Source organism: Paenibacillus sp. Root444D2, from assembly GCF_001426375.1.
Taxonomy (GTDB): Bacteria; Bacillota; Bacilli; order Paenibacillales; family NBRC-103111; genus Paenibacillus_E.
Window position 1 is genome coordinate 120,825 of record NZ_LMEO01000045.1, and the last position, 57,671, is coordinate 178,495.

Annotated in this window: 54 protein-coding genes and 1 pseudogene (1 of these 55 only partly in view); 24 read left to right on the plus strand and 31 right to left on the minus strand. The window is 43.3% G+C overall.

The window, feature by feature from the left end:
• Window positions 1-595 precede the first annotated feature (595 nt).
• From ASD40_RS22320 to ASD40_RS22340, 5 genes are read left to right on the plus strand one after another with little or no spacing between them, the layout of a single operon-like run.
• The gene (locus tag ASD40_RS22320; RefSeq protein ID WP_082562373.1) at window positions 596-2,155 is read left to right on the plus strand and encodes a spore germination protein; all 1,560 of its coding nucleotides are present in this window, start codon (window positions 596-598) and stop codon (window positions 2,153-2,155) included.
• Between the two features lie 19 nt (window positions 2,156-2,174).
• The gene (locus ASD40_RS22325) at window positions 2,175-3,368 is read left to right on the plus strand and encodes a Ger(x)C family spore germination protein (RefSeq protein WP_057305367.1); all 1,194 of its coding nucleotides are present in this window, start codon (window positions 2,175-2,177) and stop codon (window positions 3,366-3,368) included.
• Window positions 3,369-3,373: 5 nt separating this feature from the next.
• Window positions 3,374-3,616: a hypothetical protein gene (locus tag ASD40_RS22330; RefSeq protein ID WP_057305368.1), complete on the plus strand. Its 243-nt coding sequence runs from the start codon at window positions 3,374-3,376 to the stop codon at window positions 3,614-3,616.
• A 28-nt stretch (window positions 3,617-3,644) separates the two neighbouring features.
• Window positions 3,645-4,742: a GerAB/ArcD/ProY family transporter gene (locus tag ASD40_RS22335; RefSeq protein ID WP_057305369.1), complete on the plus strand. Its 1,098-nt coding sequence runs from the start codon at window positions 3,645-3,647 to the stop codon at window positions 4,740-4,742.
• A gap of 22 nt (window positions 4,743-4,764) precedes the next feature.
• Window positions 4,765-5,862, plus strand: a complete 1,098-nt coding sequence (locus ASD40_RS22340) for a GerAB/ArcD/ProY family transporter (protein ID WP_057305370.1) — start codon at window positions 4,765-4,767, stop codon at window positions 5,860-5,862.
• A 9-nt stretch (window positions 5,863-5,871) separates the two neighbouring features.
• Here the strand turns inward: ASD40_RS22340 and ASD40_RS22345 are convergent, their stop codons facing one another.
• Entirely contained in the window at window positions 5,872-6,261 is a 390-nt protein-coding gene (locus ASD40_RS22345) for a ribosomal maturation YjgA family protein (protein WP_057305371.1), read from the minus strand.
• 159 nt (window positions 6,262-6,420) lie between these two features.
• Here ASD40_RS22345 and ASD40_RS22350 point away from each other — a divergent pair, with 159 nt between their 5' ends.
• From ASD40_RS22350 to ASD40_RS22360, 4 genes are all read left to right on the plus strand, one after another.
• On the plus strand, window positions 6,421-7,983 hold the full coding sequence (locus ASD40_RS22350) for an SWIM zinc finger family protein (RefSeq protein WP_057305372.1): 1,563 nt from the start codon (window positions 6,421-6,423) through the stop codon (window positions 7,981-7,983).
• On the plus strand, window positions 7,980-10,910 hold the full coding sequence (locus ASD40_RS22355) for a DEAD/DEAH box helicase (protein WP_057305373.1): 2,931 nt from the start codon (window positions 7,980-7,982) through the stop codon (window positions 10,908-10,910). The genes ASD40_RS22350 and ASD40_RS22355 overlap by 4 nt, the downstream gene beginning before the upstream one ends.
• A gap of 146 nt (window positions 10,911-11,056) precedes the next feature.
• Complete coding sequence (locus ASD40_RS39270; protein WP_321166558.1) at window positions 11,057-11,449, plus strand: CBO0543 family protein; 393 nt, start codon at window positions 11,057-11,059, stop codon at window positions 11,447-11,449.
• The gene (locus ASD40_RS22360; protein WP_057305374.1) at window positions 11,436-11,918 is read left to right on the plus strand and encodes a CBO0543 family protein; all 483 of its coding nucleotides are present in this window, start codon (window positions 11,436-11,438) and stop codon (window positions 11,916-11,918) included. The genes ASD40_RS39270 and ASD40_RS22360 overlap by 14 nt, the downstream gene beginning before the upstream one ends.
• 91 nt (window positions 11,919-12,009) lie before the next feature.
• Here ASD40_RS22360 and ASD40_RS22365 read toward each other — a convergent pair whose 3' ends face one another.
• The 3 genes from ASD40_RS22365 to ASD40_RS22375 are packed head-to-tail and all read right to left on the minus strand — an operon-like array spanning window position 12,010 to window position 13,385.
• Window positions 12,010-12,567 carry an SRPBCC family protein gene (locus ASD40_RS22365; RefSeq protein ID WP_235549349.1) on the minus strand — a complete coding sequence of 186 codons (558 nt, stop codon included), beginning with the start codon at window positions 12,565-12,567 and terminating at the stop codon, window positions 12,010-12,012.
• 43 nt (window positions 12,568-12,610) lie between these two features.
• Window positions 12,611-13,072: an SRPBCC family protein gene (locus ASD40_RS22370; RefSeq protein ID WP_057305375.1), complete on the minus strand. Its 462-nt coding sequence runs from the start codon at window positions 13,070-13,072 to the stop codon at window positions 12,611-12,613.
• Window positions 13,050-13,385 carry an ArsR/SmtB family transcription factor gene (locus tag ASD40_RS22375; RefSeq protein WP_063860126.1) on the minus strand — a complete coding sequence of 112 codons (336 nt, stop codon included), beginning with the start codon at window positions 13,383-13,385 and terminating at the stop codon, window positions 13,050-13,052. Before ASD40_RS22375 ends, ASD40_RS22370 begins: the two co-directional genes overlap by 23 nt.
• Window positions 13,386-13,558: 173 nt before the next feature.
• Here ASD40_RS22375 and ASD40_RS22380 point away from each other — a divergent pair, with 173 nt between their 5' ends.
• Window positions 13,559-13,945: a TfoX/Sxy family protein gene (locus tag ASD40_RS22380; RefSeq protein WP_057305376.1), complete on the plus strand. Its 387-nt coding sequence runs from the start codon at window positions 13,559-13,561 to the stop codon at window positions 13,943-13,945.
• A gap of 95 nt (window positions 13,946-14,040) precedes the next feature.
• Here the strand turns inward: ASD40_RS22380 and ASD40_RS22385 are convergent, their stop codons facing one another.
• Window positions 14,041-15,048 (minus strand): DUF3231 family protein, encoded by a 1,008-nt coding sequence (locus ASD40_RS22385; protein ID WP_057305377.1) that lies wholly within the window; start codon window positions 15,046-15,048, stop codon window positions 14,041-14,043.
• A gap of 131 nt (window positions 15,049-15,179) precedes the next feature.
• On the minus strand, window positions 15,180-16,679 hold the full coding sequence (locus ASD40_RS22390) for an MDR family MFS transporter (RefSeq protein WP_057305378.1): 1,500 nt from the start codon (window positions 16,677-16,679) through the stop codon (window positions 15,180-15,182).
• 139 nt (window positions 16,680-16,818) lie between these two features.
• Between ASD40_RS22390 and ASD40_RS22395 the strand changes: the two genes are divergently transcribed.
• Together ASD40_RS22395 and ASD40_RS22400 are read left to right on the plus strand one after the other, a co-directional pair.
• Window positions 16,819-17,472 (plus strand): TetR/AcrR family transcriptional regulator, encoded by a 654-nt coding sequence (locus tag ASD40_RS22395; protein WP_057305379.1) that lies wholly within the window; start codon window positions 16,819-16,821, stop codon window positions 17,470-17,472.
• A gap of 4 nt (window positions 17,473-17,476) precedes the next feature.
• Window positions 17,477-18,337 (plus strand): helix-turn-helix domain-containing protein, encoded by an 861-nt coding sequence (locus tag ASD40_RS22400; RefSeq protein WP_057305380.1) that lies wholly within the window; start codon window positions 17,477-17,479, stop codon window positions 18,335-18,337.
• 72 nt (window positions 18,338-18,409) lie between these two features.
• Here ASD40_RS22400 and ASD40_RS22405 read toward each other — a convergent pair whose 3' ends face one another.
• Together ASD40_RS22405 and ASD40_RS22410 are read right to left on the minus strand one after the other, a co-directional pair.
• Complete coding sequence (locus tag ASD40_RS22405) at window positions 18,410-19,819, minus strand: HEAT repeat domain-containing protein (RefSeq protein WP_057305381.1); 1,410 nt, start codon at window positions 19,817-19,819, stop codon at window positions 18,410-18,412.
• Between the two features lie 130 nt (window positions 19,820-19,949).
• The gene (locus tag ASD40_RS22410) at window positions 19,950-20,837 is read right to left on the minus strand and encodes a sugar phosphate isomerase/epimerase family protein (protein WP_057305382.1); all 888 of its coding nucleotides are present in this window, start codon (window positions 20,835-20,837) and stop codon (window positions 19,950-19,952) included.
• Between the two features lie 132 nt (window positions 20,838-20,969).
• Here ASD40_RS22410 and ASD40_RS22415 point away from each other — a divergent pair, with 132 nt between their 5' ends.
• The 3 genes and pseudogenes from ASD40_RS22415 to ASD40_RS36595 form a co-directional block, all read left to right on the plus strand.
• A complete protein-coding gene (locus ASD40_RS22415) occupies window positions 20,970-21,854 on the plus strand; it encodes a helix-turn-helix transcriptional regulator (RefSeq protein ID WP_057305383.1) in 885 nt (294 codons plus the stop codon).
• Between the two features lie 151 nt (window positions 21,855-22,005).
• Window positions 22,006-22,329: a UxaA family hydrolase gene (locus ASD40_RS22420; RefSeq protein ID WP_057305384.1), complete on the plus strand. Its 324-nt coding sequence runs from the start codon at window positions 22,006-22,008 to the stop codon at window positions 22,327-22,329.
• A gap of 21 nt (window positions 22,330-22,350) precedes the next feature.
• A pseudogene (locus tag ASD40_RS36595) lies at window positions 22,351-22,614 on the plus strand (UxaA family hydrolase); the annotation flags it as partial.
• Between the two features lie 133 nt (window positions 22,615-22,747).
• Here ASD40_RS36595 and trhA read toward each other — a convergent pair.
• From trhA to ASD40_RS22440, 4 genes are all read right to left on the minus strand, one after another.
• A complete protein-coding gene (gene trhA / locus ASD40_RS22425; RefSeq protein WP_057305385.1) occupies window positions 22,748-23,392 on the minus strand; it encodes a PAQR family membrane homeostasis protein TrhA in 645 nt (214 codons plus the stop codon).
• A gap of 216 nt (window positions 23,393-23,608) precedes the next feature.
• Window positions 23,609-24,208, minus strand: coding sequence for a glycerol-3-phosphate acyltransferase (locus ASD40_RS22430; protein ID WP_057305386.1), 600 nt, complete (start codon window positions 24,206-24,208; stop codon window positions 23,609-23,611).
• Window positions 24,205-25,299: a glycosyltransferase family 2 protein gene (locus ASD40_RS22435; RefSeq protein ID WP_057305387.1), complete on the minus strand. Its 1,095-nt coding sequence runs from the start codon at window positions 25,297-25,299 to the stop codon at window positions 24,205-24,207. The genes ASD40_RS22430 and ASD40_RS22435 overlap by 4 nt, the downstream gene beginning before the upstream one ends.
• A 235-nt stretch (window positions 25,300-25,534) precedes the next feature.
• Window positions 25,535-25,858 (minus strand): hypothetical protein, encoded by a 324-nt coding sequence (locus ASD40_RS22440; protein ID WP_057305388.1) that lies wholly within the window; start codon window positions 25,856-25,858, stop codon window positions 25,535-25,537.
• Window positions 25,859-26,080: 222 nt separating this feature from the next.
• Between ASD40_RS22440 and ASD40_RS38270 the strand changes: the two genes are divergently transcribed.
• Together ASD40_RS38270 and ASD40_RS22445 are read left to right on the plus strand one after the other, a co-directional pair.
• Window positions 26,081-26,254, plus strand: a complete 174-nt coding sequence (locus ASD40_RS38270) for a hypothetical protein (protein ID WP_164484144.1) — start codon at window positions 26,081-26,083, stop codon at window positions 26,252-26,254.
• A gap of 46 nt (window positions 26,255-26,300) precedes the next feature.
• A complete protein-coding gene (locus ASD40_RS22445; protein ID WP_057305389.1) occupies window positions 26,301-27,053 on the plus strand; it encodes a hypothetical protein in 753 nt (250 codons plus the stop codon).
• A 509-nt stretch (window positions 27,054-27,562) separates the two neighbouring features.
• On the opposite strand, the gene ASD40_RS22450 is transcribed toward ASD40_RS22445, so the two are convergent.
• Both ASD40_RS22450 and ASD40_RS22455 read right to left on the minus strand, forming a co-directional pair.
• Window positions 27,563-27,733 (minus strand): hypothetical protein, encoded by a 171-nt coding sequence (locus ASD40_RS22450; protein ID WP_154669597.1) that lies wholly within the window; start codon window positions 27,731-27,733, stop codon window positions 27,563-27,565.
• Window positions 27,734-27,899: 166 nt separating this feature from the next.
• Complete coding sequence (locus tag ASD40_RS22455) at window positions 27,900-28,775, minus strand: SDR family NAD(P)-dependent oxidoreductase (RefSeq protein WP_057305391.1); 876 nt, start codon at window positions 28,773-28,775, stop codon at window positions 27,900-27,902.
• Between the two features lie 126 nt (window positions 28,776-28,901).
• On the opposite strand from ASD40_RS22455, the gene ASD40_RS22460 reads away from it, so the two are divergent.
• The 3 genes from ASD40_RS22460 to ASD40_RS22470 all read left to right on the plus strand — a co-directional run bounded on the left by ASD40_RS22460 (window position 28,902) and on the right by ASD40_RS22470 (window position 32,418).
• Window positions 28,902-29,372 (plus strand): MarR family winged helix-turn-helix transcriptional regulator, encoded by a 471-nt coding sequence (locus tag ASD40_RS22460; protein WP_057305392.1) that lies wholly within the window; start codon window positions 28,902-28,904, stop codon window positions 29,370-29,372.
• 671 nt (window positions 29,373-30,043) lie between these two features.
• Window positions 30,044-31,393 carry a cytochrome ubiquinol oxidase subunit I gene (locus ASD40_RS22465; protein WP_057305393.1) on the plus strand — a complete coding sequence of 450 codons (1,350 nt, stop codon included), beginning with the start codon at window positions 30,044-30,046 and terminating at the stop codon, window positions 31,391-31,393.
• The gene (locus ASD40_RS22470; RefSeq protein ID WP_057305394.1) at window positions 31,390-32,418 is read left to right on the plus strand and encodes a cytochrome d ubiquinol oxidase subunit II; all 1,029 of its coding nucleotides are present in this window, start codon (window positions 31,390-31,392) and stop codon (window positions 32,416-32,418) included. The genes ASD40_RS22465 and ASD40_RS22470 overlap by 4 nt, the downstream gene beginning before the upstream one ends.
• Before the next feature lie 153 nt (window positions 32,419-32,571).
• Here the strand turns inward: ASD40_RS22470 and ASD40_RS22475 are convergent, their stop codons facing one another.
• From ASD40_RS22475 to ASD40_RS22505, 7 genes are all read right to left on the minus strand, one after another.
• Window positions 32,572-33,381, minus strand: a complete 810-nt coding sequence (locus ASD40_RS22475) for a transporter substrate-binding domain-containing protein (RefSeq protein ID WP_057305395.1) — start codon at window positions 33,379-33,381, stop codon at window positions 32,572-32,574.
• A 157-nt stretch (window positions 33,382-33,538) separates the two neighbouring features.
• Window positions 33,539-33,718, minus strand: a complete 180-nt coding sequence (locus ASD40_RS22480) for a twin-arginine translocase TatA/TatE family subunit (RefSeq protein WP_057305396.1) — start codon at window positions 33,716-33,718, stop codon at window positions 33,539-33,541.
• Between the two features lie 33 nt (window positions 33,719-33,751).
• A complete protein-coding gene (locus ASD40_RS22485; protein ID WP_057305397.1) occupies window positions 33,752-34,960 on the minus strand; it encodes a ZIP family metal transporter in 1,209 nt (402 codons plus the stop codon).
• Between the two features lie 21 nt (window positions 34,961-34,981).
• A complete protein-coding gene (locus tag ASD40_RS22490; RefSeq protein ID WP_057305398.1) occupies window positions 34,982-36,016 on the minus strand; it encodes a multicopper oxidase domain-containing protein in 1,035 nt (344 codons plus the stop codon).
• Window positions 36,017-36,688: 672 nt separating this feature from the next.
• Entirely contained in the window at window positions 36,689-37,522 is an 834-nt protein-coding gene (locus tag ASD40_RS22495) for an AraC family transcriptional regulator (RefSeq protein ID WP_057305399.1), read from the minus strand.
• 77 nt (window positions 37,523-37,599) lie between these two features.
• A complete protein-coding gene (locus ASD40_RS22500) occupies window positions 37,600-38,334 on the minus strand; it encodes a phytanoyl-CoA dioxygenase family protein (RefSeq protein ID WP_057305400.1) in 735 nt (244 codons plus the stop codon).
• Window positions 38,335-38,531: 197 nt separating this feature from the next.
• Window positions 38,532-39,479, minus strand: coding sequence for a 6-bladed beta-propeller (locus tag ASD40_RS22505; protein ID WP_156390154.1), 948 nt, complete (start codon window positions 39,477-39,479; stop codon window positions 38,532-38,534).
• Between the two features lie 293 nt (window positions 39,480-39,772).
• On the opposite strand from ASD40_RS22505, the gene ASD40_RS22510 reads away from it, so the two are divergent.
• Window positions 39,773-40,717 carry an alpha/beta hydrolase gene (locus ASD40_RS22510; RefSeq protein ID WP_057305402.1) on the plus strand — a complete coding sequence of 315 codons (945 nt, stop codon included), beginning with the start codon at window positions 39,773-39,775 and terminating at the stop codon, window positions 40,715-40,717.
• Window positions 40,718-41,690: 973 nt separating this feature from the next.
• On the opposite strand, the gene ASD40_RS39465 is transcribed toward ASD40_RS22510, so the two are convergent.
• The 4 genes from ASD40_RS39465 to ASD40_RS22525 all read right to left on the minus strand — a co-directional run bounded on the left by ASD40_RS39465 (window position 41,691) and on the right by ASD40_RS22525 (window position 46,516).
• Window positions 41,691-41,780, minus strand: a complete 90-nt coding sequence (locus ASD40_RS39465) for a GNAT family N-acetyltransferase (RefSeq protein ID WP_082562377.1) — start codon at window positions 41,778-41,780, stop codon at window positions 41,691-41,693.
• 36 nt (window positions 41,781-41,816) lie between these two features.
• Window positions 41,817-43,286 carry a methyl-accepting chemotaxis protein gene (locus tag ASD40_RS22515; RefSeq protein WP_057305403.1) on the minus strand — a complete coding sequence of 490 codons (1,470 nt, stop codon included), beginning with the start codon at window positions 43,284-43,286 and terminating at the stop codon, window positions 41,817-41,819.
• A gap of 200 nt (window positions 43,287-43,486) precedes the next feature.
• Window positions 43,487-45,313 (minus strand): heparinase II/III family protein, encoded by a 1,827-nt coding sequence (locus ASD40_RS22520; protein WP_057305404.1) that lies wholly within the window; start codon window positions 45,311-45,313, stop codon window positions 43,487-43,489.
• 120 nt (window positions 45,314-45,433) lie between these two features.
• The gene (locus ASD40_RS22525) at window positions 45,434-46,516 is read right to left on the minus strand and encodes an LLM class flavin-dependent oxidoreductase (RefSeq protein WP_057305405.1); all 1,083 of its coding nucleotides are present in this window, start codon (window positions 46,514-46,516) and stop codon (window positions 45,434-45,436) included.
• Between the two features lie 269 nt (window positions 46,517-46,785).
• On the opposite strand from ASD40_RS22525, the gene ASD40_RS22530 reads away from it, so the two are divergent.
• Window positions 46,786-47,337, plus strand: a complete 552-nt coding sequence (locus tag ASD40_RS22530; RefSeq protein WP_057305406.1) for a hypothetical protein — start codon at window positions 46,786-46,788, stop codon at window positions 47,335-47,337.
• Between the two features lie 93 nt (window positions 47,338-47,430).
• Here ASD40_RS22530 and ASD40_RS22535 read toward each other — a convergent pair whose 3' ends face one another.
• From ASD40_RS22535 to ASD40_RS22550, 4 genes are all read right to left on the minus strand, one after another.
• On the minus strand, window positions 47,431-49,134 hold the full coding sequence (locus ASD40_RS22535; protein WP_057305407.1) for a glycoside hydrolase family 66 protein: 1,704 nt from the start codon (window positions 49,132-49,134) through the stop codon (window positions 47,431-47,433).
• 6 nt (window positions 49,135-49,140) lie between these two features.
• Window positions 49,141-49,962 carry a carbohydrate ABC transporter permease gene (locus ASD40_RS22540; RefSeq protein ID WP_057305408.1) on the minus strand — a complete coding sequence of 274 codons (822 nt, stop codon included), beginning with the start codon at window positions 49,960-49,962 and terminating at the stop codon, window positions 49,141-49,143.
• Window positions 49,963-49,973: 11 nt separating this feature from the next.
• Entirely contained in the window at window positions 49,974-50,855 is an 882-nt protein-coding gene (locus ASD40_RS22545; RefSeq protein WP_057305409.1) for a carbohydrate ABC transporter permease, read from the minus strand.
• Between the two features lie 95 nt (window positions 50,856-50,950).
• Window positions 50,951-52,288 (minus strand): ABC transporter substrate-binding protein, encoded by a 1,338-nt coding sequence (locus ASD40_RS22550; RefSeq protein ID WP_057305410.1) that lies wholly within the window; start codon window positions 52,286-52,288, stop codon window positions 50,951-50,953.
• A 177-nt stretch (window positions 52,289-52,465) separates the two neighbouring features.
• On the opposite strand from ASD40_RS22550, the gene ASD40_RS22555 reads away from it, so the two are divergent.
• Window positions 52,466-54,289: a sensor histidine kinase gene (locus tag ASD40_RS22555; RefSeq protein WP_057305411.1), complete on the plus strand. Its 1,824-nt coding sequence runs from the start codon at window positions 52,466-52,468 to the stop codon at window positions 54,287-54,289.
• Between the two features lie 2 nt (window positions 54,290-54,291).
• Window positions 54,292-55,923, plus strand: coding sequence for a response regulator transcription factor (locus ASD40_RS22560; RefSeq protein WP_057305412.1), 1,632 nt, complete (start codon window positions 54,292-54,294; stop codon window positions 55,921-55,923).
• Window positions 55,924-56,042: 119 nt separating this feature from the next.
• Here ASD40_RS22560 and ASD40_RS22565 read toward each other — a convergent pair whose 3' ends face one another.
• Together ASD40_RS22565 and ASD40_RS22570 are read right to left on the minus strand one after the other, a co-directional pair.
• Complete coding sequence (locus ASD40_RS22565; RefSeq protein WP_057305413.1) at window positions 56,043-56,960, minus strand: SGNH/GDSL hydrolase family protein; 918 nt, start codon at window positions 56,958-56,960, stop codon at window positions 56,043-56,045.
• 41 nt (window positions 56,961-57,001) lie between these two features.
• Window positions 57,002-57,671, minus strand: partial view of a GntR family transcriptional regulator gene (locus ASD40_RS22570; protein ID WP_057305414.1) — the 3' portion only. Its footprint extends 11 nt past the window's final position; only the last 670 of its 681 coding nucleotides appear in the window; the start codon falls outside the window, past its right edge — the gene reads right to left on this strand; the stop codon is at window positions 57,002-57,004.

Consider the following 57,671-nt stretch of genomic DNA (forward strand, 5'->3'; position numbering starts at 1 on the left):
ACTCTTATTTTTACAAAATACGCTGGAAATGAAGAAATAGCAGTCTCTAAAGGCTCTTATTCAACTGCATTTCTCCCGAATCCATACTTGGAAAAATCGGGCTTTTATTATGAAATTGACTAGTTTATACAACAATTCACACCTCTAGAGGCTGTTTTGCAAGATGAAGTTGCAAACTGTACAACATTTCGAACCCACTTGTTGCGAAATGGCCTATATGGGGTCCAAGTGTTGTACTTTATGCAACATTGAAGGTAATTTAGCGGGAGCTAGGCGGTATTGTTGTACTCCGTACAACATTCGCCTGAGAATATGGATTCACCCCCTCCTTTCACCAGTCCATCCATCCATCCATCCATTCATCCCCAACTCCAGTGAGCCTATATGACGATGAATTCCGACTGAAAACACTCCAATGTAGAACCATTTTGGATAAATCAATTAACGGTCTCTTCATATTAACATTTGACGTCATTTTTTCTTGAAAGTCATCTGCTTTTGGGAACGCAACAAAAGAACTTCGGACGCATACCTCAAGAAAGTTCAGGAAATGATGTTTATATAACAACATCCTAGAACTTGGAGAAAATACCACATGCTCGCTCATTGGCTGCGCTCCAAAAAGAAGCCTATCCCTCCTTCGCAGAACACAATCGTAGAACCTAGGGCATCCATGCCTTTATTCTCAACCATTCAAGAAAATGTTGATTACGTTCGACAAAGTCTCGGGAACAGCACAGACATTGTTATTCGAGAATTTACCTATAATGCCATTACTGAAGGGTTAGCCCTCTTGTATACAGATGGACTAGTTGATGCGAAAGTCGTCAATGATTTCATGATGAGATCTTTGATGGCTGATTCCACGGAAATTGATCCAGAGCAAGACCCATTTGATGTATTAACGATGCATACACTGACGATTGGTGAAATTCAGAAGGTATCGGATATGAAAGGAATGCTACATCATATCCTATCGGGCGATTCGGTCATATTGATGAACGGGTATACTACCGGGCTGGCAGCCGCCACCAAAGGGTGGAAAGATCGAGGCGTTACAGAGACGAATGTAGAAACCGTCGTGCGCGGGCCGCGGGAAGCTTTCTCCGAATCCATTCGAACGAATACCGCCTTGATTCGAAGAAAGATCAAAGATCCTAATTTATGGATGGAAACCTTCCAGGTAGGCCAGGTTACCCAAACTGACGTTGTCCTTATGTATGTCAAAGGGATTGCTCTAGATTCCCTAATTCTCGAGGCCCGCAATCGTTTGACTCAGATTCACATTGACGGAATCTTCGAGAGCAGTAATATTGAGGAACTCATTCAGGATGAAGTGATCACTCCTTTTCCAACCGTATATAACTCAGAACGTCCAGACGTCGTCGCACTTGAATTGATTCACGGCAAAATTGCCATTCTCGTAGATGGGACCCCCTTCGTGCTGATTGCTCCTGCTTTATTTGAAACTTTCCTCAAAGCATCCGAGGACTATTATCATCGTGTTGATATTAGCACATTAATAAGGATACTTCGTTATGCTGGATTTCTCATTGCCTTATTAGCCCCATCTTTTTATGTGGCAATAACAACGTTCCATCAAGAAATGCTGCCGACTCAACTGCTCATTAGCCTCGCTGCACAAAGAGAGGGTATTCCATTTCCAGCATTCATCGAAGCCTTATTGATGGAGATTACATTTGAAGTTTTACGGGAAGCAGCCTTACGCATGCCGCGAAGCATAGGTTCTGCCTTATCGTTTGTTGGAACGCTAGTCATTGGACAAGCAGCAGTCGAAGCCGGAATTGTTTCGGCAGCTATGGTTATCGTTGTTTCCATTACGGCGATTTCCAGCTTTGTTTCCCCTTCTTACGACTTATCAAATGCCATTCGCATCCTACGATTTCCTCTGATGGCTCTGGCTGCTTCATTTGGATTTTTCGGCATACTGGCAGGTTTACTAGGACTTATTCTGCATTTGAATAGTTTGCAATCGTTCGGTGTGCCCTATTTAAGCCCTTTTGCTCCACTTGAATTGAACAAACAAAAGGATGCCTTGTTTCGATTTCCTTTTCAATCGTTATTTTCACGAGCTCGTATCGTTAATGCGAGTAACGTAGTCAAGAAAGCGAATAGAAAGCCCTTCAAACCTTAGAAGGAGGAAAGAGGCAGATGTGAAATCATTTATTCGACTAACAGCTTGCTTACTTACCATAGTCTTACTGTTAAGCGGCTGTTGGAGCCGCAAGGAGCTTAATGATATTGCCATAGCAGAGGGAGTTGGCATTGATATTTCCGGTGAACAGTTTGAGTTAACCGTTCAAATTGTTAATCCGGGCAGTGTAACGAAGGCAAAGGGAGAGCATGAAATTCCCGTTATCGTGTATTCTTCCAAAGGCGATACACTAAGTGAAGCTGTGAAACGATTGACTTCATCGATTTCGAGAAAGATCTATTTCGCTCATATCCGCATTCTTGTGATTTCCGAGGAATTAGCCAAGAAAGGGATTGTCAATTCGATGGATTATTTAATGAGAGGGAACGAATTTCGATCTGATTTCAACGTGGTCGTAGCGAGAGAAGGCACAGCTAAGGAATTATTAAGTGTGATGACACCTTTGGAAAAAGTTCCAGCCAATTACATCTTTAACTCCCTCGAAGCAGCTAAGAAAGAATGGACAGCTTCAGTAACGATTCAAATAGATCAATTATCGAATGCTATAGTAACCCCAGGGAAGAGTACGGTCATATCAGGAATTCAGATTATTGGAGATCAAAAGGTAGGCAAAAGCAAAAAAAACATTGATTACTCAGGGCCTCCTGTACGATTAAAATACTCTGGTAATGCGATTATCAAGAGAGATAAACTTGTTGGTTGGCTTAACGAATATGAATCTCGTGCTTATTCCGTTATTACCAATCAATCAAAGCGGTCTGCCATACATCTGAATTGTCCCGAAGGAGGAAACATCGGTATTGATGTAGCTCGTATCAAAAGCAAGATTCACGCAGTTGTAAGAAACGATAAACCAGAGATATTTATTGAAACTAGAGCAGAGGGAAATGTTTCCGATGTGGAATGTAAAATCGATCTATTCAAAGTCGAAACGATCGATTACTTAGATAAACAATTTGTTAAATTTGCATTGGCTAATATGGAAAATACAATTAAGAAGACACAAAAACTAGGTGCGGATATATTTGGTTTTGGTGAGGCAGTTCATCGCGCTAACCCGAAATATTGGAACAAAGTGAAGAACAATTGGGAAGAACATTTCAAGCAATTGGAACCCCATCTGAATATCGATGCCAAAATTAGAGGTACCGGTACACTGGGTGATTCTGTGGTTAACGATATGAAGGAGTAATAGTTATGTTAATCGGCTTATGTGTACTTGCGTTATCTATTCTCATTGCGTGCTATGAAATTCCGCGTTTATGGAAACAAGGATGTAGGAAGGAGGTTTGGATCTACTGCATACTCATGTTGCTTGGTAATGTGTTGGCGACTCTGAAAGGAATGGCCAAACAAATACCTAATCCGGCCGACTGGATTACGTTTCTAATGATGCCATTAACCAAAATTTTACTGCAACTCGGTTTGATAAAATTGTAAGCATTTATCCTGCTTAGGGAGGCATGTCATGAATAACGAGAACATATTATCTGCTCGTCAACTCATGATCCTGATTATTTTATTTTCGGTGGGAACGACCATTCTTGTAGTCCCGTCGATGTTGGCCGCAGAAACTAAGCAGGATGCCTGGATCTCAGGTGTAATGGGCGTAGGCATTGGTTTGCTTTTCTTATGGATGTATGTGAAGTTAGCGAAGATGTATCCCGATTGTACGTTATTCGAAATGAATGACATTGTATTAGGGAAATGGTTAGGCAAAGCTGTAACACTATTTGTAGTCTTTATCGCAGTTGTGCTCAGCGCACAGGTCCTATATTATATTGGCACCTTCATGACTACTCAAATTATGCCAACGACACCTATACAAGCCATAAATATTCTTATGATTACTTTTGTTATTATAGGCGCAAAGCTAGGCGTAGTTGTATTGGGGAGAACCGCGGAAATTTTTTTCCCGTGGATTCTTCTGTTATTTTTTCTATTGGTGATCTTTGTAACGCCGCAGTCTCAAATTAAGAACCTTTTGCCCATAGGTGAAGCAAGTATAATGTCTATTTCACGGGCATCCATATTTATGCTCGTTTATTCTTATTTTCCTATCATTTTTACGCTTTGCTTGATAGCAAGCGATGTAAAATTCCCTAAGAGTTTAACTAAATCATTCCTCTATGGGGGGATAACGAGCGGATTTATTATGATTATTGTAGCTTTTCTTAGCATCCTGGTCATGGGACCCGACCAGTCGTCAAGACAAGTATATGCCACCTATGCATTAGCAAAGAAAATAAGTGTAGGGAATTTTTTGCAGCGTATCGAGGTCACTGTTGCATTCTTGTGGTTTATTTCCATTTATTTCAAATTAACACTATATTTTCACGTAGCGATTAAAGGAATTGCCTCATTCTTTCAGATCCAGAATTACAAATCTCTTTCGACACCAATTGGGTTTATCGTCACAGTGCTTTCGTTAGTGGTATATCCAAATGCGGCTTATACACACCAATGGGATATATTGACATGGGTTCCACTCACGTTTTGTTTTGGATTCGTGTATCCACTCTTATTGATCGGTCTTAGCTACATACGAAGAAAAAAGGATAAATGAGGTAAATAAGGGACGTGTATATATGCGTACAGATCAAATTTCCCCGCGACAATTCATGATTATCGTCATCCTATATGCCTTTGGAACAGCTATCTTGGTTATTCCGGCATCTGTTGCGGCAGATATGAAGCAGGATGCATGGATGCCACAATGGCTAAGCATTGCTATGGGTGTCGTTCTCGTTTGGCTTTATGTATTTATTTCCAAGAAGTTCCCGCAGTGTTCTATTTTCGAAATTAATGATAAAGTTTTTGGCAAGTGGTTGGGGAAGTTCATAACGTTAAGTCTTGCACTAGTAGCGCTCATTCTGAGTTCACAAGTTGTTTTTTATGTAGGTCATTTTATGATTACTCAAATCATGCCGGAAACGCCAATTCAATCTATACACATCATATTCATGCTAACTGTCATATTTGGAGCAAAGCTAGGGATGGTTGTCATGCTAAGAACAGCAGAGATCTTCTTCCCTTGGATCGTGCTATTATTTATCTTGTTCATGGTCACTAGTATTCCTAATATGGAACTTAACAATCTATTACCGATTGGGGAAACAAACACCCTTCCAGTCATTCGATCTGCCATAAGAATCACCAGTTATTCTTATATGTCTTTGTTTATTACGATTGGTACCATCATTCATCAAGTTACTAGTATACAAAAGGCTAAGAAAGCTTATTTAATAGGCATAATCATAAGTGGGATTATACTTCTTCTAATCATTGTCTCAAGTATTCTTGTATTAGGAGCAGGTAATACCGCTATGCAAGTGTATCCTAGTTACGCCCTGGCGCAAAGAATAAATATCGGGAATTTTTTACAACGAATAGAAGTAATCGTGGCATTTTTATGGCTTGTTTCGATTTATTTCAAACTATCTATGTTTTTTTACACAACGATAAAAGGCATTGCGCATGTGTTCCATTTTCGTGATTACAAAATACTTTGTTTTCCATTTGGACTGATTATTACGGTCTTATCTCTTGTTGTTTATCCAAATACAGCCTATGGAGATAAATGGGATACTTTAACGTTTATTCCCCTCGCTCTCCTTATAGGTGTTGTTTATCCTCTCTTGATTGTACTGATAAGTTGGATGCGAAAATCGTCCATTCGTGTGTAAATGGCATGGCTAAATACACTTTTCGCGCTCCAGCCAACACTTGTCTATCCAAAAAGCAATTGTAATACCGATGACATATCTAAACAAATCAACTGTTAAATATCCTCTTCCAAGTACGAGGGATCCAATGACCGTATTTCTTATTTCGATTATCCATTCTGCTTGATATAACTGACTACATTCAATAGCAAAGCTAAATAAGACACTGATTATAACTGCCCATTTTAAACTTCTCTGTATAAAAAGAAATCGAAATCCAAAATAGACCATACTTGCCCAAAGCACGTCTCCAGCATGTTTAACAATAAAATGAGGGATTAGGCCGGAGAACGTTCTTGAACTTAAGCCTAGAATGACGGAAGTTATTATGGCTACAAAATACTTTATCCGAGTTTTCAAATAGAATCATTCCTCCTATTAAATAGACTCACTGACTGGTGTATCCTTCTCATTTGTTATATGATTTGAACATATTTCTTCAAATTTACATGATCAGCTTCACTATTTATACTAAAAGATGATTTTGATTATTGAAAGTGGAAAAAAAGGAGTTATTCGATGAGTTCTCCCATTATAAACGATGACCAATGGTTGCAGCTGCTGGAGCACGTAGCCGAAACTTATAATGACGTTACCCTAAGTCGAGGGTTTACTTACTTTAAACAACAGCGAGTAGCTTCCTTGATCATATCTGAGACTCGAGTCGCTCAGGCACGGGTGGAAGAGGAAGAATCCGGAAACTACCGCGTCACTTTGAATTTAGACAAGCCCCGCTCCAGTCAATGTAGTTGCCCAGTACCAGCTGCTTGCAAGCATATGGCAGCCGTTTGGATGGAGCTTGGGGATCGTCTGGGTTACCCCGCTTCCCAAATTATGAATGCCAAAATGCATCTCAAGCGGGCTACTTCAATAACCTCACTGGAGTCTACGCTCACCCAATTGCCCAAAATGGATGTATCCGGCTGGCAGAAGTTTCTGAACCATTACACGTCTCTCATTAAGGCGACATATGATTTGGGCAATTATGTGGATATGCTGCGGCAGCAATTGCAAAACATCGAGAAGATCACTATTCCTTTTTCTGATATTGATCAGATTTTTTTTGAGATGCATCAGGAATTATTTATCCTAAGAAAAATAAAAGAGCAGAACGCACAAGGTGGTGTAAGTTACTATACTTCTTCCACCCTTTACCGGGTTTATGATGAGGCTCATACTTGGCTGAAGCAACATTCTCCCCTTCTCGACTTCTCGGTTTCCGGAGAGCGCCTTGAGCAGACGTTAAATTATATCAGACAGCAGATGTCCGAAGAATCGGGTCATAATTATCAAGATTATGGCGTCTATAGCGCGCTTTGGAAACATTGGATTGCCCCGAGTCCCGAGGCAAGTCAATATGTAACTAAGGAGATAGAAGCTCTTGAGACGATGACAATGGATAGTCCCTCTCCTTCTCTCTCAGCCGCAAAGGCTTTCTTGTACTTGCAGCAATCCAAGAGTAAAGAAGCCTGGGAGGCTTTGGAAACGAATGGTATTTTCAAAGAGGCCCCTGCCAAACTATTTATTCCTTTCCTAGACTATCTATATGACGTCCAGAACTGGGAAGAGCTTGTGAATTGGTTGAGAAGATCAGTCTCTTTTTTCAATCGGAAACGGACCAAAGAACTTGAGGTTTATGCCGGTTTTTGGACAAAGGCCATCGTTCATCTTCCTCAAGCGGAAGAACACATGTGGAGCGCTCTAGAAGAGCTTTTGCCTTATTCTTTCCGGATTATTGAGGAAATGCTGTACGAACAAAGAAAATGGAAGCCATGGTTGGAAATGCAGATCCTTCAGGGGCATGACCCTCTTTATCATCGCGTCAATGTCCTGCAGCCGATTGAGAAGGATACACCAAAACTCCTTCTACCCTATTACCATCAAGCCGTAGATTACTATGTCAGTTTGAAAAATCGGCATGATTACAAATTAGCTGTCAGGCTCCTCAAGCGGCTCGATAAAGTGTACAAGAAAATGAAACAAACTGAGCGATGGGAACATTTCTTTTCTAGTTTCGTAGAACGACACAGCAGGCTGAGGGCGCTGCAAGAGGAACTTAGGAAAGGAAAGCTACTCGGATGAGCACAAAATTGCATGATATGACATTGAACGTGACCTTAACGGACAGTGGAGATGCCTTACTCTGGGGGCTGCAGGACGGACGCGACGTGCCTGGGGATAAATTTCGAAAGCTGCTGTTCGCATGGCACGAGCCATCTTACTATGGGACCATTCTGGACCAACAGCTAGCGGGAGAGTTGACACTAACGATCCTGCCCGTGGAGATGGTGCTCCCCTTCTTCGCAGAACCCTACTTCATGGATGTTCTCCGGTGGGAAGGGGGAAACGAAACCACGAAGGGACTGCTAGAAGTGGCGCCGGTTCTATACCGAGAAGCTAGAGCAGGTCATTACATACCCAGTTACAGTGCATTCCGAAATGGGAACTTGGCTTGGACTTGGGATGTCGAAACGGAGTCACTGAAACAACTTGATTGGAATGCACTAATAAGCATAAATGGCTTAGGTGAGGGAATGTCTGGCTTACGTGCTGCCTTCTCCGCTGTGGTTTCGGCTGAGCACTACCCCAATGAAGCTGCCTTATCCGATCTTCGGCGTGATTATCCAGCCCTGTTCCGAGCACAGAAGTCTGCGCCTACCTCGGCTGATGCGTTCACCGACGAAGAATGGCTTGCTTCCCTCGGCTGGAAACCGGACACTGCTCCCTTCCGCCCTGCTCTGCAGCTGCTGGAACCGGACGAAAATGATGATACTTGGCGTCTCCGCTTGGTACTGCAAGATAAAAGTGAAGGATCGGTTATAACGCCAATTCGCCTTAATGCTGACGGACGCGCTTCAGGCACGTGGGCTAGCGATTGGAGCCCGTATATCCTAGAGCGTTCTCTTGGCTGGGCTACTAGGCTAACAGAAGCTTTGCCTGGGCAGAATAGCGGCGGCGAGCTATTAGCAGAACCATTAAGCGACGGAGCGGCTTGGTCGTTTCTGACAACAGACAGCCGTCTTTTGTTGGAAGATGGCTGGAATGTCATGCTCCCCGGTTGGTGGGAGGCCGCCTCGAAACGGAAGCCTCGGTTGCGCGCAAAGGTTTCCTCAGAAGCTGGCGGCAAAGGCGAGTCGCTATTCGGGCTGAACTCGCTAGTAAACTTCGATTGGCGGATTGCCATTGGCGATTCCGACCTGAGCGAAGCTGAATTTGCTGGGCTGCTTAGCCGCAATGAAAAGCTTATCCGCTTCCGTGGACAATGGGTGATCTTGGATCCTTCTTTATTGGGGCAAATTCGAAGGCTCATGGAAAGCGTGAATCCCGAAGAAGGTTTGTCCCTGCAGGATATCTTTCAGCTTCACCTGCTAAGTGAGTCGGAAAAGGAAAGAACCCAAAAGGAAAGTCTTACAGCGGAGGAAGAAGCGGAAAATGAAGAACGGCTGAAGCTCGAAGTCGAGCTGAATGCTCACCTCTTGGCGCTGCTGCGTCAGCTTGGGCAACCTTCGGAATTAAAGGAAATTGCTGTACCTGAAGGGTTGCGCGCTGAGCTTCGCAAGTATCAACACGAGGGCTTCACTTGGCTGAGCTTCCTTAGGAAGTTCGGACTGGGTGCCTGCTTAGCCGATGATATGGGACTCGGAAAAACGGTTCAATTCATCACGTATTTACTGCATCATAGAGCAGAGTCGGAACACCCTGCCCTACTCATCTGTCCCACCTCTGTGCTTGGCAACTGGCAGAAAGAGCTAGTTCGCTTTGCTCCGGAGTTAAAGGTTTATCTTCATTACGGGAAGGGACGTTTAAGCGGCGAAGCTCTTTCTCAGGTTTTGAAAGACACCGATATTGTCCTTACCTCCTATACGACAGCTTTGATGGATCAAGAGACTCTGCAAGAAACCACGTGGAGTTCCCTTTGCTTAGATGAGGCCCAGAATATCAAGAATGCCCACAATAAACAATCCGCAGCGATCCGTACGCTCAAAGCTCGGCACCGCATTGCATTGACAGGAACACCTATTGAGAATCGATTGTCCGAGCTGTGGTCGATCTACGACTTTCTTAATCCGGGATATCTCGGGAACCAACGTGGGTTTCAGCATCGTTTTGCGAATCCGATAGAGAAGCACCACGACGAGGAGCGAACGGCACAGCTGCAGAAACTCGTCAAACCTTTCATGCTGCGCCGCAAAAAGAAAGATCCGGCGATCCAGCTCGATTTGCCCGATAAGCTTGAAATGAAAGTCTATATCAATCTAACAGCCGAGCAAGGCGCACTCTATGAACGATCCGTCAAGGATCTCATGGAACGCATGCAAAAGCTGGAAGGCATGGATCGCAAAGGAGCGATCCTAGCAGCCTTAACGCAGCTAAAGCAGCTATGCGACCACCCTAATCTGCTAACGAAGGAAGCTAATCTATCGGAGGAAACTCTGCTTGCTGAAGAGAACCGCGAAGCCTTCGTCATGCGATCCGCGAAGCTTGAACGGCTGGTTGCCATGGTCGATGAACTTCGGGACGAGGGCGACTCCTGCCTGATCTTCACCCAGTATGTAGGGATGGGGCGAATATTGGCTGACGTGCTTCGGGCACATCGCAACGAACCGGTATTGTATCTGAACGGAAGCACGCCAAAGTCAGAGCGCGATAAGATGATTGATACGTTCCAAGCCGCAGATGGAACAGGGCCGGGTATCTTCGTTCTGTCGCTGAAAGCCGGCGGAGTCGGACTCAATTTGACCGCAGCGAACCATGTTTTCCACTTCGACCGTTGGTGGAATCCTGCCGTTGAAAACCAGGCCACGGATCGCGCCTATCGGATGGGACAAACGCGCAATGTACAAGTACATAAGTTCATTTCCCTGGGCACATTGGAGGAACGAATCGACGAGATGCTTGAGAGCAAGATGAGTCTAAGCGAGAACGTGATCTCTACCTCCGAAGGCTGGATTACGGAACTCTCAAACGACGAATTGAGAGATTTGTTTGCACTTCGCAAGGAGTGGTGATTGAAGAACGATAGCCTCCTCAAGCATGAGGAGGTTTTTTCATTTCATTGCCTTATTCCTTTAATCACTCATATCGTGCGCTCCATTTGAGATCATATCCATTTATTTACATGATATCTGGCAAATAATACGCCACTTCCCAGACTATCGTTTGGTTTTCAGTAATTCTGCAAGTCAAGCTGAGGATCATTTCTTTCCCAGTTCGTGAGTTCCCGAGAGCGACAGATATCGGATTTACGATCACGTATTTACTGTATCCAATATTAATTAGTATCTACATTCTCCTTGAGCCGCGGCGCTCGCGGGCGATAAGAACCCTCTATCTGCTGTTATGGTGCGCTGCTCTTGCCTGGTTAAATGATATGATAAATCAGTACACACAATTGTTAGAATATAAGTTCCTCGACTGGTTCATGGGCAGTATGTTCTTTATTTTCTTACTGGCATTAACGAAAGTGATTGTTCGCTGGTTTTATCGATATGGAGAACAAGAAGCATATGAAGCTGAAATGGAGGAAGTTAAGCATGAGCAAGGATAGATGGGTGCTAACTGCTGTGTGGGTTCTATCGTTTGGGCTCATCTTCACCATCCCACGTCGTAAAATCCGGCTAGCGGTCATGTCCTTCCTATTCAAGCTGATGCTTACTTGTCCGATTGGCCTGATAGTTGTAGAGTATAATTTAGTGGCTTATCCTGTGGTAGAGCTGCCTGATGTGAGCCGAACCAGCATGACTTACGAGTACTTTGCTTATCCGATCATCTGCATGGTGTTTAACTGCTATTATCCCAGCGGCCGGAGCCGCTGTGTGCAGTTTAGTTATTACATCATTTTCTGCATGCCACTCACGATTACGGAAGTCATCCTAGAACATTATACGAATCTCGTCCGTTATGTTCACTGGAGCTGGTTCTGTACAATGCTCTCTCTAATGATTACATTCTTATTAAGCCGAATGTTTTGTGTGTGGTTCTTCAATAGGAAGAGGGCGCCTGCATCTAACATGTAATTCTCGTTCATACGCATGTCCTTTGGAAGCGATGAGAACAAATAAAAGGGGCTGTCCCAAAAGTAGATCTTGAGGACAGCCCCTTATTATGTTAGGCTAGGTACTTCTTGAGAGGTTCCCAATAATTTGTATGCCAACCAGGAGCCAGGTGAGCTTCTTGTCCTTCAGGAAAGCCTGTATGGCTAAAGATTAGGCGGGTTTCCTCGCCTTGCCCTTCCAATTCAAACTTCACTAGGGAATATACGCCTTCCTCCCAATTCGCGACACGCCATGCTTGAACGATTCGCTTGTTTGGCTCCAGTTCAATATTTTTCCCTACGATCATCCCCCCGAAGCAGGAGAAGGAACCGCCAGCCTCCGGAGTTAATTCTGTAGGTGCTCCACCTGAGACTTTGCTAAACTGGGCGGCATCAGTCAGCGCTTCATAGATGCGTTTCGGATTTGCTGCGAAAACAACCTCCTGATGAATAGCTGTAGAATCGCCTAATTGCTTGTCTTTTCCCATTAACCATTGTGTAAGCTGCTCTACAGACATGCTTTTCAACATATCAGTATGATCGTGAATCGCATGATGCCACATCTTCGCTTCAACTTCGTATCGGTTTTCCTCTTCTACCTTGAACCCACAATCGCAAGATAATGTCGTCATTCTCTTCCATCTCCCCATAAGCTTTTTTTATGATACGTATTATTTAATGCATGGCCTTAACCGACCAAGGATCTACCCCAGGATCTCCACCCTCAGCCAACGTTTGGAGTCTAGTTGTATAATGCATCCAGCCTTCTGTGTGGCCGGCGACTTCTTCGACTGGCAAGTCGTAGTGAGTTAATAGCAGAACAGTACCTTTGTCTTTAGCTGTGAATTTAAATTCGAGCGTGCTTGATCCAGGTGGAACCACCTTGGATTTCTCCCAGCCCCACGACATAATGATTTTCTCGTTAGGAATAATTTCTTTATACTCCCCCATCGCAATATCCGATCCATTCACATCGATCCGATATTTCCCTCCGATGCTTGGCTCCAACAGAATATGTCTGCCCATCCAACGAACCATCTTCTCAGGGTCGGTAAAAAAGGAGAATAAGATCTCCGGACGGCAATCGATGAACATCTCTTTCCTAATCGTATCATTAGTCTGATTCGTTTGATTCACGGTTACGCTGTCTCCTCTCTTCTTCTTCTGCGGCTTCCTTCAATAGCAGTAGACTATCATCCCAGAAACGGTCAATGTACGCTTTCAGATCAGCAAAACCTTCCCTCCTCATACGATAATACCGCTTGGTTCCCTCTCTCCGAACCACAAGTAGTCCGGATTCCTCAAGAACCTTAAGATGTTGTGATACTGCTGGCGCCGAAATGTCAAAATGGGACGCGATGGAGCTAGATGTAAGCTCTCCATCACGTACGAGATATAAGATATCTCTGCGTCTTGGCTCTACTATGGCTTGGATCACTTTTTCGATCATGACGTTACTTTAGCACACACTTAATTAAGTGTCAACTTAAATAATGAAACTATTTAAGTTGACACTTACATAAGTGATTGCTAAAATACGGCAGAAGAAGCATTCAAGGAGACTTGAAACGGCTTAAGTCGATTATGGAAATAAAAATACCACATTGAAAGGAAGTTTTCTTTATGTCCATGCCTCGTCCTGATGAGGAGATGAAACAATTTTTCGCTGACGTTATGCCCGGTGATCCTCATATTCATATTCGTCCCATGTTCGGTAATCTGGCCGGTTTTATTAATGGCAACATGTTCGTTGGACTTTACGGACAGCAAATTTTTATCCGCCTGCCGGAAGACGCACGTGCTCGTCTCGTCGAGCAAGAAGGAGCATCATTGTTTTCCCCCATGCCAGGCAAACCGATGAAGGAATATGTCACCTTACCGGAACAGTGGCGGGAAACGCCTGATACAATTACGGCGTGGATCGAGCAATCCTTACAATGGGTCGCAGCAATGCCAGAGAAGATTCCTGCGAAGAAAAAAACGAGCACCAAGAAGAGTAAAAACGTATAGCCGTACTTTCCTGACAAACCAAAGACCATCCAGTACGCACAGGATGGTTTTTTATTGAAGTAAAATAGAGCTGCGTAACACGAATACGATTCCCTTCACGTAGATAGTAGAGCGTTACGTTCGATCGCTCCAGGCATTTTTTCCATCCAATCATTCTTTATCATCAGTTCTGCGCCATCGTCTGCATAGGTTCCAATTTCACCAGTAAGCCGAAGATATGCAGTTGTCAAATCCCTCCTCATACTTGCTGCAAGAGAAGCTCCATAGTTTCCCATTCCTACGGCTGAAAGAAAGACCGTATGGTAGAGCATTAGCTTATCGGAAAATGGGGACTCCTTAGAATTTGAAATTTCTGTTTCCCAAGTCGTTGGTGCCGGCAACTGGTCATCGCGCAATAAATCGCTGAATACTTCGACATGCTTCGAGGAGATATCTCTGCCGCGCACGATATAAGCAATGACTTCTTTAGCTTGAGCAACTTGAGAAAAACCTAACATCAATGCTTGACCCATGCTATTTTTCATAATATTCAAATAAAGATTCGCGATTTCCGCTGCATTTAAAGGTCTACGATCGCCTAGCAGTCCATTTAACCAGCTTTCTTTGTGCACGTATTCAACGGAATTGGGATACGGTAAATAAGGACTCCTAGTGAGAATTCCTTTAGATTGCAATATAGCCGTAGATTTCTCCAGCAGTTCAGCCGTAGTTTTCAGATTATGTAGAAAGAATGCACGAATATCCTGTCTTGAACTGCTTGCTAATGCCATTCCATAAGTAACAGTGCCAGCAATGCCCATATGTCTAAGATAGAGCAGCATAAAACCATCTGAAAATAGTCTTGGCGCTTTTAGGTTGACATCCTTCTCTGTAAAGGCGTGAGGGATAGGAAACTGTTCGTCTTTAAATAACTTATTAGCAAATTCCATATGTTCTGTTATCAATCCAAGAGCAAATTCAATGATTGGTTTTATTTCACCATCCTCAACAGTATGCAAGAAATGCTTAAGAACACAATTGACCATACTGTCACTTAAATATCCTCCCCATAAAGGCGCGATATCACCAGAAGCTAGTTGAATATGATGCTCATCTTGACTCATTGTATTGCCCCCTAATATGATGTTTTACGCTATTGGTTAGAATTCCATAAATACACAACTTCTATGTAGAATCGTAATAACAAAAAAAGCCTACCGAATATTCGGTAAGCTTCCAATAAGATTGTTCTTATTTAGTGAAGCCCTTCTAACGCGACTTCTTGTTTCACAGCCTCATTAGGCTGTGTCTTATCACGGCGAAGGAACAAACCTAAGAATATCCCACAGATCGCAATAATGAGCATCACGTGGAAAGTCTGGCCGAAAGCTTCGGGCGCTACAGCAAGCATAGCCTTTTGCATATCAGCAGGACTGTTTATTGGAATGTTTTTTGCAGCTATGGATGAGTTCACGCGCGAGGAGAGAATAGTCACCAGAGTAGCAACTGCAAAAGAATTGATAACTTGCTGCATGGCACTAGTTAAAGAAGTAACTCGACTTACCAAATCATGAGGAGCTTTCTTAATTAGATGTGAATTAAGAGGCATCATCATGAGTCCCATACCTGAACCAGCCATAATAAGCGGTAAAATTAAGTCATGTCCTTCTGTCGTTAGATTGACATGCGAATATTGAAAGATCGCACCGGAAACAAGACTGAGCCCAGCGACTACTAACCAGCGAACACCGATTTTATCAAACAAGTATCCGCCAATCGGCATCATAACGGCCGAAGCTAACGCTTGTGGGAATAACGTCATCCCCGTATCGAACGCACCGTACCCGCGGGCTTGCTGAAGAAATTGCGGAAGCAGGAAAATAGCCCCGAACAAGCAGAATTGCAGTACCCACTGTACGAAAATACTGAAGGAAAAATCCACTGATCGGAACACTCTTAACTCGAGCAGAGGGAGTTTGGATCTAAGTTCAACAATGATAAAAGCGATCAATGCGACAGCTCCAATGATGATGCCCCACAGTGTTTTATCGGAAGTCCAGCTTTCAGCACCTTGTGTGATCCCATACGATAAGGATGCAAAGGCAATAGGCCCTAGAATCATACCCGGTAAATCAAAACCAGCTACCTTCTTACGTGCGACAGCCGGCAGCTTCCACAGCCCAAAGATAAAGCTGAAAATACCGACAGGAAGATTAATTAAGAAAATCCAGTGCCAGGAGTGGTACTCAACCAGCCATCCGGATAAGATTGGCCCAATCGCAGGCGCTAGCAAAATGGGTACACCCAACATCCCCATCACTTGACCAATTTTGTTCGGAGGACTCAGCCGGAATACATAAGCCATTGCAACAGGCATAACGAATCCCCCGCCTAAACCTTGAAGGATACGGAAAACAATCAACCACTCCGCGTTGTTCGGTGTAGCACATAAGACCGATGCAACGGTAAAAAGAACGACAGAGGTGAGGAATACATTCTTCGCCCCAAATCGGTCTGATAACCATCCCGCTAATGGAATGACTGCCGCTGTCGCCAGCATATAGCCTGTTACGGTCCACTGTATGGTTGGTAAATCTGTTTTAAAATCGATGACCAGCTTCGACAATGCCACATTCATCGCAGTCGTATCGAGGATAACCATAAAAATACCCGATATGATAGCGATGAGCGGTACCAGAATACTCGTAATCTTAAACTCCGGCTCCGCTTCACCAGATGTTATTGGTTTACTCATGTTGTGTTCCTCCTTCACAATATCTACTCCATCGTGCTACAATAGTAACGGACAATTGTCCGCAACATCATATTACGGACAATTGTCCGGATTGTCAATTATTTCTTTTGTTAAGATTGTTCTTATAGGAGGAGCACGTGTGAAACATCCAGATACCAATGAGAATTCAATATATAGCCAAGATATGAAAGCCATTCCACCTTGCGGTCGACGCGAAGAACGTGATTCAGAGTATCGACGGCGTATTCTTACGTCTGCCAAAAGCCTATTCGAAACCAATCAAATTGAATCCGTTACCATGCACCAAATTGCCAAAGAGTCGGGCGTGGGTCAAGGTATTCTTTATCGCCGTTACGCCCATATTGGCGAGGTTTGCAGCGATCTGCTTCGTTCAACAACATCCCAGTTTATTGCTTCTCTGGAAGCTAGTATTGCTGATCCCGCTCCCGAGGTAACAGCTATGAACCAATTGTCGGACACGATCGTTCGAATTATTGATTTTGTGGACGGTAAAGCTTCTTTACTGTCCGTCATCAACACCATATATACGGACAAACATAGCTTCTATTTACACAAAAAGCCCATTTATGTTCGACTCCACAACCTTCTCGCTCCTTTGATAACTCGTGCCGTTCAACAAGAGGAGATTGGACCGATCGATGTCACTTTGACTGTTAACATCATACTTGCCTCGGTAACACCAGAACAGTACTTGTATCATCGAGAAATTCTGGGCTATACCAAACAACAATTTATTGATGGCATTTGCCGACTCTTCGTGAAAGGAATATAAGCGCATGAGAATTGATATGAATCCTAGCCAGCTCACCTTCTGGAAGAAATATATTGCTAAAGCGAAGCTTGATTTATCCTATGCTGCCTACACCAAGGTACTGAGATCCTGGAACGATGAGAACGCTGCTTGTCCGTTTAATCGCCTGTATTTTATTATCGAAGGAGAAGGCTTTGTAAAAGTTGGGGATCAGACCTATTATCCGAAACCAGGCGAACTTTATCTGCTTCCGGCGGGGAGTAATCAAGCTTATGGAACTATAAGCGATCATACTTTCGGAAAATACTGGTGTCATTTCACGGCCAAAATCGGGGATTTGGATCTGTTTCAGATTTTGCAAACATCTGCTTTCATTACGATCAAAGATCCAGAAGCTTTACAAAATAAATTCGAACACTTGATAGCCTATATTAAAAGTGAAGAATTAACTTCCGCCTTTAGAGTCAATGCGATTTTAAGTGAATTCATTGCCGAATTCATTGAACAAAGTGAAACCGTCAAGCTGAATCTGGCTTCTACCCCTACTTTCGAGAAGATGAATAGTGTGCTGCACTATATGGAACAGCATATTGCTGATAACGTATCCGTAGATACATTATCCCAAATTGCGCATTATCACCCTAACTACTTTATTAATGCCTTTAAACAATTTACGGGTTATTCACCGATTCAATATATGAACCATTTACGCTCAGAAAAAGCCAAGGATTTACTCATGATGACGGAATTAAATGTTTCACAAATCGCTGATTCGTTGGGAATGGAATTATCGTATTTTTCCCGGATGTTCCGAGAACAAACGGGTTTTACACCAACTTCTTTCCGTGATTTGAAACCGAAAATGCTCGATTACAACGAACTATGATTCAATGAAAATGGAAACAACACAAAGAGGGCAAAAGTTAATTTGCCCTCTTTGTCTATCTATTTTGCGCGTTTACGGGTAGAACGCATTAGTCTTAGTCGTTGTCGGGCACCAGCGGGAATTAAGCAGAAACTTAATGAGCGTATTCTTAGCACGTTCCGTGCCGATATAATGCAGAGATTCGGCAGCATGAGCACGAACATATCTGTTCTCATCATCCAATGCGATTTCCAACTGCGGCACAGCTGCTTCCGCTTGAGATCCTAATCGGGACAAGGATAAACTTGCCATGAAGCGAACTTGCGCGTTCTCATCTTGTAAGCTTCTACCTAAGCTTGACACGATATCTTTCACTGGTGAGTCCATGAATCCAAGTGCATCTACTACGGCACAGCGAACAAGTTCAGCAGGATGTTCGAGCAGCTTTATGAAGGTAGGAACAGCTTCTGCCGCTAACCCTCTTAATTCACCAAGCGCAAATATTGCATGTGTAACGATGTTAATATTCTCATGATGCAAAGCTGCAATTAGCCCGTTAACTGCCTCGCTTCCTGAAACTGATAATCCATAAGCGGAAATTCGCGATACTTGGTTATTCTCGCTATTTAAGCCTTCGAGTAAAGCGTCCACTCCCTGCTGCCCTCTTCTTGCCAGATCATAGGCCGCATTGATCGCTAGCGGTTCAAAGCCATCCAACTTAGCGGCTAATTCCTTAATTTGATCCGGATCAGATTCAGCTGTTCCTGCCAGACTGCCTATTTTTCCAGATAGCCAGTTCCAAGTTTCTTCCCACATCAAATCATGCTCAACGATTGGCAAATGTAAGTTAGCCGGCTTCCTCCATGCTGCCTCTTGATTATTCCAGCTAGGTGCTTTCGGCAGCTCTGTACGCATGAATTCAAACTTCAGCATATAGCGCGGCTGACCTAAGACATTAGGCGTGGAACGATGCCAAATATCATAATGGATTAGTGCAAAAGTACCCGCCTCGCCGCTTGCTAAGACTTCCCCTTCTTGTTCATTGGATTCAAAAGTCCGAGTCTGGTAATTTTGCGTGCCCGGCATAACACCTGTTGGTCCTAATTCTACTGGTGTATCCTGCGGGAAATACATAATCATTGCCCAATTCGGGTGATGATTGCGCATTCTGTCATAGCCCCAATAGCTATCCTTATGCCAGCCTCCAGCCGTTGCTGAAGCATTGAAATGCCCATGTCTATGTGCGTGCATCATATAGTTCTGCCCTAATACACTTGTTAAAGCACCTGTCACAACTGGGTGATCGAATACTTTTTGCAGCTCACGAATGCGGGGTAGTAAATTATTGCCGGGGTTCCCCTCTTCCGTATAAACCGTGTTTAATTGTTCTACAAGATTGCTGTGAAACTCGCTCGAAAAATCGGTTTTGAGGATTAAACATCCGTTTGTAATAAACTCTCTCATTTGCTCATCTGTCAATAATAAAGGTGTGTTTTCCTGCATGGCTGTTAGCCTCCTTGGCTTTGAATGAATGCGGTAACAATGACCTTATTATAAGAAAGATGTCTCTGACTAAAAATAGACGATCTTAATCAGAGCTAGCACAAAACTAAGATGGACTGAAAGTGACTCATTAAACAGGGTTTGGAATGTAATCTCCACCACGGCAGCGTTTTAAATAGTTCAATGCATGCACTTGACCCGTCATCTCGAGCTCATCACGGTAGACGGGATCATGCCATCCTTCAATGTCGATTGTACCTTGGTAGCCTGCCTGACGCAGAATCGTAATAATATCGGACCAATTCGTATCCCCAAAGCCAGGTGTACGGTGCCAAACGAACTCTTGGCTCCCATGAATCCCATATTCCCGCACAATATCCCACGCAATTGTTGCATCTTTGCCGTGTACGTGGAACACTTTATCGACCCATTTACGTAACTGCGGAATCGGATCGATCAGACTGACCATCTGATGACAGGGCTCCCACTCCAGACCAAGGTTATCCGCCGGTACGGCATTAAACATCAGATTCCAGGCAGTTGGGTTATGGGCAATGTTCCAATCCCCTGTCTTCCACGTTCCGCCCATATCACAATTCTCGAAAGCAAGTCGCACACCGCGATCAGCGGCTCTCCTAGAAAGTTCACCAAACACTTCCTTGAACTTCGGTATTGACTCATCAATTGGACGATCTGGGATACGGCCAGTGAAACCGTTTACGATATCGGTACCAAAGAGATGTGCATGATCAATAAGCCGCTCCCAGCTTGCGAGTGTATCCTTATTATCTCCTGTTCCCGTGAGTGGATTTCCGAATACACCAATCGTAGATATGACGGCGTCGTGCTCTCCCACAATGTCGGCTACCCGCTTTGCCGTTTCTTTGAGATCGATATTCCCGGTTGTTTGCCAAAAGGATAAACTGTAGGATTCAAATCCGTGCTTGGCAATTTGGGGGATGACGCGAACGGCATCTCCGCCACCAATTAAAGTACCCACTCTAAGCTTCTTATTCATAATTGAATATCACTCCTATATTGGTATAAGATAAATGAATATGATCATTATAACTACGAATATCGGCAAATTCTCTACCCTATCTTGCTCCAAATAGGTCTTATCTTGATACATAGGAAAGTGAGGCAGCTCATGACGTACCCCCAAGATTTAATGGAAAAGACACCACTCTGGGATAGCAGCTATCCCATTCGATTTTACCGAAACCGACCGCAGACGACTGCTAAAGACGATAACATACTCTATCTTCACTGGCATGAACATTTCGAGATCATTGATATGCAGGTAGGTAAAGCGATATTTCATATTGATAGCCGGCCTTATGAGGCCCGCGCTGGCGACCTGCTATTCGTACCTGCCGGAGCTTTGCATGTTGGCTATAACGCAGCAGATGAGGCAATGGAGTATGTTGCTGTCGTGTTCAATGCCTCCTTGCTGCGAGTGATGCATCCGGATCCCGTGCACGAACGATTCATCCTCCCGTTTCTGGACGGGCGAGTTCCAATGCCTGCCAAATTACTTGCCGAGGATGAACTTGCTGCCCCTTATCGTCGACTTATTCGTGAATCTACGGCTGAATTCGAGAATAAAAATGCCGCTTATGAACTCGTCATCAAACATAATTTTCAGCTGCTTTTCGCACTGCTATCTCGTCAATTTTTGCCGGAGAAATTCATAGATAAAGCTGCTCCTGCCCGTCATTCGGAGTCTTTCAAGCCGTTAATCCAGCATATTGAAACCCATATTGCCGAGCCATTGTCGGTTGATCAGGCTGCGAGGATGGTCAATTTGAACCCGTACCATTTTTGTAAAACGTTCAAAAAGCTTACCGGACGTACCTTCGTCGATTATGTGAACTGGCTGAGAATCAACGAAGCTGATCGTTTACTTCGTGAAACGGAATGGACGGTAACCGAAATCGCCGAGCGAATTGGCTGCGGAAACGCAAACTATTTTACGAAGCTATACAAGAAATATAAGAGTTTCCCGCCTTCTGACGTTCGGCGAAGACGGTAGTCCGCTATGAAGTCAGTCCCCCCATTATCTTAGTCTTGTGCTAACATGCGTGAGAAAAGTCTCTATTCAATTCCATTTAACTCTTAAACTAGAAATGAAACTTGAAGTTTTAAAAAACTCTAAGTGCAAGCATACTCTGAGGAGAGTTCTAATGTCACATGACATCATTCACGGGACAGATAGTCTTGTCATGAACGAAAAGGACGATGTTGCGACCGTGCTGCGCGATATTCCGAGCGGTGAATCTATTCATTTCTATAATGGTGCAAGTATGCAAACGCTATCATTGCTTGACTCTATTCCTTTCGGACGTAAGGTAGCCATCGCATTCATCAAACAAGGTGCCGAGGTCTTTAAATATGGGGATGTCATTGGTAAAGCTACCCAAGATATTCGGACTGGCGAGCATGTTCATGTCCACAACATTGAAGGTATTCGCGGTCGCGGAGATTTACCGAAAACACATGAAACCTAACTATGCCAAGGGGGCTGCGATATGACTACTTTTATGGGTTATCAGAGAGAGAATGGGGACATAGGTATCCGTAATCATTTAATCATCATTCCGACCGTCATCCGTGCCAACCATGTCTGCAATCGAATTGCATAAATGGTGCCCGGAGCGGTAGTGATTCCACATCAGCATGGCTGCAGTCAAATTGGGGATGACAAGAATATAACCTTCGATGTCTTAGCAGGTACGGGGCAAAATCCGAATGTTGGTGCTGCTATTATTGTTAGTTTGGGCTGCGAGGTCATCAGGCTGATGGCAAACTGACCAAGGCCGAGATACTGGGCCATCAGGAATTCAGCATTAACCGTATCGGTCCGAGCTTATAGATCCAGGTATTATGCAGATGTCAGCCTGCCGGACACTAGGCCTATTTTCACCCCTACAAAACGGCAGGCATCACATAAGCATATATGGCAATAAAGTGGCAGCTGCTTCCTGCGAGCACAAACAAATGCCAAATAGCATGATGATATCTTAACCTTCGCCAAAGAAAAAATGGCACACCAATGCAGTAAAAAGCGACTCCGAACATTAACCAAGCTAGAGCCATAGAGGGAAGAAGTTCACTTAATGGCCCAATTAATGAAACCATGAAGCCACCCATCAACAAGTACATTAGAAGGCCCCAAGGCATAAACCGCCTAATGATCAAATGAACATAGCGGACGCCTCCTAAAGCTAGAACCCATATCAATAACAGCAACGTGTACCCAAGTGTTCCTTGTAAGGTAATCAGTAGGAATGGCGTATAGGAACCTGCAATTGCAATAAAGATAGCTGCATGGTCCATGATCTCAAATCGTTCGCCCCACTTCTTCGAGCGAGAGCAATGCAGCAGGGTCGAAGAGAGATATAACAGGCAAAAAGATACCCCATAAATCGCATTACTAACGATATAAGCAAGATCTTCGAATAGAACGGAACGTTGTAAAAGTAAAAAAAGACCGAAGGCGCTTAGCGCCGCGCCAAAGCCGTGGCTTAATGCGTTTAACCGTTCTTCCCTCAGAGCTAATCTATCTTCCATGCGTAGGCTCACTCCTTTCTGCTTAGCCCCTAGTTTTTCCTAATGTGAAGCCTAGTATGTAATGACTTTGCCTTGTTTATAGAACAAATAAGCGCGAAAACCGCGCTTAATCTGGAGCGCCCCAACAAATAAGAGGTAAGCAATGCTTACCCCAATCCCTCTCGAACAAAAAAATGGATCCCGGCATCAATGGCCGAGATCCATTTATTTATTTCTTCATCGCCTTTTTAAATAAAAAGCAAGCTCATATCTATGGGTATATGCGAGCACTAGAAAATTCCCTAACCAAACCCAGAGGATCGCAATCGAATAATCCCTCATATACAAATAGATACCTACCAACAAAAAACCGACAACGACCTGCAAGCCATCTGCCTCAGTAGATATTGACTTTCCTCTGTTGATCACCTTGATTGCACTCAGTAAAATGGCCAAAACTACGGCAAAAGCAAGAGAAGCTTCAAAGTTGGATAAAGCACTCCATACCCCGAAGGTCACAGCGATTGCTTTACCTCCTTTCCCCTTAAGGAATGGAGAAAAGGCATGCCCGATAATCGGGGCTAGTGCGATAGAAATAATGAAGTACCCTTGAATATTCTCATAATGCAATATATAAAGGAGGATAAGGTATCCTTTTAAAAAGTCGAGAATAATGCCAACAACACCAAGCTTAAAGCCAGCTGCCTTCCACAGATTTAGTGCCCCTGGATTACCGTCACCGACCGTCTTCAAGTTTTTTTTTGCGATAAGTCCAAGCCAGTAAGAAAACATGAAAGATCCTGATAGAAAGGCACAAACCGTCCAAACGATGGTCATTGCCCCCTCCTGCTTCCTACCTTGACGTGCCGCCCTTTCCATGAAACATGCCCAAGGAATACAACCTGATAAACAGAAAACAGCATGACGCAGATGAAAAATAACGTTGAGAGAACATGCAAAACAGGCATGATGATTCCAAACACTCCAACATGTTTAACCAAATAAAACAGCTGTATCATGTATAAGAGATATCCAATAAAAAGCGGTAGCGCCCACGAAGTGTTGATGAATAGGAAGAAAGTTTCTGAAGCAATCAGCCCGATAACCCAAATCGCAACAAGGAGAATCGTACCCGGACTTAACGTTGATGTGCTTAGGACCGCTCCTTTCCCGAAGCCTTGAACCTCACTTTTGATCCCTTGTGGATACATACGAAAAGAAACCAGGCCTCGCCCGATAAAATTCGTCACTTGAATCCCGGCATGCCGATAGGTAGCCCCAAGGTTCAAATCATCCAACATTTCCGACTTGATGCTTTGATGTCCTTTGATCTTCTCATAATCTTCTCTGGTCGTTAAGATGCAAGAGCCATACAGACCTTTTTTCGGATTTTTCTTTTCAAAAGGGGACGTAAAAGCGAATACACCAAGCACATTAAAGATCAGCGCCAGTCTTTCAACGAACTTCTCCGTATAATGGAAGGGAACGACAGAAACGACGCCTCCCGTTTTATTTCTCGCTTTAACCAATGCCTCCAGCGAACGTGGAGCTAAGCGAATATCCGCATCAAGAAAGGCAATTAAATCACCCGAAGCATGCAAATATCCGTTCCATACAGCCCAGTTTTTCCCTGTCCAGCCTTGTGGAAGACTCGTGTTGCTAATCACAGTAACCCCGTAACTTTCAGCAATTTCCTTCGTGTCGTCCTCCGAAAAATCATCAACAACGATAATTTCAAAGGCTTCCAGCGTTTGGACCTTGAGTGCATGGAGGATATGAGGCAAATTGCATGCTTCATTCCTAGCAGGGATTATGATAGACAGCTTCACATTTTTCGGAACTTGTTCCTGACTGACGGTGATCACATTTTTTCTAAATAATAAGAAACCACATAGACATCCGATGACAAATAATAAGAATATCGCCACCCTCGAACCCCCTCCTTCGATTCCCTCATAACGGATGGATGGAAGTGCTGCCACTACAATATGGAGAACAGGTTGTATTCATCTATATGAACTTGGAGGTGATTTTAAAACATCTTCACAGGCAACTGGATGCAGAAAGTGCAGCAAAACGTTTGTACAAAATTCGGCAAGATTTGAGCAAAAAAAATTGCCATCGACTCACCCAAAGAGGGTGAATCAAAGGCAATCTTTGTGATTATTTAAATAACATAGCAATGGCTATTACGCCTAATAGAAAAGCCCAATATTGCATAGGGATGAAAAATAAAGAGTGCGGTGTACCCATTTTAAATTGTTGATTCGTCTGTTGATCCACGAGAACACGTCCTGCACTTTTATTCAATGCTTTCCCACTAAACCAAATGCCGACAGCAGCGGCAATCAATGTTAACGTATATGGCCAACCATGTAATACGTCTTTGCTTGATCCGTAGATCAAACTTTCAATCAGAATTCCTACGATAAACCCGGCACCTGCCATTAGTACCGCTAAAATGCCCCAACCCTTCCAAATAACCAATTGCTTGTTCCCCCTTGAAAATTATAGAGTTATGTAAATTGCAATTGGTATAATTCGACAGGATCATACATAATCCTATCCAAATTTAATAAAGATTTGATAAAGATTCGTCCTATTGTCCGCAGTTCCTTTGCAATTCCTCCCATTCTCCGCTCATCAAGCGAACATTTCCGCAATTGTGTTATAATGTTCAATATCAAAATACTGGAGGCACAATGGCATATGAAAATATATGTTATCCTCTCCTTCGATGGCGAAGGAATGGAAAATGTTTATGTAGGCGCAGATGAGGAGAAAGCACTTTCTCTGAAGCCGGCTGACTTTGAAAACTGCGAGGCCCTTTTCGTAGAGATTTGGGAAGATGGCGAGAAAACCGACGATTACCGCTTAGAATAACTAACGATACATACTTCCAAACAAATAATAGAAAGGCGGAGATCTCGTGGTCCACGCGTTTACCATCCAGCCCTCTTCGTATAATACTTTCGAAGACGAGAGCGATCAGCTCGAACAGTGTAAAGAATGGGGCTTGCTTTCAGAGAAAGCAGCGAAAACAAAGGCATTCTTCTACAAGGGGAATGGCATGAATCTACCATGCGGCATTGTTGGTTTTGTGGATAAAATGACCGCTGTCATTGAATTCGACAACAAGCAGCTGCACTGCATCCATCCCTCTTACCTGAAGGAAATGCAAGCAGCCAATTACAGCCAGAGAGGCGCAGGAACCGCTGACTCCACAGAAGCGGAAGTCTTAGAGCTTGAGACTTTGCAAGAAGATGCTCCAGTTAGCGTCGAAGTAAATGTGGAAGTTAATGCGGATACTAATGTCGAGGAAGTTAAAAAGGCCCCCAAAGAGCCGAAAAAAGAGAAGGCCAAAAAAGAAAAAGCTCCAAAGCTTCAACTTCCCGAAGAAAAAGTGAAAATGATCGCTACTGTAAAGGAATTTACAACGGTACCGAACAATTTCTCTGATACTGAAGATGAAGTCGTTATCTACGAGGCTGTTTCCCTGACAGAACCAGAAATGGAGATCGGCGAAGCTTGGTCCAGCCACAGTGCCACACTTAAGAAATTGGAACTGGAAATCGGGGACAAGCTCTCATTCGAATGTAAAATTGTAGCGAAGAAGCTCTCGAAACATCCGATACCTTATAAAATCAACAATCCTGCTAAATTACAAAAGGTAACATCCTGACTACTTGGTGTCCCGATATCCTGAAAACATGTGAAGCTGTACTTCGTACAACATTACTGCTCCCATTCAGCGTTATCCTCGCCATTGTTGTAATTAATGCAACAATTCCATGCAATATTGGCCATTTCGAATGAAATATGGCTAATTTGTTGTATCAAATACAATATCTCCAGCCTGACGAGCAAAAATCAAAGAAATTGTTGTACGCCGTACAACAACTCCCGCAACTACGCAGGAGATGTCAGTCAAATTCATATGCCTCGCAATAAATAAGGGTTAGGCTGCAATTAGCCTAACCCTCAAAAATCCAATAAATCCCAACGCCTTCAAGGGGAGTATGTCATTTCATACTCCCCTTTTTTATCTGCCTGCTGGCAGTCATTTTCGCGTTATCTGCAGACAAAAAACTTCAAGATCATCACTTTCTGCCCTATATTATACTGCCCATATGTTCCACGAATTCTAAGTTTGGGCTACTCACGACCGTGAGATGACACAGAGCAGCTTAACTAATGCCTCATCTTTCTTCTTGCTTCTAGCTCCTTCTTCAACGCATGTTCAACGGATTCTGCTAGGATATCGAATTTCTCTGCAACGGTGTAAGTTAGGATCTTCCCACAATGGATGCAGCGCTGCATCTGAAGTTCTGTGACTTTCGAACAATTGGTGCATTTAATCATCGTATGGAGACCACCTTTTAAAAATATCATACTTCTATTATACACATATACGTCAAAAAGCCACCTCCCCTCCCGAATGAACCCCCTAGGTGACACCAGACTTACTAGTTATTTACGGTAATCATTGCTTATTCGACCGTACTTTAACTCTCTTCACTTCTGCCTTCTACTCGATGAAGCCTTTTCGTTGCAGTAATTCTTGCGTATCATTCCACAGTTTTCTTTGAATTTCGGTATCTCCGCCAGGGGATATTGGCGTAATAGAGTCCCCGGTTCCAACGTTGAAGTAACCGCCGGTCACATCCTGGTATTGTGGCTCAACAGCCAACCGTGTAATAATTTCAGCTCCTTTGCGTGGATCTCCGACATGCAGAAATTTAAAAATACGTTCAAGTATTGCAGCAAACCAGAGCTCACGTCCGAGACCCGTTACATTGAAGCCCGGATTTAGCGCATTAACAGAGACCCCCGTTCCAGAAAATTGACGTGCCAGTTCTCCAGTAAACATAATATTGAGCAGCTTCGTTTTACCATAATGCGAAGACGAGCCTCTAGCAGTAAAAGATGAGGTATCGGTCAAATCCTCGGGAAGCTTGAGCTCACCATGATTACGCGATGCCTCTGAAGCGACATTGACAACCCTTGCACTTCCTGATTTCATCAATGAATGTTGTAATAAATGGGTGAATAACCACGGAGCCAAATAGTTAACGGCCATCATTTCTGCAAAACCCTCAGATGTAATTCGCTGCTCAAATGCATGCAATCCTGCATTATTTATTAGTACATCAATCTTTGGATATGAAGCTTTGATTTCAGTTCCGATCTTCCTGACATCTTTCATTATCGATAGGTCTCCGAAAAAAAAGTCCACTTTAGTTTTCGGCGCGATGTCCTTTAACAGTTTTACAGTCGTTTCAGCCCGATTTTTGCTTCTGGCTGTTAACACAAGATGAGCGCCGCGTTTTGCCATTTCCATTGCAGCAAGTTGGCCGAGACCGCTAGTAGCGCCAGTAATTACAATAATTTGGTTAGTTGTCATAATAAGTCCTCCCTTGCAGTTTGACACGTAATGGATAAATCAATATACTTGATATATGTCAATCATATGTATTTGTTTGATATATGTCAAGTTGTTTTAGAGATTACTACTCATTTGAGGTGAACTATGAAGGAATTGACTCCAAACCAACTTACTGAGAGAGAGCAGTTGGAACTTAGGCTCGGCGAACAGTTAAACGCACTTATTAGCGCCTCCCATGCGCTCAATGTCAGAGCTGCGGCACGTTTCGATTCATCCCTGCAACCCGCAGCGTTTCTTATTGTCCGATGGCTCTTCTCGTACGGTCCTGCAAGCGCTACTGTTTTAGCGGAATCTACAGCAATGGACCGTAGTTCTGTTAGTCGTCTTGTCAATCAAATCAAGGGATTAGGCTATGTGCAAAGTGAAACGTCCCCTGATGATCGTCGAGGCGTACTGTTATCACTGACTCCGCTTGGACGACAAATGACCGTAGATGCTCTAAAAGAAAAAGAATCCGTCTTTTTTGAAAGCATTGCAAAATGGGAAGATGACCAGCTTGAATCTTTTAGTGAAATGCTCAAACATTTCAACGCTGCTGTCAGCCATTTAAAATAACAAGTTAACCGAATCGAATGGCAAGTAATTTTCTCAAGGAAGCCATTGGAGATTCATAATAAAGAAGGACAGTCGAATCATTCGACTGCCCTTTTTTAATGATGACCGGAAGTTAAGCCGGGTAACACCAGCTGCCAGACGGCCTCCAACCATCTAAGCCATAAACAATGGATGATCGCATTTCATGCATGTATAATCGTACAATTCTCCTTCACTTCACTCTCGTGTAAAAACTGCCGACCACACGGAAAGTGTCCAAAACCATTTGGCCGGATTTCCCGGATCCATTACGCATCGCTTTGCGGATCGAGTCTTCCTGGATCGTCTGAGCCCGCGCCTAGAGCAGTACTTCATTTTGATACGTATCCAGAATACTTTCGTAGGCCAGGATCAGGTCGGTCCTGAATACTATTACTCATAACGTTAATAAAGTTGTAATACTTTGTTCAAACCGTATTCACATATCATGTGAAAAAAATCACATACATCGAGTAAGATAGAAACATATAACAAATCAAATTGAAAACAGAAGGTGATACCGCTTGAACCAATCTCTAAAACATGAAAAACGATTGATGTACCTGATGTTCATTGTTGCTTTTGTCATGTTCCTCTCTTTTATCCGCAAGTTTTTTTGAACTTATGAAAGTTAACAAAGGAGATGAGTCCATATGCCTATCTACGATTCCGTATTTTATAGCCGCCTACTCACTGAGACTACACTGGCATTTCATATCATTTTCGCTACCATCGGCGTTGGCGTTCCGGTCATGATTATGTTGGCTGAGTTAGCCAGCATTAAACGTAAAGATCCCTATTATGCGTTGCTGGCACGAAGATGGGCTCGGGGATTCGTTATCACCGTTGCTATTGGAGTGGTTACTGGTACTGCCATCGGGCTTCAACTCAGCCTATTGTGGCCGAAGTTCATGGAGATTGCTGGGCAAGCGATTGCACTTCCATTATTTTTAGAGACTTTTGCCTTTTTCATCGAGGCTATCTTCTTAGGCATTTATTTATATACATGGGAACGATTGAAACCTAAACATCATCTGCTACTACTCGTACCTGTTGTCATTGGCTCCTCTGCTTCAGCGTTTTTTATTACGACAGTGAATGCATTCATGAATACGCCGCAAGGCTTCACTCTAAAAGATGGCTTAATTACGAATGTACAGCCGATTCTAGCAATGTTTAATCCATCAATGCCCACCAAAGTGGCACATGTACTTTCCTCAGCCTACATGACCAGCGCATTCATCTTGGCTGCTATAGCGGCCTACTCCCTTCTCAGGAAAAAGGGGGACACTTTATACGCCAAAAAAGCATTAAAACTGACCGTTACTGCTGGGCTAGTGTTCGCTATAACTACGGCTATGATCGGAGATCTATCAGCCAAATTTCTAGCTCATAATCAACCTGAAAAGCTTGCCGCAGCCGAGTGGCATTTTGAAACGGCTACGAATGCACCGCTCGTTCTTGGTGGTATTTTGACTCAAAATAATGAGGTTAAATATGCGTTGAAAATTCCGTATGCTCTAAGTATTTTGGCAGGTGGAACTCCAGGAACTGAGGTAAAAGGGCTGAATGATGTTCCTAAAGATCTTCGTCCTCCTCTATACGTGCATTATTTCTTTGACGCCATGGTTGCTATAGGTATGTTTGTGATCGTCGTTGCCATTTGTCATATGTGGTACTCACGTAAGAAATCCCGTAAACCTTATCCGAGATGGCTTCTAGCGATTATCATTGTGTGTGGTCCTCTTTCCATGCTAGGCATCCAATGTGGATGGTTTTACGCGGAGGTTGGCCGCCAACCATGGATATTGCGTGGATATATGAAGGTAGCTGATGCCGCTACAACTTCACAAGACGTGGATACCATGTTACTGCTGTTCTGTTTACTTTATATCGTTTTAGCATTGACCGCAGTAAAAGTGTTATCCAAACTTTTCAGAAAAAACGATGTTGCAGATGAACTGATTGCACTTGGTATTTTCGGAGGGAGGACCAAAGAATGAGCCTAGAACTAATTGGAATAACTGTTTTGTGGATCTTTTTATACGGGTATTTAATTGTGGCATCCATTGATTTTGGTGCTGGTTTCTTCAGTTACTATTCGGTTATTACGATGAAAAAGCATATCATTCATAAGATCATTGAAAGATATCTGTCTCCTGTCTGGGAAGTTACCAATGTATTCTTAGTTTTCTTCTACGTCGGTATGGTTGGATTCTTCCCTGAAACAGCACGTTATTATGGTACTGCGTTACTCGTGCCAGGCAGTGTGGCTATCATATTGTTAGCCATAAGAGGAGCCTACTACGCTTTCAGCAACTATGGTTCCAAGGATAACAAATGGTACATGCTGCTCTATGGAGCTACGGGCTTGCTCATCCCTGCAACCCTTTCTACGGTACTAACCATATCTGAGGGTGGAATCATCGTTGAACAGAACGGCATGATTTTACTAGATTGGAGTAAGTTACTTGGGAGTCCTTATACTTGGTCGGTCATCCTGCTATCGCTGGTCAGCGTCCTTTATATCTCGTCCATGTTCCTTTCCTTCTATGCCTATAGAGCAAAAGACTATCCCGCTTTTAGAATTTTAAGAGGCTATGCTCTCTTTTGGAGCGGACCTACTATTCTTGCAAGTCTGCTTGTCTTTTTCGCCATAAACCAGCAAAACCCAGAACATTTCCGCAACATGCTTAACCTTGGATGGATGTTCGGAGCATCATTTCTCTGCTTTTTAGTTGCCGTCTACTTCCTTTGGAAACAAATTAAGCTAGGTCTAGCGTTCATATTGGTGCTTTTGCAATTTGCTTTTGCTTTCTTTGGTTATGGTAAGGCCCATTTACCGTATCTTTTATTTCCATACATCTCCATTCACGAAAACTTTACGAATCAAGCAATGGGAACTGCGTTAGTCATTGCCTTAATTGCAGGGCTTGTTATTGTAATCCCATCTCTGTTTCTGCTTATGCGTCTATTTCTTTTTGATGCTGATTATGTACAAGGTAAATTTATAAAGAAGGGTGACTAAACCTATGGAAATCATGCTAATCCAATATGCTCCACCGATATTTGTTCTATGTTCACTTGTTTTTATGATTCTGTGGGTTCCAAGGGCATCCGACGTGACAGAATAATCCGTAAGACGAATAAGTCGACTATTTATTAGTCGACTTTTCTTTCCTTATGATTCGTGTTCAATATCCTTTTCCATGTCGTGTTTAAGCTCTTTAGGCATTTTTTCTGGTTTACTTCCGAACCACTTCGTATAGAGAGCTTCATAAGTTCCATCTTTGGAGACTGCTATAATGGCCTTATTGATCTTTCCCATGTACATGTTCCGCTTTTTAGCAACGATTGCGTAGCTATCTTTGTTGAAAACTTCCCCTACTTTTTTAGCTTTTCCTTCTGCTGAGTTTTGCACATAATCTTGAATGCTGTGCTCTTCAAAAACAACTGCATCAACGTTTTTATTTTTCAAATCATCGTAAGCATCGGAGATATTCGCATAGCTCCTTATTTTGATCCCTTGAATTTCACTCACAAAATAATAAGCAGTCGATCCATTCCTAGTTGCCACCACTTTCTTGGCCAAGTCATCTTTGCCTTTAATCCCCTCGTTATCTGATGCGGTGAGTATCGCTTCTCCCGATTGAAAATAAGGATCTGAATAGTCTAATTTGTTTTTGCGAGCATTCGTGACGGTCATTCCGGCGATTGCCAAATCCACATCGCCTGATTTCACACTTTTGTTCAACTCACCGTATTCCATAGCTACCCATTCATATTTTAGTTTCGCCTTTTTAGCAATGGCTTGCCATAATTCCACTTCGAAGCCTTTCTTCTCTTGCCCCTCTGTATACGTAAAGGGACGGTTATTTTTCTCGATACCGACTTTGATCGCTTCATCTTTCGAACATCCTGCGAAAGCTAGCGTTACCAAGAGAACGATCAACAGCATGATCCCCTGCTTGCTTCGAACTCGTATATTCATTGCCTTTTATGCCCTCCTTATCGGGTAAACAACGGTATTATTTGTAAATTGTTAATCGGTTATGCAGATATGGCAGCACATATTGTGCAAGTTTTAATTCAGGAGTATTAAAAATATGAAAAAGACCAATCCGCAAAATTGTGGATTGGTCTACTATTCATTCTACTTTCTGCTTCTCTTTGGAATCCTCTTCCAACAATCCCTTCGTTCCTTGCCTAAACTCCTTAATCGTTGTACCGAATGCGCGGCCTAACTGTGGAAGCTTCGAAGGTCCGAATAAAAGTAACGCAACTGCAAAGATGATGACAAAGCCTGATACGCCAATGCCTGATAGCATGATGTTCACCTACCCCATATTATGGTTTCTGAATTAAAATTTAACCATGAGAGCTGTCACATACATAATAAGAATTCCTGCAGTTAAACCTCCAAAATTCATCCAAGAAACAGGAGAAAGACCTCTTTTCTCGGATTCTTTAAGAATCATTTTGGAAATGACATAGATGACTTGCAGTATAGCACCAGCGCCTATACCGAAGAATAGCGCGGCTAATGTATCGTTAAAAATAAATCCACCTGCCCAAGTTCCAATAATCGCGGGTCCACCGGCGATCAATGCTAAGGTGACAAAAGTCTTCCAGTTCGGACGATCCTTCAGTAAGGGTGCCGCTATCCCCACGCCTTCCGTGATATTGTGAAGAGTAAACCCGATGATTAAGAAGGTACCCAAAGCAGCTTCTCCGACTGCAAAAGCGGATCCTATGGCAAGCCCTTCGCCAAAATTATGAAGACCAATACCTGTAGCGATTTTGCTCGATACCCTTCTTCCCTCCAAAGAACTGCTGCTTAGCTTGCGATCATTCGACTGATCCACCGCTATTAAGAAGAGACAACTGAGCAGTGCACCAAACCATACCAGTCCGGTACCTTGAAATACACCTGGAGCCTCTGAAGCCATTTCAAATCCTTCTTGAAAGGTGTCGATCACCAGAAAGAACAAAAGCCCTATCGTCAATGCGAGAATAGCATGCATCCCTCTAACCGAAAATCTACGTAAAAATGGATACCACATGAGTCCTAACCCGACAGGAACAACCCCTACGTAAAATCCTATTAATGCATATTGCCAAAAAAGTTTACCATTTGGTTCAGGTGTTGCAGCTGCGGCCGCAACTTCACCGGTAAAAATTAATCCATTTGAGGTGATTAATTTAACTTCATGTGGATCTCCTTGCACCCAGGGGTAAGGGATTTTGACTGTTCCACGTTCAAATCTTTGTAAGGTATCACTTGGCGAGAATTTCGCATTCCAAAAGGCTCCGTCCACGACGACTTGGGCGATCGTAATTTCCTCTGGTCCTGAATTAAGCACCTTAAGTTGGATTCCTTCATCATTGAGCGTTATTTTCTCCACATTCAGAACTTCAATAGGAGCAGCCGGCTCATTTTCGACTCCTGTTCCTACTTTTGCAATGGTAGTGATAATCGCAATTAGTAAGATTAGGGGGAGAATTCCCCATAGGATAGCTTTAAATTTGTTTGGAGAAATTTTATTTTCAGTTTGAACATTAGTACTCATCGTACGCTCACTCCTCCTTTCTTATTCAGCTATGAAGAAGCCCATCCAACCGAGCTCAGCGAATTCACTTTGATGAGCATGAAACATGTATCGCCCAGGAGCTGGAAACACAATTTCTAAAATGCCACGTTCTCCCTGACATTGCATAATGGTATCTGTAAAATTGGGACGAGCTTCAGGATCCGCGCCAGTTGCATAATAGTTAAAAAAGTTCGCATGAAGGTGAAAAGAATTAATGGGATCAAATTCAGTAAGATTACTGAGATAAATACGTACGAGTTCCCCAACTTTCACCTTAATTGGTTCTTGCTGATAGGCAAATGCGTATCCATTCACCGTGTAGACTTCATTTTCGCCATCTAGGTCAAGATCATAGCCGTTCATAAGCATATTGAATTCTTTTGCTGCTGCTCTTGGTTTTTTCGGATCAATGATGAAGTTACCATAAAGTCCTTTATGAATATGTCTGGCGAGAGGAGCAACATGACAATGGTACACATGCATACCAGCAGGCTTTGCTTCAAACTCATATATGAATGAACCACCTGCATTAACTGCTTCCAGTCCATCCATGTTGGTAGGATGCATACCATGAAAATGAATCGAATGCGGATGGCTCGTTGCATTGGTAAACTTCACTCGAAGGACATCCCCTTCGGTACAACGAATTGTGGGTCCAGGTATCGTGCCATTGAATGTCCACCCGGGAAACTTGATCCCTTTCGCGATCTCAACGTTAGTTTCATATGATGAAATTTCGTATTCCCTTAACGTTCTTCCATCAGGAAGCTTACTAACCTTGCCATAATCAAATGCTGTGAGTGCTTTCTGTGCTGCTTTAAAACCTTCAGTCACTTCTGTACTCGGAACATAACCATGCTTCATACCATCATGCAATTGTTCTTTCATAGCATTATGAACGCTATGCTTATCCGCAGCTAATGTTGTTTTACCAAATGGATTCAGTAAAGCACTGCCAATGACAGCAAAAGCCCCAGCAGTTCCCATTTTCAAAAGATTACGTCTTGATACCTTATCAACCGGTTTACGGAACATCGTCATGCCCTCCTATTTAATATTGCTTGTTTACAATTATTTTGTATTAGGGAAACATTTTAGTCAAAAAAAATTTTATTTCCGATGGGACAAAGAGTTTACCAAGGGAAACACCTTCACTTCACTATAAGCCTATATCCAGAGTTTGTAAACCTATTTTTTCCTAAAAAATTGCCATCATTTCTATTCTTCTCATAAGAAAGCTTGCGTTCAAAAAACCGGCTTACACCGACCTTTGACGAGACTGTTTGTAATGTTTGATGCAAAGTATGTTACACCCTAGACGTAATTGATTCAAACATTCGCTTGATCATTCGTGTCTTGTTGCATTTTGTACAACATTACGCAAGCTAATTCAAGTTTTCTGCTTTATTGTTGCAAAAAATACAACAATTCTAGCCTAAAGTAGCCCTATTCCCTTTAAAAAGGCTGAATTGTTGTACTGAATACAACATCTTTTAGCTTGCCCCGTAGGATTCGAGGAAATTGTTGTACACCGTACAACTTTCCATCTCAATTTCTAATTCATTAACTCCCCATTTCTATCACAGCTCTCAAAGCGCGCGAATCCCGGGCACGCGTTATACACTATATGGCGGTATGTTAAAACCCCAATAAAATAAATAAGCCCCTATTTTGTATGGTTACAAAACAGGGGCCTTTTCCACAATCTTACTTCTGAAAGGTTCTCGGCGAGCTCCCGAACTTTTGTTTGAAAGCTCGTTCGAAGTGGGTTAGCGTATTAAATCCGGATGCATAGCAAATCTCTGTGACAGGTATATCCGATGCCATTAACAAGGATTTAGCAAAGTTCAACCGCAGTCCTTGTAAATAAATTTGGAATGGAATACCTGTCATGTTACGAAATGCTTGACTGAAATAATTAGGTGCCAAAGCAGCTTGTTTGGCTGCGTCCTCTAATCGTAGTGGATCACGAAAATGGTGATGAATATAGACAAGAGCTCTCTGAATCGAACGATGCTGCGCTTCTACATCCTTTTCATCGATACGTGGGTGCTGTTGATTATAGGCTCGAAAAAGGGTAAGAAGAATCCGCTCTAGCGCACCTTTCACCATCATTTGCTGACCTGGCATCCAATTATGGGCCTCACTGCTAATCAGGTGAAATTCGGACTCTATCATGTCAAAGTTGACATCCATATCAAACATATATTCGGCAAATTGTTGAAACATCAGCTCTCTTATGTCTTCTCCAAGAAATTCACCGGAGAAAACAAGGTTGTAAATATCCATGGGTTCATCGGGAAAAGAATAGATCTCATGAAAATCAGCTGGTGTGAGTAAAAAAAGACTTCCCCTGGTAAGCTGATGCTCCGTTCCATTAACAATGTTGACTCCTCTGCCACGGAGAACAAAGCAAAGCTCATAAAATTCATGCCAATGCAGGGAGTGGTGCTCGGAGTTAATGTGTTGAAAGTAAATTTGAAAGGAGGTGGAGGGATCAATAAATTGGGCATTCGTTAATCTAATCGGTTGTTTCTTCATACCTGCCCTCCGCCTCCATTTTTCCATTTATTATAGCACAATGAGACACACCATAAATCGGCTATTGCAGCTGTCTTTTATACGTTAGCATACGTATTTCCTGCTAGATCTTGACCCCGTGCCAACCATACTTTAAAGTTTCGATTTTTCTCTGGATACACTTGCGTTTCGGTTGAGAAATAACGCATGGTATATCCACAACGACGGTTTTCACTTTTGTTAGGATCTGCACCGTGAATGATGCGCGAGTCATGCAGCGAGCATTGACCTCTCCGTAATTCGAAGTGAACAGCTGTTGATGTATTCATGTTTTTAATTTGCGTATTAAACAGATTCTGGGAGCCATCTACACTTTCATACTCTGAGAAACCGTTGTTATGTGTGCCGGGAATAACTTGCATGCAGCCATTTTCCTTCGAGCTGTGATCGATAGCAAGCCAAACCGTAACGATTTTATCAAATGAACTAACCCGGCCTTTCCAATAAGCTGAATCCTCATGCCATGGTGTTGCCCTGCCAATAAAGGGGTCTTTGCAAATAAAATGGCTGGACCATAGACCAATATTCGGTCCAATAATAGGCTCCACGAGATCCAGTACTTCATCAGACAAGAGGAATTTGAGCAGGCGTTCTTCGCGGAAATGAGGTGTGTCCAGCTCGTCGGACAGTTTACTTCCTTTTTGCTTCAGTTGATCTTCAAATATATCCGTCAATTCAGCTAACGTCTCTGGTGAAAACAGCTGCTTTTCATAAAGTAAATACCCATTTTTCTTATAAAAATCGACTTCTTCATTGGTTAATTTACTCAACATATTCCCTCCTAAAAGTGGCCCTTATCAACAAATTAACTATAGCGCACATGTAGGACAACAGGCTTATCGTTTACTCAGAAAAAGTTAGCTTATCTTAAGGTAAAGTAAAATGAACAGGCTTTTAGCACAAAATAAGCCACTCTTGGAAGAGTGACTTTGTTCCTGCATGATAGTATCACGATGATTATAACAAACAATTACCTGCGAGCTAGCTTGGTCAAGCGTCCATCCGAAATCCACTCCGCCACATACACATCCCCGCGCGAATCGACACAGATGCCATGCGGTGAGCTGAATTTGTTGGCGCGATAGTATGCTTTATCTAGATTAGGCCATCCCTCCTGCAATTTAGCTTGACGATCCTCACCCAAATGCGTAACTAATCTATCATGTTTATCGAATACCGTTACACGGCTGTATAAGTCCGGAAAATACATTTCATCCTTGTAGAAATAGAAGCTGCAAGGCATATCCATATCATGATCAAAAGCTCGTTTGAATTGCCCATCGAGTGTGAACACTTGGATCCGATGATTGCCCCGATCCGCAACATAAAGTTCTGGTTCTCCGCGTCGTAAATCAACGGAAATACCATGTGGACAAGCGAATTGCCCCATTTCTGAGCCTTTTCCTCCCCATGAGCGAATATAGTCACCAAGAGCATTATATTGATGCACCCAGCTTTGGCCATAACCATCTGAAATATAAATATCGCCATTCGGCGCTACAGCCACATCCGTAGGCACAAATTTGTGTTCAGCATCATAAATCTCAGGTAGATCAGGCGTGCCGATTGTTAGCAAATGTTCGCCGGTTAATGTTGTTTTAACCATAATCCCTTTGTCCGTGTCGGTCACATAAAGGAATTCGCCACCTGCTTCTCTGTGCAGATAAAAGCCGTGCGCACCTCCTTCGAATTCTTCGCCCCAAGCATTCAAATATTGCCCATTGCGGTCAAATACTACAACAGAAGGCGTTCCGGTATGGAACAAATAAAAGCGATCCGCACTATCAACTTCAATTCCGTGTGTGTAACCTAGTGTGACGTTTTCGGGCACTTTGGCCCAATTCGGAATAACTTCATAGTTATGTGACGTATTACCTGCTTGAAGGGCACTCAGAGATAGCGCTTCCAATTTATCCACATCCTTTTTCTACTTATTTCCTTTCATAATAACATTTAATTATTGCTATGTACTAGTTCAAATGTTGAAAGCCAGTTACATTCAAGAGAAAAGCAAGATCTTGCTTAAAGGGAAAATGACCTCAGAATATTTCGAAAATGGATATAATCCTGTGAATCAGGGCAACCTATTGAGTGCCTTTTCGACGGAAGAGAGATTCAAACTTAGGTTCAGCGTTTACATAGTAGTAGGCATTTGAATCAACAATCGATGATGTTAATCCATACGTGAACACGTCAAAGGAGGAACTATCCATGCCAAACAAAATTCATCTTGAAGCCGCCGCGCAGAAATTCGCAGAAGATACTGCAAAACCGCCATTTCTTTTCGATCTAGGTCCTGAAAAAGGGCGCGAGACTGTTGACAAGGTGCAATCCGAGCCTGTCCATAAAGAAGCTGTCGACATGCAAGATCTCACAATCGCAGGCGGCCCGCGCGGTGAGGTATCCGTGAGAATTCTGCGACCAAAGAAATCACCGCCGACACTCCCCGTTATCCTATACATCCACGGTGCTGGATGGGTCTTCGGAAATTCACATACACATGATCACTTGGTCCGGGAGCTTGCAGTTGGTGCTCAGGCAGCCGTCGTATTCCCCAACTATAGCCTTTCGCCTGAGGCCAAGTATCCAACTGCACTCGAGGAGATCTATACTGTCCTCCAATGGATAGCCAATAATGCAAAAGAGTACGGCTTTGACGCAGAGTGTCTCACTATTGCAGGCGATAGTGTTGGCGGCAATATGGCCGCAGCCATTACATTGGTCGCCAAGGAACGCAAGGGGCCGCCCATCCACAAGCAGCTGCTGTTCTACCCTGTAACCGATGCATCCTTCGATACGGATTCCTATGAGCAGTTCGCAACAGGCTACTTCTTACGTCGTGATGCGATGCAGTGGTTTTGGGATCAGTACACGTCCGATCCCCGCGAACGAGCGGAGGTGACGGCATCCCCGCTGCGAGCTACGCTCGAGCAGCTCAGCTGCCTCCCGCCCGCGCTGATCATCACGGGTGAAGCCGACGTGCTGCGCGATGAAGGCGAAGCCTACGCGAACAAGCTTCGCGAAGCCGGCGTGCCCGTCACGTCCGTGCGCTTCCAAGGCATCATCCACGACTTCGTGATGCTCAATGCCTTGGCCGACACCGCTGCCGCGCGCGGTGCCATGATGCTCGCCAAAGCTTGGCTGCGAGAATCATAACAGCAGCCTGCGGTGCAAGCAGGCCAACACAAATAAGCAGAGGCACAATCCACCAGTGGATGTGTCTCTGTTTCTTTCATAGATGAGTATTGTTCTGTATAGATGCTCGGAACCGTATTTCCTCCATATGGTGATACAAGCAATGTTCTACTTCCTTCTTATGGGCTGCTCAAAGCAATGTTGTGCTCCCTATATATAAGTTGCACAAAGTAATGTTGCAATCCCCCTATATGGGCTGCTCAAAGCAATATTGTCCTCCCCCACATGGGCTACGAAAAAGCAAAGTTGTATTCTGTACAACATTAAGCTAGCTAATTAACGATATCCCTTCGATTGTTGTAGAATGTACAACATTTCCTCCAAAAAGCAGCTCCAAAGCATGAAATACGGTTAAATTGTTGCACGAAATACAACATCCAACAGCTTTGAGAGAAGATATCACCTAAATTGTTGTACAGCGTACAACTTTCGCTCCTTTCGCTGCGAAAAAAGACGCACAGGCTTCCCTTATTGCCTCTATCCTCCAAACCGGAAACCTGAAAACCGTCAATAAAAACACTCACCATACTTTTGCTGCAATGATGTATTTCATCGTTAGATTCAAGTTGATGTAGCATTACGATTGCTGCAACGATGTTTTATATCGTTACGAGGGAGATTGGACGAATAACTGTTCATAAAAGGTTGATGGAATGATGTTTTACATTGTTGCAAGGGAGCTCTATCATCATTTTAGTGCTGTAACGATACTTTTCATCATTGCGTCACAGGTCGGCAAACTCTGTGTGTACTGCCTAACTTCCAGATAACTTCGACTACTTTTGGGACAGCCACTCTTCTATAGGTTTGTACTTTTCGAACTATAACTATCCGAATACTTCGTACCCGTCTTCGCCCATACATCTGCATACTCCTGATGGCGTGTGAATTCTTGCAACGCGAATGAGCATGAAGGAATGATTTTCCTACCTTTCTAACGGGCTTCATCCACTACAAAATCAAGCAGCTGTCTCCCTAAATGACGACCACGAAAGCGAGGATCAACATAGATTAGGTGAAGCATTTCCCTTCATTAACCTATTTATCAGAAGATGAATCATTAATTGTGGACTTGCTCCATCCATTCCGTAGCTACATCAACCGCTTGTTTAAAACTCTCTCGCCCGCGGCTAATCAGCGCTTGCTTCGCTTTATCATATTGCCCTTCCAGCATCCATGCTGCATTTTGATCCTTGATCACACCAAAAGCATCCCACGCAGAGCGCAACGAGGAGAAGTATTTTCGATCACTCGCCTCTTTCAACTTACTTTCCAGCTCTTTCATACATGTTTGTAAAAGCACCTCTTGTGCCACTTTTTTCTGGTACCAATCGGCTATTTTTTCAGGATTCCTCGCTTCAATCAACGAAACCATGATCGCTCGCATGCCCGTCGCACATTCCATCCACTTATCCAAATCTTTCTGCAAGGCATGAGAGTGCTGGAGTGAAGGCAATTTAAATTGCGAAACTACCGAGCGTAAGGAAAGACTGCTCCTTGTTGCTTCTTGAATACTTTCATTCATCCCCAAGATATTCTGAAGCTGAACATCAGCAGCAGCCAAAACTTCTTCACTCCCAGCCGCTACTTGTTGAATCATTGCTGACGTTTGATTAATCGAATTTGCAATAGACAATGTATTGCTGGTAACACCTTCTAAGCGACCATCTACTTCCTGCATGTCCCCCAAAAGTTGACCAAGAAACGTCTCCATCCTTTCATACTTACTAACTGCTCCTTGCAATGTATGCGCTCCTGTACCAACCGTGTCCTGCATCTGGTGAATCGAACCCCGCAATCCGTCTGCACTAGAAGTAACCGTTTGGATAAGTTCTTGTATGTTAACCGTTTCCTGCTTCGTCTGAATGGCCATTTTCGAAATCTCTTGAGCAACGACTGCAAATCCCTTTCCCTGTTCTCCTGCACGCGCCGCTTCGATATTCGCATTTAACGCTAACAATTGGGTTTGTTTCGAGATATGTTCGATTAGAATGGTCATGTCTGCGATCTTCTCAAGAGCTTTATTCAATTCATCCATTTTCACATAGATTTGCGTGCTATCCTTGGAGATTAACTGCATTTGTTCCATCGCTGCACTCATTTCAACTCTGCCGGAGCTTACTTCTCCCAGAAATTGAGTTGATGATTGGACGATGGCACTGTTGCTATCTTTAACTCCTTCAAGGAAGATGTGGATAGGATGGATTTGATCTGATATGAACTGGGCATGTTCGGAGGTATCCTGCATACCTTCAGCCATTTCCCGCATCGTTGCCGTTATTTCTTCTACCTGCACAGTAATCTGAGTTGACCTAGTGCTCGTATCCTCCATCTTGTGATAAAGCTCACTCGACGATTTATCAACGATTCGGATGAGAGATTTCAAACTGCGAATTGTTTTTTTCAACGTACTGATTAATGATTTCTCACCAACAACAGGGGCACAGTTCATACTGAAATCACCTGTAGCCATTTTTAATAAATCCCCATGAACCTTTTCATACGATGATGAATGAAATAGTTTGAACAAAGTGGTTCCTCCTTTTTACACATGAAAAAGCCTATCCCATCACAGAAACTGTAACGGATAGGCTTCGTTGCCGACTAGAACATAAAAGAAAGAAATGTTAGATTTTCTACGTGATCACTTCTTTGTGATGGTTCGATTATATAAAAAATGTTGTTATATGTCAATATATGTGACATTACCATCACATCAGTTGGAACGCCTTATTCATACATAGGCTCAAGCGTCACAGATATGACCTGCTGTCTGGCCGAATCCATACTCTGCAGATCAATCAGATACACAGTCTCGGCATTCCCAGAATGATCCAAATGTTCAGCAGTCTGAATCGCTGCATTCAACTGGTGGGCTTCATATACAAGTCGAAGCTTCCGACCTTCACTTGCGCTTAAAATGATTTCCCCTTCCTTACCAACTTCTGGCGGATTAAGGGTAATGAAACGCTCTGTAATCGATGTTGGAGATTCCGTGAATTCATAGCTGTCCGTTATCGTTAATTTGCCTTGCAGCTTATCCAAATCGAACAATCGCTCCAACTTGTGCAGATGCGGTACGTCATAAGCTTGCCGCAGATTCATCAGGAATCGATCTCTTCCATCCTGAATACTCACTTCCACTACCTTAGAGCGATACGACTCTCCTTCACTTTGAAAGCAGCCATTGATGATGGGAACACTATGCCCAGCCGAGCTGTTGCAAAGAATCGAATAACGTTCGTCGCCAAAATATTGTCTTGTATATAAACCAGCACCAAGATCCTCGAACCACCTGACGCCGTCCACTACCCAGACGAAATGTCCGATATCATTATGATTATGCGGTTCCGCATTATGTCCGCCTTTGGCAGCAAAGCTGATGAGTTTGCCTCCCACCTGACACCGGCTAACCATCCATTCGGCTTCTTGAAGGAATTCTGAGCGAAGCGGAAGCCCTTCTCTTTTTTCCAGGAGCGAATAGTCCGTCCAAGCCAGATCACGAAGTGCCGTAGCGAAGCGGCCGCAGTGATCAATTGAATTCGAGCGATACGACAGTGACGGCGTACGGAGTTGTTCAATCCTTTGGCATAGACGGCTGAATAATCCGGTCTGAATGCCGCTTGTACGCGAGCAATCGGAGAAATTCGCCACATGATTCTCCTGTAGAAAACAGAATTGAGGGAACTCCGCAATACGCTGGGCTTTCTTTTCATCCAGAAGCAGATCGACCTGTCCACCTGTACGCTGCTTCAGCAGCTCAGCAAAATATACGTAATAACCGAAACCATAGTACCAGTAACCGAGACCTTCGAGACACGCCCCCTCTTCGGTAAACCCTTCAAGGAAGCACTCCATCGCTTCAAAAACGCGATTTAAGACAGGCATCAGGATTCTCGAATCCTGAATCATATAAATAGCAGCCATTCCGATGCTTCCTGCGCATACTGCCGACCAGTTATTCGTTGCTGTCTCCCACCCAAACACTTTCTTGAGCAGCATATAAGGCTGCAGTACTCTTCGCATGACCTCGTGGCGTGCACGTTTAACAATCTGTGGATCAAGCCGATCCTTGAACAAATGACAAATCTCGCTCAACGCATGTGCCGTCTCGGAAGCGAACAAATCTACATGTCTTGGCGCCTCATCTTCTGCTTCGGAATCATGAACATTCAGGTGTGCAGGCAAACACCATGTGTATTCGTCGCATATGGCCCAGATGATGTCCTCGAGTGCAGGAATGAATGCAGCATCATCTTCCGTTAAAGCAGCGATTGCAAAAGCAGCAAGCCGACGTCGACGATCGAAGTACAACTTCTCGAACTCTTTTCTCGATCCATTTACTTGAAATAACCGAAATGCGCTGAAGGGCAGCGCCTCGATGGGCTTCGTGAGAAATTGGGCAGCTAACTGCCGGATTTCTATCCGGTGTGCAGCAAGCAGCGGATTGTCCATACCTGAGCGAATATCCTCAGATCGCGTTCTGACTTCTTCAAAAAGGGAAGCATGATCCTTCTCCGCAGCTTGCAGCGCTTCCAACAATAATCGAGTATTCAAGTGAACACCTCTTTTGGGTTTGTTATCTTAAAACCCACTATAATGAATAAGGTGTTTATCGTCTAGTTCATGAATTTACTTTTTTGGGTAAAATATTAACCTTTTTCGGGCCTCATTGGCCTAACCTGCTGATACCGTGATTGCGGCATGGCTTTGCGGCAAAGGCTCGCTGCTCCAAACCGAACTTGGAAGCTCTTTGCGAAGGACAGGTGCTACTTCAGTCGCAAATCGTTCGACTTGTTCACGCTGTTCTGCTTCAGTTAGCCCATCCACACTAATGCTTACAACTTGATGCCCAAAGGCCGCATGGTAATTTAGGATTTTCTCAATGACTGTTTCGGGGCTCCCTATGAGCGCAGAACCATTCTTGATAGTGTCCTCCAAATCCTTGAATGGAGATTGGTTATGCTGCGCTGAAGCTGTTGCATGCAAGGCATCATAGTAAGGGCGATAACGCTTGATCGCTTCTTCGGGCGTATTCGCCAGGTATAAACTACCGAAACCTGATCCAACAACGGCCTTATTGGGATCATGCCCATAATAGTCTAGCCGTTCGCGGTAGTGGTCGATCAGCGCCTTGTACTTAGCTTGGGGATGAAAGGTATTTGATGAAAAGATCGGCTCTCCATGTTTCGCAGCCAACTCTGTGGATCGTGTACTTGATGCGCTGCCATGCCACACTGGGATTGGTTTCTGGAAAGGTCTTGGTTCAGTAGTGACATTGTGAAGTGCTGGACGATACCGCCCTTCCCAGCTGACATTTTCCTCATGCCATAAGCGTTTCAGTAGCTCATATCGCTCAGCAAGAGATTCCCATTGTTCTTCCTCGGTTATTCCGAATAGCGGATAGTGGCGAGGATCATTCCCTTTCCCAATGATCATTTCCAAACGCCCTCCAGAGAGATGATCAAGTGTGGCATAGTCTTCGGCCACACGAACAGGATCTAACACACTTAGAACCGTTACCGTGGTTAATAAACGTATACGAGAGGTTCGAGCTGCAATAGCAGCTAAAACGACTGGCGGTGAAGAAGACTGGAACGGCGCGCCATGCCGCTCACCTACTCCATAAGCCTCAAAGCCAAGCTCTTCTGCCAGTAATGCCTGCTTAATCACATTCTGAAATTTCTGCTGAACCGTTAATGTTTCCCCAGTCACAGCGTTAGGAAGATTCATCATTAGACTAAATAAAGCAAATTTCATCTTACGCCATCCCCCACAATACACATAATATTAATCGGATTTATAACATGGATAAATTTTAGCATCACATGGTTTCATCGTCTAATAGGTTCTTTCTATCCAAACTTTCAAACATTCTATATAGAGTCGATCTGTTAAATGAAGGAAATTTGCAATTTCTCACAATTTCCTATATATTTTTATATTGCTGATTAAAAAAATATTATATATTTCGGATAATTTTACAAAATTAGTCTTATTCGAATGAGGAAATGAAGAGGTGCACGACAATGACATTGAAAAAAACTACAGCAGGACTCATTTTACTTACCGTGATGTTGACAGGAGCAGCTTGCTCTTCCAATCAACCGAAATCATCGCCAAGCCCAGTAGCCGCAGCTACATCGAACACAACCGCTGCTCCGCAAGCAACTGCTGAAAGCCAAGATGCCGTTAATATGAAAGGCTATATAGCTGCAAGAATCGCTCAGGAGAAAGTGGACTTCCTTTTTGCGGAAGCCAAATCCACCGATGGCGCGTTTATCCTCAACCCTAAAGCGGCAGACGGCAAAGAAAAAGCTGTGAAATTTCTTTCCAGCTATTTCGATACTGCTATGGCTGATAAATTAACTGCGCATTACCTAACTGATCAAAAAGCGGATAATGCTATCGTAACAAACAAACAATCGTTCTTCACTTCTAACCTTCTTGCAACGAAAAAAGAAGATATTACGTTTGACGCGTCGAATTCAAAGGATCAAGTTAAGTTCACTACCAAAGACGGTGTAACGTATACGACGAAAAAAGCAAACGACAAATTCGTTGTCGCTGATGTTCAATAAGAACAACATAGCTGGTCCAGGCTAATGATCAGGTGAGTGTCAAAAGTACCGTCAGGGAAGTTTCGAATCCTGACGGTACTTTTGTGTTCTATGTTATACCTCTATAATTAACAGACTCCACACATAAAGCTTAGGTACGGTAACACAAAGAATTAATCCACGCTCGGTGTCCTCAATTGTATAGATTAAATCATGCGGTCTGCCCATCTCGACATCCGGGCTAGCTGTGAATACATGCTTAACCGGGCCATCGATTTGAATTCTCACTCTGATTCCTTCTACAGGCGTCGGCTGTAATTTACCTTCATTCCAGTAATCCTCTGAATTATTTGTGAGATTAATAAAGCTGATGAGCTTATGTGACTCATTCTCCCTAACAACCGTCCAAACTTTATTCGGTTCTCCATATGTGGAGAAAGAGACATTCTCAAACACATACTCCAAATTATCGCCCTGCACATGCGTCATTGATACGTCGCGCAGCGTTGAATCCTGCAGCAAATGCACATATCTTACGAGAAAATCGTAATAATTCCTAATATTTCTCATAAACACATCGCTTACAATCGTATAGTCAGCATAATATCCCTGCGTGAGAACACCATTGCGCTCACCTAACAGCAGATGATAAGCGCCATGAGAGAAAATAATTGCTGAAAGCAGCAGTGCAGACATATGAGCCTTCTCAACTGTTTCCTCTGACTCCAAACGAAAAGGCTTCAAATATGCAGCTAATATGACTGGCTTTCCTTTGCCCAAGTGATTGGCCCAAGCAATCACTTGCTGAATATGATGATACTTTTCATATGGATTCCATACTTCGATGTAGATGGCATCCTGCTCAGCCAAAGCGACGGTATCAACCGGCCAATTCCCGACATTGTTGAAAATGAGACAAACATCGTCTTTAATCTGGTCTACGGCTTGACGGGTGTTACGTATAAGAATCGGGAATTGCTCATCAAGCCGCTCGACTTTCTGTTTCCCGCCAAGCATAGAAATACCCGTTTTGGGATATCCGTAGGTATCCATATGAATACCGTCGAAATGGACGATTTCGATCGTTTTTTTGTATTCATCAATAATATGCTTGTGCCAAGGAGATTCTTCATTGATATTCATGATGGAGAAGATGTTGATGAAGTCAACAACATGGCCATTACTGTAATATAGCGCCCACTCCGGATGCTCCTTGCAAAAGGCTTTGCTTGCCGCATAGATAGCTCCATAGGCAATCGCCTTCATCCCATAAGAATGACATAGCGCGATTTTCTCCTTCACGACCTTCAGACTCAGCTCTCTCCCCATTAAATCGGTAAACACATCTTGGGGAGGCACGAGATCATTATGGCGGTACATCCAATCATAGAATTGAACTAAATTAATGTGCAGCTTATTAAGGCTGGCAACATCAGTCGTATCACCTTCTTCACGAGAATGAAAATCGCTTAGGAAGCCATAACGAGGTGATTTCCTCCAGTCGGAGACCACATCAAAGCTACTTGAAAAGTGCTGCGGCTCTGCTCCGTCCTGAATAAGTTCAACATCAACGCCGTACCCTTGAAAATCCGAATCAAAAGATGCTATTTCAACCACTTGGGTTGAGCTTGAATTCGGCTGTAAAGTAAGATCAAATGAACATATCTTTATGATCCGGTTCGAATCGAGAATTTTGATATCCAGATGAATTTGAGCTTCATGTTGTGCCGGGTTATCCAGTTCAATTTCAATCGAAACGGGCTCATTTGTAACAAATTGCGCCTTGCTTGCGAATATGTCTTTTATTTGTGGGAACATACTTCCTCACCCTTTCACTGCCCCAGCAGTTATACCTTTGACAAAGTATTTTTGGCAAATTAAAAATGCGATGACAGCAGGAGCTAGACCAATTACAGCGGCAGCAGCCATGAGGTTCCATCGGGCCCCGTACTGTTGAAAAAACATGGACACGGCTAGCGGAATCGTTCGCATCTCTTGGCTTGTCAGGAAAAACACCGCTTGCCCATAATTATTCCAGATCGCCAGGCCCTGCAAGATGACTACCGCAGCGGTGACTGGACGAAGAAAGTGGAACGTGACTCGCCAAAACGCAGTGAACGGTGTACAACCGTCAATAATTGCGGATTCTTCAATTTCGCGAGGTAATACTTTAATGAAGCTGGCGTACAGGAACACAGAAAAAGGGATGCCGTTGGAAGCCATTAGTAAAATCATGGCCCAATGAGTATTAATACCGCCAATCGACTTCATGAGTGTATACAAAGGCACCGTTATGATAATCGCTGGAATCATCATACAAATTAGCAAAACATGAAACACGATCGCATGGAATTTGTTTTGATACCTGGCTATCGCATATCCCGCACAGCTGGACACAAGGATTATCAAAAGTGCGCCGCCTATTGCTATAATCAGCGAATTTCCAATTGCTGCCCCCATCTTAGATACTTTCCAGGCTTGTGAAAAGTTAGCAAAATGGAAATCAGGAAACAGCACAAAGCCATTAAAAAGCGTGCGCGAAGGCGTATTTAGAGCCAAATAAAGCAAGATATAGAACGGAATTAAGGACAGCAGTGCCATAACAATCACTAACGCATATTTGCTGAATACTCGGGTCAAATTCATAGTGAAGCCCCCTACATTTCGAACTCTCTTGTTTTGATGAATTTCATAAAAACAAACACAGGAAAAATAATGATAGCGAATAATATCATAGCAACTGCTGTTGAGTAACCGGTAAAACTGCCATAGAGCATTCTCAAAATGTATATACTAAGCGATTCGGTGCTGTAACCTGGTCCCCCATCGGTTAGAGCAATGATAACTTCGAATACAGACAACGAGCCGATTATATTCGTCACAACATTAATTTTGATAGATTGCACAAGCATCGGGATGGTGATGTACCATAACGATTTGGCATAGCCAGCCCCATCGATTTCACACGCCTCATACATCTCTTTGGGAATCGATTGCAGTCCTGCTAAATAAATAATCATGGTCATGCCCACAAACTGCCATACGTTTATCAGTATCAGAACGAGAAGAGCAGATTTAGGATTACCAAGCCAATTGCCAATAAGCGAATCCAAATGTAAGTTTTGAAGGAAATGATACAGAAACCCGCGATCCGGCTGTAGGATAAAGTACCACACATACCCCATGATGAGTGGGCTAATAACGGCCGGCAAATAAATGATAGCTCGGACTACACTTTTACCTTTGAAGGAACGATCCAATACCAACGCATACAAAAAGCCGAATAAGTTAAGCAGCGGAGCGCTTCCCAAAGCAAAGAGAACAGTAGTTGCCACATCTTTTTTGGCACGTTCATCTTTAAAAAATTCAACAAAGTTCTGAAACCCAATAAATTGAGGCTGAGATATCCCATTGGAGTCGGTCAGACTGATTCCGATCCCCTGGGTCAACGGATATATGAAAAATAGTCCAAATAGGATGATGGCAGGTAGCGCCATTAATTTGTGCAGGTTGTTCCCTAGCTTATGCAGTATTTTCATCCATCTCTCTCTCCAATCATCGCAATAGACCCGGATTAAGCCGAGTCTATTGCATTTAACTCTGGCTATTATCGTAGGGCTCAGCTTAGTTAGCCTTACTTATGTGTTGCTTTCCAGGCTTTATCCCAAGCCGTTTGGTAAGCTTTTGCAAAGTCAATCGTTTTGGTGTATTTGCCTGCCAGTACATCTTGAACCATTCTTCCTGCATCATCGCCAGAGAAGCCAGACGGTGTATCCGTGAACGGAATGTTAACACCAGTTTTCAAAGCTTGCGAAACTTGATCTTTCAATGGACCCCAATCTGCGGATACATCCGTGAATGCAGGAGGCGATTTTAAGAATTCGCTGTATGTTTTCAGGTTCTCAGGCTTGATCAGAAATTCAAGGAACTTCTTCGCTTCTGCTGGGTGTTTGGACTGGGAAGTAATTGCGTATCTAGAGTCGTCTGCGGAAAGCACGACCGGTTTAGTGCCATCTTGGATGGACGGATATGGACTGAAGCCGATGTCATTTTGAATATTCGGATTAATTTTTAGCAGATCGCCCAATACCCACATACCTTGACTGATAATCGCTGCTTTACCAGTTGCAAAAGCCTCTTTTTGATTATCATAAGTAGCCGTCAATGCGTCACCGTTCATCAGTCCAGCACTTTTGAGCTCAAGTAGTCTTTTGGCAAATGTATCAATGGAACCATTCTCTGCATCGAATGCCAATTTATCAGATTCATTATTGATGAATGCTTTACGGGATCCGTTTACACCTAGGGTCTGTTTGATGATACCGTGAGGCAAGAACTCAATGAAATGACCCAATGTCCAGGACTCTCTACCTGCTATAAAGATAGGAGCGACATCTGGTTTCTTATCTTTGATCGTTTGTAAATTAGCTTTGAATTCGTTCCATGTTAAAGCTTCTTTCAACCCAAGTTCATTGAATATTTTTTTATTATAGAATATACCAGCCGTTGTAACGTTCGTCGCGACACGGAACTGCTTACCTGTTTTCACGTCTGTGGACAATTCCTTGATGGCTGGGAGAACACGGGACCAGAAAGCTTCGCTCGAAAGATCCAGATATTTTCCTTGGTCTATATAATCCTGCTCAACGACCGTTGTGATATCTGGAATATCACCAGAAGCGAACTTCACTTTGATCACATTACTTGCATCTTTTTGATATTCTTGTTCAACAACAATACCTGGGTTTTCCGAATTGAATTTCTCAATCATCGTGTTGATCAAATCAACCGTTTCCACTTTTCCTGTGAAAAATTTAAGTTTTACAGTTTCTTTGGGTTTGCTCGTTGTTTGTGCAGGTGCAGTTGTAGCTGGCGCATCTTTTGGCGCTTCAGTCGTTTTTGGGCTGCATCCGGCAACGATCCCGCAGATCATGATGGAACTAAGCAGCACACTCATCTTCTTAGTGTTCATAGATATCCTCCCTTTATCGTATCCCGCTTTATTCTTGGTTACAGTTTTATCATAAGGCGGATTGAATCGACGAGATACACCGCATTTTTTAGATCAAGGTACGATTTTTACAGATCGTGCAAAAACAGATTGCCCTCTATAATGGCAGCGTTTACACTGAATTCAGGGGGAGATTAAATGTATCGATGGAAAAATTACCGTGAGTGGAGCATCAAGAGAAAATTGCTGGTCTTCTCCGCGCTTTTCATTCTTGGATCCGTATACTTAGAATCGATCCTTTCTTATTCCAAGTATACGAAGGATTTTGAAGCGCAGTCCTCCGATAGAGTTGGGCAAATTATTGAGCAGGTCTCCTATAATATCGATACGTACCTTGACGATCTGTTTCGGCTTTCCTTGTCGCCTTATATGAATGATAGCGTCATGAAAGCCATAGAAGATAATCCGAAGAACTCCGATTATGAACTTCTGCAGAAACGCCGCACGATCGAGGGGTATTTGGAAGAAATGATGATTTATCCCCGCAAAGATATTAACCGTGTGTTCATATTAACGGATGATGTGTATACCAGTGGAAGAATTCCTATCAGCGCTGACACAAAAAGCCGTTTTCAAGAATTCGATTGGTATAAGCAAGCCATGACAACGCAGGATTCCATTTTCGTGCCGACGCATACCCAGCAGATGGTAAAAAACCAAGGACCCAAGGTGTTCTCCATCGTCAAACAACTTAGAAGTACACGCAATACAGAGAAAATACTTGGCGTGATTAAAGTCGATGCGAACTACAAAGGCATTGAAATCATCTGCGATAAGGTCAACTTGGGAATTGACGGAGGCTTGTTCATTATTGATGAGAAACACAATGTGATTTACGGCAATACGAAGAATTTGAATGCCCAGAAATTTTATGAAGCTATACAAAAAAGCGGTAAGAATATGCTATCCGTTCAGGATAACAACACCCCTTATTTGCTGAATGCAACTCTTTTACCTAGATCAAATTGGACCATTCTTGCCGTAAGCTCGTTGACAGAGTTAAATCATAAGGCCAAGGAAACAAGAAATTTCGGCTTTTGGATGGCGCTGGTTTGTTCAGCCCTGGCTTTTATCTTGCTTTATTGGTTTATACGCAAGCTTCTGGCACCGCTATTCACTATTGTACATTTGATGAAAGAAGTAGAGCAAAGCAATTTATCTGTTCGTTTTCCCGACCTCAGAAGAGATGAAATCGGATACTTAGGTACCTCATTTAATCGGCTTGTCTCTAGAGTAAGTGAGATGTTGGAAGAGAATACACAGCTCGTCAAGAAAGTGTACGAAACAGAACTGCTGCAAAAAGAAGCACAGGTTCAAGCTTTATATAACCAGATCAGACCTCATTTTATTTTCAATACGTTAAATATGATCTCGATGTTGATGCAAACGGGCAAGCACGAAAAAGCCGTGGACCATATCCACAAATTAAGCGATTTGATGCGCAGCATCACCATGTGGGATAAAGAAATCCCGCTCCAGCGTGAACTCGAGCTTCTTCAAGCTTATCTGAGCATCCAAAGCAGCCGATACGAAGGAAGACTCGACTATTCGATCCAGATTGACCCTGTTCTATATGATCGGTTACTCCCTGCCCTGCTCTTTCAACCGATTGTAGAGAATGCAGTCATTCACGGATGTGAAGCTCAACGCGAGAAAACAACCCTAACGATTTTAAGTGAAACGAAAGAAGAGGAGATACTCTTCACCATACAAGATACCGGGAACGGAATGGGTAACGAGACATTGGCTCAGCTCCGCCGTAAGCTGGAGCGGTTAGAGATGGAGGAACCGGTACCTGGAAAGAGGGTTCGTGATGGTCTGGGGATCGGTCTTATCAATGTGAATAAGCGCATTAAGCTAAAATATGGTCCCGATTATGGATTAACCGTGGACAGTGTGCTTAATGAAGGAACGACCGTTTGGATCCATTTGCCCCGTTATGGGCCGGAAAGGAGCAGATAAAAATGAATAAAGTCATGATTGTTGATGATGAGCCGTTGGTCCGCGAATTTTTGAAGCTGCATTTTAGTCAAAATCATCTCGATTGGGAAGTGGCTGACGAGGCCATGGACGGTCAAGAAGCATGGGAAAAGCTGCAGGAACAGCGGGTCGATCTCGTCATTACCGATATCAAAATGCCTGTGGTTGACGGGATGGAGCTGTGCCGTAGATTATCACAAACGGATCAGCCGCCGATCGTATTGATTCTCTCTGGCTTTGACGAGTTCTCTATGGCGCAGGGAGCAATCCGTTATGGTGTTCATAGTTACTTGCTGAAGCCAGTGGTTAAAGATGATCTGATCGAAACGATCAAACAGATAACCGATCAGCTGGAGCGGAAATCCCGTGAGGAGCTTGCTTTTCTCGCAATGAAAAATATAAGCAAAGACAGTCAAAGCCAAGTGGTGAAGCAATTCTTGAAAGCATTGGTAAGCGACAGTAGTGTGGAGATAAAAGCGCTGTATCCGCTCGTGTTTCGACTGAAGGTACAGCTGATTGAAACCGAAGGTATGATTATGGTGCTTGATTTGCACGAGGATCAACTTGCGATGAAGGGTATTCCGCTCAGCGATAAATCGATCTTTCGATTTATTCTGAATCAAATCGCGAGCGAATTATCCGAGGAAGGCGGAGGAATGGGATTTGTATTCTTGGATGAAGAACAGAACACTTGCATTCTTGTGACGGGTGAAGACAAAAACCATATCAAACAAAAATGTAAATTGCTATATGAAAAAATATCCTCTGTGATGCTGACAAATACAGGAGTCACCGTGTCTGGCGCTCTAGGCTCCTTTGAATCCGAATTATTTCAGCTGCAAGCCTCTTATCAGATCGCAAGCAGGAATCTTCACTATCGTCTTTTTTTAGACGGACCTACTCTGTTCGACGAGCTTACTCTGCTTAACGAACAACCACGCCTTACCGCTTTGGAGTATACAATGTCCTCCATCCAATTCGCTTTACTGGATCATAACGAAATCGTTTACTCTATGGCTATTAACCAATATGTCGACCAGATGGAGGCCTACAGCGTATCCAGCATACTTAAATTTGGCATTTATTTGATCCGAAGACTGGCCAAAGGAACGAATGAACATCGAGGAGAAGTCTTGGAGAGAGCCTACCGGTACCTACAGAAGAATTCTCAACAAACAAGCGTACAATGGACAAATGAATCCACCCTTATCTTATTCCGCGAAACACTTGGTTTTTTTACCTCAGGAAGAAATGAGGAACCGAACCCAGTCAACGAACAAGATATTGTCAGCCGCGTCAAAGCCTATATCTACGCCCATTACTCCGAGCCGCTGAGCTTAGCCCTATTAGCTGAGAAACTAGGCATTTCTTCCGGATATTTAAGCCAAATCTTCCATAAAACCGTGCAGGAATCCTATATCAAATTTCTGACACGTGTTCGAATGGAGCAAGCTGCCAAGCTGCTGAAAGCCGTTCCTCCGGAAAAAGTATACGATGTTTCTGACAAAGTCGGCTACGTCAGCGTCAAGCATTTCTCCCATGTATTTAAACAGCACTATAACATGCCGCCCGGTGAATTTCAGGAAAAATACATGAGTACTCAACGAGGGAATTAAACGCCGCTCGTTATCGCATCAATTTCTTTCAACTCATTTTCGATACCACGAGCGATAATGCTGTATTCAGGCTGTACGCTCTCGAAGCGTGCGTGAAATTTCCTGTATCATGAATGATTTTATTGAGACTTCACGGCGATCATCCGAATTTGCTTGGTGATCTCTTCGCCTCTTCTCAAGGCTAATTCCAGTGGCAAAGCTTCCTTTTTACTAGGATTGGTATGACCTACGTGTTCTTTCCATGCCGATCCTAATAGCTGTTGACGCTGCAGGATCAATTGATATAATTGCGAATTATCGGGTTGTTCTACGAAATCTGGCATCTGTTCCAACGTAATATGAAATAAACGACTTAAAAGCGTTCTAGCCATCACCCAATGACCATCTGAGTTTGGATGAATACCGTCACCAGAACGATAGCTAGGGTTGATTTCGCGTTCTTGTTCTCTATGGTGAAGAAGTGGGTTGTAGATATTCACGACTTCTTCAGCAGTTGAATCCAACGTTAGCAGCCAATTCGCATAGTATCTAATGACATCATTGTAACGTGCATATGGCTCCTTGTAGCTGTAGTCTTTCTGACCATCAGGCAAAAGAACATTAACGTTCATAGATTCGGGATCAAAGGGCGGAGGCGTCATGACGATGGCTTTTGCCCCGCTTTGATGGATCATCCGAATGGCTGTAAGTATACCATTTTGATAAGCTTGAAACCGTTCTATTGAAAATGGTGCATAGATGCCATCATTCATGCCATATCCCACAACAACCCAATCCGGTTTGCTTTCTTGTAGTGCCCTTGCTAATCGATCATGGATACAGGGACGTGGAAATGGATGGTCGGCCTCGGTTAATCCAGAAGCAGTCTCACTGCTTACGCCAAGGTTTATGAGTGTGAGAGGAATGTCGGGCCTATACTGTTCAAAATAAGCATCCACATAAGCAATAAACGTCCCTTCATCTGTAATACTGTCCCCAAGAAAAACAATTCTTTTACCTTCAGTCAACTGCAATTCCTTTCTTTCGATTGGAGTCATCTAAACTCTCCTTTTCATCATATCCCCGTGATAAAATTCGACTAGTTACTACCCGCTTTCATAAAATGAGCATTCGTCCTTTTGCGGGAATTAATAATATGCTTGGACATGGCATCGGATGCGCCTTTGGGATCTCGCTGCTTTAATTTCTGTAAGACAGCATTATGTTCCGACCATTCCTCATTCGTGGTATTAATATCTAAGTTTAATTGGATGTAGGTTAAATATCTTTGAATCTGTTCAATATACCCCCTAACTAAATTCTGTAAATTGGAATTGTCGCAATAGGTCAGAATAGTGCCATGTAAAGACATGTTCATTTCCTTAATAGTCCCCAAACCGTTTGTAGATCTCGGTGATTGCTGAGTTTGAAGGGAATTCATAGTTTCTTGCAGACGTTCCAGTGTTTCATCAGGTATAAGAAGCGCGGCCTTTTCAACAGCAAGTGGTTCAAGCTGCAGTCTAATCTCAAATAATTCGTCCAACTCTTTGACACTCATCATATTCACAAACATCCCTTTAAAAGGAATGACATTCAGATACCCTTCCGATTGCAATCTGGAGAGGGCCTCACGAATCGGAATATTGCTTACTTCTAAATCGCGCGCTAATTGATCAATGTTAATTTTTTCACCGGATTTCAATTTATGAGTTAATATGTCTTCTTTGACAATCCGATAAATTTCTTCGGTTAAATTAACACGACTAATT

Bases quoted from the DNA above. Each gene is read 5' to 3' on its own strand.
- ASD40_RS22500 (WP_057305400.1), bottom strand. From the start codon at position 38,334: ATGTTGAGTAAATTAACCAATGAAGAAGTCGATTTTTATAAGAAAAAT.
- ASD40_RS22535 (WP_057305407.1), bottom strand. From the start codon at position 49,134: ATGTTCCCACAAATAAAAGACATATTCGCAAGCAAGGCGCAATTTGTT.
- ASD40_RS38270 (WP_164484144.1), top strand. From the start codon at position 26,081: ATGAAAATATATGTTATCCTCTCCTTCGATGGCGAAGGAATGGAAAAT.
- ASD40_RS22485 (WP_057305397.1), bottom strand. From the start codon at position 34,960: ATGAGTACTAATGTTCAAACTGAAAATAAAATTTCTCCAAACAAATTT.
- ASD40_RS22450 (WP_154669597.1), bottom strand. From the start codon at position 27,733: ATGATTAAATGCACCAATTGTTCGAAAGTCACAGAACTTCAGATGCAG.
- ASD40_RS22385 (WP_057305377.1), bottom strand. From the start codon at position 15,048: ATGAGTCAAGATGAGCATCATATTCAACTAGCTTCTGGTGATATCGCG.
- trhA (WP_057305385.1), bottom strand. From the start codon at position 23,392: ATGGAAGATAGATTAGCTCTGAGGGAAGAACGGTTAAACGCATTAAGC.
- ASD40_RS22480 (WP_057305396.1), bottom strand. From the start codon at position 33,718: ATGCTATCAGGCATTGGCGTATCAGGCTTTGTCATCATCTTTGCAGTT.
- ASD40_RS22530 (WP_057305406.1), top strand. From the start codon at position 46,786: ATGACATTGAAAAAAACTACAGCAGGACTCATTTTACTTACCGTGATG.
- ASD40_RS22510 (WP_057305402.1), top strand. From the start codon at position 39,773: ATGCCAAACAAAATTCATCTTGAAGCCGCCGCGCAGAAATTCGCAGAA.
- ASD40_RS22475 (WP_057305395.1), bottom strand. From the start codon at position 33,381: ATGAATATACGAGTTCGAAGCAAGCAGGGGATCATGCTGTTGATCGTT.
- ASD40_RS22340 (WP_057305370.1), top strand. From the start codon at position 4,765: ATGCGTACAGATCAAATTTCCCCGCGACAATTCATGATTATCGTCATC.
- ASD40_RS22525 (WP_057305405.1), bottom strand. From the start codon at position 46,516: ATGAAATTTGCTTTATTTAGTCTAATGATGAATCTTCCTAACGCTGTG.
- ASD40_RS22320 (WP_082562373.1), top strand. From the start codon at position 596: ATGCTCGCTCATTGGCTGCGCTCCAAAAAGAAGCCTATCCCTCCTTCG.
- ASD40_RS22465 (WP_057305393.1), top strand. From the start codon at position 30,044: ATGCCTATCTACGATTCCGTATTTTATAGCCGCCTACTCACTGAGACT.
- ASD40_RS22555 (WP_057305411.1), top strand. From the start codon at position 52,466: ATGTATCGATGGAAAAATTACCGTGAGTGGAGCATCAAGAGAAAATTG.
- ASD40_RS22410 (WP_057305382.1), bottom strand. From the start codon at position 20,837: ATGAATAAGAAGCTTAGAGTGGGTACTTTAATTGGTGGCGGAGATGCC.
- ASD40_RS22415 (WP_057305383.1), top strand. From the start codon at position 20,970: ATGACGTACCCCCAAGATTTAATGGAAAAGACACCACTCTGGGATAGC.
- ASD40_RS22400 (WP_057305380.1), top strand. From the start codon at position 17,477: ATGAGAATTGATATGAATCCTAGCCAGCTCACCTTCTGGAAGAAATAT.
- ASD40_RS22470 (WP_057305394.1), top strand. From the start codon at position 31,390: ATGAGCCTAGAACTAATTGGAATAACTGTTTTGTGGATCTTTTTATAC.
- ASD40_RS22490 (WP_057305398.1), bottom strand. From the start codon at position 36,016: ATGTTCCGTAAACCGGTTGATAAGGTATCAAGACGTAATCTTTTGAAA.
- ASD40_RS22335 (WP_057305369.1), top strand. From the start codon at position 3,645: ATGAATAACGAGAACATATTATCTGCTCGTCAACTCATGATCCTGATT.
- ASD40_RS22430 (WP_057305386.1), bottom strand. From the start codon at position 24,208: ATGACCATCGTTTGGACGGTTTGTGCCTTTCTATCAGGATCTTTCATG.
- ASD40_RS22360 (WP_057305374.1), top strand. From the start codon at position 11,436: ATGAGCAAGGATAGATGGGTGCTAACTGCTGTGTGGGTTCTATCGTTT.
- ASD40_RS22405 (WP_057305381.1), bottom strand. From the start codon at position 19,819: ATGCAGGAAAACACACCTTTATTATTGACAGATGAGCAAATGAGAGAG.
- ASD40_RS22565 (WP_057305413.1), bottom strand. From the start codon at position 56,960: ATGACTCCAATCGAAAGAAAGGAATTGCAGTTGACTGAAGGTAAAAGA.
- ASD40_RS22540 (WP_057305408.1), bottom strand. From the start codon at position 49,962: ATGAATTTGACCCGAGTATTCAGCAAATATGCGTTAGTGATTGTTATG.
- ASD40_RS39465 (WP_082562377.1), bottom strand. From the start codon at position 41,780: ATGCTTCACCTAATCTATGTTGATCCTCGCTTTCGTGGTCGTCATTTA.
- ASD40_RS22375 (WP_063860126.1), bottom strand. From the start codon at position 13,385: ATGATCGAAAAAGTGATCCAAGCCATAGTAGAGCCAAGACGCAGAGAT.
- ASD40_RS22460 (WP_057305392.1), top strand. From the start codon at position 28,902: ATGAAGGAATTGACTCCAAACCAACTTACTGAGAGAGAGCAGTTGGAA.
- ASD40_RS22495 (WP_057305399.1), bottom strand. From the start codon at position 37,522: ATGAAGAAACAACCGATTAGATTAACGAATGCCCAATTTATTGATCCC.
- ASD40_RS22545 (WP_057305409.1), bottom strand. From the start codon at position 50,855: ATGAAAATACTGCATAAGCTAGGGAACAACCTGCACAAATTAATGGCG.
- ASD40_RS22330 (WP_057305368.1), top strand. From the start codon at position 3,374: ATGTTAATCGGCTTATGTGTACTTGCGTTATCTATTCTCATTGCGTGC.
- ASD40_RS22350 (WP_057305372.1), top strand. From the start codon at position 6,421: ATGAGTTCTCCCATTATAAACGATGACCAATGGTTGCAGCTGCTGGAG.
- ASD40_RS22420 (WP_057305384.1), top strand. From the start codon at position 22,006: ATGTCACATGACATCATTCACGGGACAGATAGTCTTGTCATGAACGAA.
- ASD40_RS22365 (WP_235549349.1), bottom strand. From the start codon at position 12,567: ATGACGACATTATCTTGCGATTGTGGGTTCAAGGTAGAAGAGGAAAAC.
- ASD40_RS22550 (WP_057305410.1), bottom strand. From the start codon at position 52,288: ATGAACACTAAGAAGATGAGTGTGCTGCTTAGTTCCATCATGATCTGC.
- ASD40_RS22380 (WP_057305376.1), top strand. From the start codon at position 13,559: ATGTCCATGCCTCGTCCTGATGAGGAGATGAAACAATTTTTCGCTGAC.
- ASD40_RS22355 (WP_057305373.1), top strand. From the start codon at position 7,980: ATGAGCACAAAATTGCATGATATGACATTGAACGTGACCTTAACGGAC.
- ASD40_RS22390 (WP_057305378.1), bottom strand. From the start codon at position 16,679: ATGAGTAAACCAATAACATCTGGTGAAGCGGAGCCGGAGTTTAAGATT.
- ASD40_RS22560 (WP_057305412.1), top strand. From the start codon at position 54,292: ATGAATAAAGTCATGATTGTTGATGATGAGCCGTTGGTCCGCGAATTT.
- ASD40_RS22455 (WP_057305391.1), bottom strand. From the start codon at position 28,775: ATGACAACTAACCAAATTATTGTAATTACTGGCGCTACTAGCGGTCTC.